The organism is Ideonella sp. (assembly GCF_036277275.1).
Taxonomy (GTDB): Bacteria; Pseudomonadota; Gammaproteobacteria; order Burkholderiales; family Burkholderiaceae_C; genus Ideonella.
The window spans coordinates 1-54,785 of the sequence record NZ_DASUNH010000151.1; the positions used below are offsets into that span (position 1 = coordinate 1).

56 protein-coding genes and 2 pseudogenes (1 of these 58 running past the window's edge) are annotated in these 54,785 nt (G+C 68.1%); 39 read left to right on the forward strand and 19 right to left on the reverse strand.

The genetic code is table 11. The features are described 5' to 3' along the window. Positions 1-469: pseudogene (locus tag VFY73_RS26020) on the reverse strand (catalase HPII); the annotation flags it as partial. 285 nt (positions 470-754) lie between these two features. Here VFY73_RS26020 and VFY73_RS26025 point away from each other — a divergent pair. Beyond that, the gene (locus tag VFY73_RS26025) at positions 755-1,066 is read left to right on the forward strand and encodes a hypothetical protein (protein ID WP_329724365.1); all 312 of its coding nucleotides are present in this window, start codon (positions 755-757) and stop codon (positions 1,064-1,066) included. A gap of 28 nt (positions 1,067-1,094) precedes the next feature. Then, a complete protein-coding gene (locus VFY73_RS26030; protein WP_329724367.1) occupies positions 1,095-1,622 on the forward strand; it encodes a hypothetical protein in 528 nt (175 codons plus the stop codon). 162 nt (positions 1,623-1,784) lie between these two features. Here the strand turns inward: VFY73_RS26030 and VFY73_RS26035 are convergent, their stop codons facing one another. The 5 genes from VFY73_RS26035 to VFY73_RS26055 all read right to left on the reverse strand — a co-directional run bounded on the left by VFY73_RS26035 (position 1,785) and on the right by VFY73_RS26055 (position 4,245). Then, on the reverse strand, positions 1,785-2,525 hold the full coding sequence (locus VFY73_RS26035; RefSeq protein WP_329724369.1) for a DUF2272 domain-containing protein: 741 nt from the start codon (positions 2,523-2,525) through the stop codon (positions 1,785-1,787). A 223-nt stretch (positions 2,526-2,748) separates the two neighbouring features. After that, on the reverse strand, positions 2,749-3,171 hold the full coding sequence (locus tag VFY73_RS26040; RefSeq protein WP_329724371.1) for a universal stress protein: 423 nt from the start codon (positions 3,169-3,171) through the stop codon (positions 2,749-2,751). Between the two features lie 104 nt (positions 3,172-3,275). Continuing rightward, positions 3,276-3,560, reverse strand: a complete 285-nt coding sequence (locus VFY73_RS26045; protein ID WP_329724373.1) for a hypothetical protein — start codon at positions 3,558-3,560, stop codon at positions 3,276-3,278. Beyond that, positions 3,557-3,928, reverse strand: a complete 372-nt coding sequence (locus tag VFY73_RS26050; protein WP_329724375.1) for a phage holin family protein — start codon at positions 3,926-3,928, stop codon at positions 3,557-3,559. The genes VFY73_RS26045 and VFY73_RS26050 overlap by 4 nt, the downstream gene beginning before the upstream one ends. After that, a complete protein-coding gene (locus tag VFY73_RS26055) occupies positions 3,928-4,245 on the reverse strand; it encodes a glycine zipper domain-containing protein (protein ID WP_329724377.1) in 318 nt (105 codons plus the stop codon). Before VFY73_RS26055 ends, VFY73_RS26050 begins: the two co-directional genes overlap by 1 nt. Positions 4,246-4,455: 210 nt before the next feature. Here VFY73_RS26055 and VFY73_RS26060 point away from each other — a divergent pair, with 210 nt between their 5' ends. The 12 genes from VFY73_RS26060 (at position 4,456) to VFY73_RS26115 (ending at position 15,315) form a co-directional block, all read left to right on the forward strand. Next, the gene (locus VFY73_RS26060) at positions 4,456-5,538 is read left to right on the forward strand and encodes a S1C family serine protease (protein WP_329724379.1); all 1,083 of its coding nucleotides are present in this window, start codon (positions 4,456-4,458) and stop codon (positions 5,536-5,538) included. Then, the gene (locus tag VFY73_RS26065) at positions 5,535-6,812 is read left to right on the forward strand and encodes an MgtC/SapB family protein (RefSeq protein WP_329724381.1); all 1,278 of its coding nucleotides are present in this window, start codon (positions 5,535-5,537) and stop codon (positions 6,810-6,812) included. Before VFY73_RS26060 ends, VFY73_RS26065 begins: the two co-directional genes overlap by 4 nt. A 96-nt stretch (positions 6,813-6,908) precedes the next feature. Then, positions 6,909-9,113, forward strand: coding sequence for a cation-translocating P-type ATPase (locus tag VFY73_RS26070; RefSeq protein WP_329724383.1), 2,205 nt, complete (start codon positions 6,909-6,911; stop codon positions 9,111-9,113). A gap of 3 nt (positions 9,114-9,116) precedes the next feature. After that, a complete protein-coding gene (gene ccoS, locus VFY73_RS26075; RefSeq protein ID WP_329724385.1) occupies positions 9,117-9,347 on the forward strand; it encodes a cbb3-type cytochrome oxidase assembly protein CcoS in 231 nt (76 codons plus the stop codon). Next, entirely contained in the window at positions 9,344-10,783 is a 1,440-nt protein-coding gene (gene ccoN, locus VFY73_RS26080; RefSeq protein ID WP_329724387.1) for a cytochrome-c oxidase, cbb3-type subunit I, read from the forward strand. Before ccoS ends, ccoN begins: the two co-directional genes overlap by 4 nt. A 12-nt stretch (positions 10,784-10,795) precedes the next feature. Next, positions 10,796-11,416: a cytochrome-c oxidase, cbb3-type subunit II gene (gene ccoO / locus VFY73_RS26085; protein ID WP_329724389.1), complete on the forward strand. Its 621-nt coding sequence runs from the start codon at positions 10,796-10,798 to the stop codon at positions 11,414-11,416. 12 nt (positions 11,417-11,428) lie between these two features. Further along, positions 11,429-11,602, forward strand: a complete 174-nt coding sequence (locus VFY73_RS26090) for a cbb3-type cytochrome c oxidase subunit 3 (RefSeq protein WP_329724391.1) — start codon at positions 11,429-11,431, stop codon at positions 11,600-11,602. After that, a complete protein-coding gene (ccoP, locus tag VFY73_RS26095; protein WP_329724393.1) occupies positions 11,595-12,509 on the forward strand; it encodes a cytochrome-c oxidase, cbb3-type subunit III in 915 nt (304 codons plus the stop codon). The genes VFY73_RS26090 and ccoP overlap by 8 nt, the downstream gene beginning before the upstream one ends. 8 nt (positions 12,510-12,517) lie before the next feature. Then, on the forward strand, positions 12,518-14,005 hold the full coding sequence (gene ccoG / locus VFY73_RS26100; protein WP_329724395.1) for a cytochrome c oxidase accessory protein CcoG: 1,488 nt from the start codon (positions 12,518-12,520) through the stop codon (positions 14,003-14,005). A 64-nt stretch (positions 14,006-14,069) separates the two neighbouring features. Next, positions 14,070-14,237 carry a hypothetical protein gene (locus VFY73_RS26105; RefSeq protein WP_329724397.1) on the forward strand — a complete coding sequence of 56 codons (168 nt, stop codon included), beginning with the start codon at positions 14,070-14,072 and terminating at the stop codon, positions 14,235-14,237. Then, positions 14,215-14,520, forward strand: coding sequence for a hypothetical protein (locus VFY73_RS26110; protein WP_329724399.1), 306 nt, complete (start codon positions 14,215-14,217; stop codon positions 14,518-14,520). Before VFY73_RS26105 ends, VFY73_RS26110 begins: the two co-directional genes overlap by 23 nt. Positions 14,521-14,634: 114 nt before the next feature. After that, complete coding sequence (locus VFY73_RS26115; RefSeq protein WP_329724401.1) at positions 14,635-15,315, forward strand: sulfite exporter TauE/SafE family protein; 681 nt, start codon at positions 14,635-14,637, stop codon at positions 15,313-15,315. 62 nt (positions 15,316-15,377) lie between these two features. On the opposite strand, the gene VFY73_RS26120 is transcribed toward VFY73_RS26115, so the two are convergent. Then, positions 15,378-16,148, reverse strand: a complete 771-nt coding sequence (locus VFY73_RS26120) for a helix-turn-helix domain-containing protein (RefSeq protein WP_329724403.1) — start codon at positions 16,146-16,148, stop codon at positions 15,378-15,380. Positions 16,149-16,247: 99 nt separating this feature from the next. Between VFY73_RS26120 and hemN the strand changes: the two genes are divergently transcribed. From hemN to VFY73_RS26135, 3 genes are all read left to right on the forward strand, one after another. Next, positions 16,248-17,657, forward strand: a complete 1,410-nt coding sequence (hemN, locus tag VFY73_RS26125; RefSeq protein ID WP_329724405.1) for an oxygen-independent coproporphyrinogen III oxidase — start codon at positions 16,248-16,250, stop codon at positions 17,655-17,657. Positions 17,658-17,863: 206 nt separating this feature from the next. Next, complete coding sequence (locus VFY73_RS26130) at positions 17,864-18,592, forward strand: response regulator transcription factor (protein WP_329724407.1); 729 nt, start codon at positions 17,864-17,866, stop codon at positions 18,590-18,592. 26 nt (positions 18,593-18,618) lie between these two features. Beyond that, the gene (locus VFY73_RS26135; protein WP_329724409.1) at positions 18,619-20,697 is read left to right on the forward strand and encodes a PAS domain S-box protein; all 2,079 of its coding nucleotides are present in this window, start codon (positions 18,619-18,621) and stop codon (positions 20,695-20,697) included. Between the two features lie 6 nt (positions 20,698-20,703). On the opposite strand, the gene VFY73_RS26140 is transcribed toward VFY73_RS26135, so the two are convergent. After that, positions 20,704-21,507, reverse strand: a complete 804-nt coding sequence (locus tag VFY73_RS26140) for a Crp/Fnr family transcriptional regulator (protein ID WP_329724411.1) — start codon at positions 21,505-21,507, stop codon at positions 20,704-20,706. Between the two features lie 261 nt (positions 21,508-21,768). Here VFY73_RS26140 and VFY73_RS26145 point away from each other — a divergent pair, with 261 nt between their 5' ends. Then, positions 21,769-22,272 carry an ornithine carbamoyltransferase gene (locus tag VFY73_RS26145; protein WP_329724413.1) on the forward strand — a complete coding sequence of 168 codons (504 nt, stop codon included), beginning with the start codon at positions 21,769-21,771 and terminating at the stop codon, positions 22,270-22,272. Positions 22,273-22,324: 52 nt separating this feature from the next. On the opposite strand, the gene VFY73_RS26150 is transcribed toward VFY73_RS26145, so the two are convergent. Beyond that, positions 22,325-22,945 carry a hemerythrin domain-containing protein gene (locus VFY73_RS26150; RefSeq protein WP_329724415.1) on the reverse strand — a complete coding sequence of 207 codons (621 nt, stop codon included), beginning with the start codon at positions 22,943-22,945 and terminating at the stop codon, positions 22,325-22,327. Positions 22,946-23,156: 211 nt separating this feature from the next. Between VFY73_RS26150 and ubiU the strand changes: the two genes are divergently transcribed. The 16 genes from ubiU to VFY73_RS26230 all read left to right on the forward strand — a co-directional run bounded on the left by ubiU (position 23,157) and on the right by VFY73_RS26230 (position 38,272). Further along, positions 23,157-24,179 carry a ubiquinone anaerobic biosynthesis protein UbiU gene (ubiU, locus tag VFY73_RS26155; protein ID WP_329724501.1) on the forward strand — a complete coding sequence of 341 codons (1,023 nt, stop codon included), beginning with the start codon at positions 23,157-23,159 and terminating at the stop codon, positions 24,177-24,179. Positions 24,180-24,187: 8 nt separating this feature from the next. After that, positions 24,188-25,141, forward strand: coding sequence for a U32 family peptidase (locus tag VFY73_RS26160; protein WP_329724417.1), 954 nt, complete (start codon positions 24,188-24,190; stop codon positions 25,139-25,141). Next, positions 25,138-25,614 (forward strand): ubiquinone anaerobic biosynthesis accessory factor UbiT, encoded by a 477-nt coding sequence (gene ubiT, locus VFY73_RS26165; RefSeq protein WP_329724419.1) that lies wholly within the window; start codon positions 25,138-25,140, stop codon positions 25,612-25,614. Before VFY73_RS26160 ends, ubiT begins: the two co-directional genes overlap by 4 nt. After that, positions 25,611-26,540 carry an acyltransferase gene (locus tag VFY73_RS26170; RefSeq protein ID WP_329724421.1) on the forward strand — a complete coding sequence of 310 codons (930 nt, stop codon included), beginning with the start codon at positions 25,611-25,613 and terminating at the stop codon, positions 26,538-26,540. The genes ubiT and VFY73_RS26170 overlap by 4 nt, the downstream gene beginning before the upstream one ends. A gap of 22 nt (positions 26,541-26,562) precedes the next feature. Further along, positions 26,563-26,781 carry a DUF3079 domain-containing protein gene (locus VFY73_RS26175; protein WP_329724423.1) on the forward strand — a complete coding sequence of 73 codons (219 nt, stop codon included), beginning with the start codon at positions 26,563-26,565 and terminating at the stop codon, positions 26,779-26,781. Between the two features lie 116 nt (positions 26,782-26,897). Beyond that, positions 26,898-28,403 (forward strand): diguanylate cyclase domain-containing protein, encoded by a 1,506-nt coding sequence (locus tag VFY73_RS26180; RefSeq protein ID WP_329724425.1) that lies wholly within the window; start codon positions 26,898-26,900, stop codon positions 28,401-28,403. A 242-nt stretch (positions 28,404-28,645) separates the two neighbouring features. Continuing rightward, positions 28,646-28,939: a DUF2249 domain-containing protein gene (locus VFY73_RS26185; RefSeq protein ID WP_329724427.1), complete on the forward strand. Its 294-nt coding sequence runs from the start codon at positions 28,646-28,648 to the stop codon at positions 28,937-28,939. Positions 28,940-29,120: 181 nt separating this feature from the next. Next, the gene (locus VFY73_RS26190; protein ID WP_329724429.1) at positions 29,121-31,394 is read left to right on the forward strand and encodes a nitric-oxide reductase large subunit; all 2,274 of its coding nucleotides are present in this window, start codon (positions 29,121-29,123) and stop codon (positions 31,392-31,394) included. A 9-nt stretch (positions 31,395-31,403) separates the two neighbouring features. After that, positions 31,404-31,880, forward strand: a complete 477-nt coding sequence (locus VFY73_RS26195; RefSeq protein WP_329724431.1) for an Rrf2 family transcriptional regulator — start codon at positions 31,404-31,406, stop codon at positions 31,878-31,880. Next, positions 31,877-32,212, forward strand: a complete 336-nt coding sequence (locus tag VFY73_RS26200; RefSeq protein ID WP_329724433.1) for a metal-sulfur cluster assembly factor — start codon at positions 31,877-31,879, stop codon at positions 32,210-32,212. The genes VFY73_RS26195 and VFY73_RS26200 overlap by 4 nt, the downstream gene beginning before the upstream one ends. Then, entirely contained in the window at positions 32,209-33,348 is a 1,140-nt protein-coding gene (locus VFY73_RS26205; protein ID WP_329724435.1) for a hypothetical protein, read from the forward strand. The genes VFY73_RS26200 and VFY73_RS26205 overlap by 4 nt, the downstream gene beginning before the upstream one ends. Continuing rightward, positions 33,345-34,541, forward strand: a complete 1,197-nt coding sequence (locus tag VFY73_RS26210) for an NnrS family protein (protein ID WP_329724437.1) — start codon at positions 33,345-33,347, stop codon at positions 34,539-34,541. Before VFY73_RS26205 ends, VFY73_RS26210 begins: the two co-directional genes overlap by 4 nt. Before the next feature lies 1 nt (position 34,542). Next, complete coding sequence (locus VFY73_RS26215; protein ID WP_329724439.1) at positions 34,543-34,932, forward strand: SirB2 family protein; 390 nt, start codon at positions 34,543-34,545, stop codon at positions 34,930-34,932. Between the two features lie 109 nt (positions 34,933-35,041). Continuing rightward, positions 35,042-37,087: a ribonucleoside triphosphate reductase gene (locus tag VFY73_RS26220; RefSeq protein WP_329724441.1), complete on the forward strand. Its 2,046-nt coding sequence runs from the start codon at positions 35,042-35,044 to the stop codon at positions 37,085-37,087. A 46-nt stretch (positions 37,088-37,133) separates the two neighbouring features. Further along, positions 37,134-37,337, forward strand: a complete 204-nt coding sequence (gene nrdD, locus VFY73_RS26225) for an anaerobic ribonucleoside-triphosphate reductase (protein WP_329724443.1) — start codon at positions 37,134-37,136, stop codon at positions 37,335-37,337. A 254-nt stretch (positions 37,338-37,591) separates the two neighbouring features. Further along, positions 37,592-38,272 carry an anaerobic ribonucleoside-triphosphate reductase activating protein gene (locus VFY73_RS26230; RefSeq protein ID WP_329724445.1) on the forward strand — a complete coding sequence of 227 codons (681 nt, stop codon included), beginning with the start codon at positions 37,592-37,594 and terminating at the stop codon, positions 38,270-38,272. 148 nt (positions 38,273-38,420) lie between these two features. Here VFY73_RS26230 and VFY73_RS26235 read toward each other — a convergent pair whose 3' ends face one another. The 3 genes from VFY73_RS26235 to VFY73_RS26245 all read right to left on the reverse strand — a co-directional run bounded on the left by VFY73_RS26235 (position 38,421) and on the right by VFY73_RS26245 (position 41,916). Next, a complete protein-coding gene (locus VFY73_RS26235; protein WP_414654537.1) occupies positions 38,421-39,743 on the reverse strand; it encodes a 4Fe-4S binding protein in 1,323 nt (440 codons plus the stop codon). Positions 39,744-39,868: 125 nt separating this feature from the next. Next, positions 39,869-41,371, reverse strand: coding sequence for a carbohydrate porin (locus VFY73_RS26240; protein WP_329724449.1), 1,503 nt, complete (start codon positions 41,369-41,371; stop codon positions 39,869-39,871). After that, the gene (locus VFY73_RS26245; RefSeq protein WP_414654538.1) at positions 41,371-41,916 is read right to left on the reverse strand and encodes an iron transporter; all 546 of its coding nucleotides are present in this window, start codon (positions 41,914-41,916) and stop codon (positions 41,371-41,373) included. The genes VFY73_RS26240 and VFY73_RS26245 overlap by 1 nt, the downstream gene beginning before the upstream one ends. Positions 41,917-42,103: 187 nt before the next feature. Here VFY73_RS26245 and VFY73_RS26250 point away from each other — a divergent pair, with 187 nt between their 5' ends. After that, positions 42,104-42,736, forward strand: a complete 633-nt coding sequence (locus VFY73_RS26250; RefSeq protein WP_329724453.1) for a YitT family protein — start codon at positions 42,104-42,106, stop codon at positions 42,734-42,736. A gap of 15 nt (positions 42,737-42,751) precedes the next feature. On the opposite strand, the gene VFY73_RS26255 is transcribed toward VFY73_RS26250, so the two are convergent. The 6 genes and pseudogenes from VFY73_RS26255 to nosZ form a co-directional block, all read right to left on the reverse strand. Further along, positions 42,752-43,276 carry a nitrous oxide reductase accessory protein NosL gene (locus tag VFY73_RS26255; protein WP_329724455.1) on the reverse strand — a complete coding sequence of 175 codons (525 nt, stop codon included), beginning with the start codon at positions 43,274-43,276 and terminating at the stop codon, positions 42,752-42,754. Further along, positions 43,273-44,088, reverse strand: a complete 816-nt coding sequence (locus tag VFY73_RS26260) for an ABC transporter permease (protein ID WP_329724503.1) — start codon at positions 44,086-44,088, stop codon at positions 43,273-43,275. Before VFY73_RS26260 ends, VFY73_RS26255 begins: the two co-directional genes overlap by 4 nt. Positions 44,089-44,093: 5 nt before the next feature. Then, positions 44,094-45,035, reverse strand: coding sequence for an ABC transporter ATP-binding protein (locus VFY73_RS26265; protein ID WP_329724457.1), 942 nt, complete (start codon positions 45,033-45,035; stop codon positions 44,094-44,096). Then, positions 45,007-46,266 carry a nitrous oxide reductase family maturation protein NosD gene (locus VFY73_RS26270; RefSeq protein ID WP_329724459.1) on the reverse strand — a complete coding sequence of 420 codons (1,260 nt, stop codon included), beginning with the start codon at positions 46,264-46,266 and terminating at the stop codon, positions 45,007-45,009. Before VFY73_RS26270 ends, VFY73_RS26265 begins: the two co-directional genes overlap by 29 nt. 10 nt (positions 46,267-46,276) lie before the next feature. After that, positions 46,277-48,879 (reverse strand): annotated as a pseudogene (locus VFY73_RS26275) (4Fe-4S binding protein). Positions 48,880-48,929: 50 nt separating this feature from the next. Then, entirely contained in the window at positions 48,930-50,867 is a 1,938-nt protein-coding gene (gene nosZ / locus VFY73_RS26280; RefSeq protein WP_329724461.1) for a TAT-dependent nitrous-oxide reductase, read from the reverse strand. 187 nt (positions 50,868-51,054) lie between these two features. Between nosZ and VFY73_RS26285 the strand changes: the two genes are divergently transcribed. Further along, positions 51,055-51,447 (forward strand): c-type cytochrome, encoded by a 393-nt coding sequence (locus VFY73_RS26285; protein WP_329724463.1) that lies wholly within the window; start codon positions 51,055-51,057, stop codon positions 51,445-51,447. A gap of 22 nt (positions 51,448-51,469) precedes the next feature. Further along, on the forward strand, positions 51,470-52,522 hold the full coding sequence (locus tag VFY73_RS26290; RefSeq protein ID WP_329724465.1) for an FAD:protein FMN transferase: 1,053 nt from the start codon (positions 51,470-51,472) through the stop codon (positions 52,520-52,522). A 12-nt stretch (positions 52,523-52,534) separates the two neighbouring features. Here VFY73_RS26290 and VFY73_RS26295 read toward each other — a convergent pair whose 3' ends face one another. Then, positions 52,535-52,756, reverse strand: coding sequence for a hypothetical protein (locus VFY73_RS26295; RefSeq protein ID WP_329724467.1), 222 nt, complete (start codon positions 52,754-52,756; stop codon positions 52,535-52,537). 268 nt (positions 52,757-53,024) lie between these two features. On the opposite strand from VFY73_RS26295, the gene VFY73_RS26300 reads away from it, so the two are divergent. Continuing rightward, complete coding sequence (locus tag VFY73_RS26300) at positions 53,025-53,762, forward strand: Crp/Fnr family transcriptional regulator (RefSeq protein WP_329724469.1); 738 nt, start codon at positions 53,025-53,027, stop codon at positions 53,760-53,762. 77 nt (positions 53,763-53,839) lie between these two features. Further along, positions 53,840-54,785, forward strand: the 5' portion of a protein-coding gene (locus VFY73_RS26305; RefSeq protein ID WP_329724471.1) for a type IV pili methyl-accepting chemotaxis transducer N-terminal domain-containing protein. 941 nt of this gene lie beyond the right edge of the window; only the first 946 of its 1,887 coding nucleotides appear in the window; it begins with the start codon at positions 53,840-53,842; its stop codon lies off the right edge, out of view.

The following is a 54,785-nucleotide window of genomic DNA, read 5'->3' on the forward strand; positions in this document are numbered from 1 at the left end:
AGGCCGGGCCCCTCAGCCCGGCCTTGAGCGAGTTCTGGTTGTCGCCGATGTGCACGCCCTGGTTCGTCGTGAGCGCCTGTCCGCCTGCATCGGTGCGGACCCGGTCCAGCGGTCCGTTGTTGGGGTTGTGGCCGGCTGGCGGCACACCATCGCCCAGCTTGGCGGAAGCATTGCTTTCGCTGAGCGTGCTGGCAGTGACGAAGGGCGCCGACGGCTCGGCCGTCTCGCCTACTGGCGGCTCGTGCCCGTAGTCGAGCCCGTGTTCCAGCGCCTTGTTGGCGTTGTGTGGCCTGGCGCCGGCCAGCGCCTGAACGCCTGCGGCGCGTTGTGCCGGCAGGTCTGAGCCGTCGCTGGCGTCGAGGTGCGAAGGGCCGCTGACCGACTGCCGGGCAGCACTCTTGCCGCTGGCCTTACGCGTTTCTGGCGTTCGTGGTGTCTTCGTGTGTGACGTCGAGGCCGGTTTCGGCATGAGGACTCCTGCATGGGCTGATTTCAGAAACCCATGCAAGGCAAGCGAGACTCCTGCAGACGCCTGCCCTTCCCCTTCGCTCTGCCGGCGGCCCCCCCGGGATCGTCGCGCGGACACGTTTCACCGCATCTCAAGGCAGCGTGGAAGACCTGCGGCCTGTCCGCCTACAGGTGAACATCATCTTGCCCTGATGCGACAGGCCGGTCGTGCGTCCAACATGGCCCCTCACCTCGCAACCGATCCGCGGATGTTCTTCGGCTGGTTGAGGGGACAAAGGAGCACACCATGTTCGTTCACAAGATTCGCTCGCCCCTCATTGCTTCGGCGCTGATCGGCGCGCTGACGGCGGCCGTTGCGCAGACCGCCACACCCACGCCGGTGCCGGCTCCAATTGCTCCGGTCGAGGTCGGGGTTTCGCCGACGACGGCGACCTCCGCAACCGACAAGGCCGTGCCGCGTGCCGATACGGGCACCGTGGTTCGAACCGGCCCCACCGCCACCGACAAGGTACGCCCTCGCCAAGGCACTGCCGCTGCGTCTGACGCGGTGGTCAATGCCGAGCCCGCGATGCTTCCGCCCAAGACCGATCGCAACTGACCAACAAGCACTCTGGAAGGACTTCGACATGAATGAATCCAACGACTCTCGCCTCGTGACCGGCCTCTTCCCGGACCGCGACAGCGCGGAAGCGGCCTACACCGCAGCCACGGAGCGCGGCTACTCCAAAAACGACGTCAACCTGGTGATGTCCGACCAGACCCGCACGACGCATTTCGCCCAGGGCAGTGTCGAGACCGAACTGGGCAACAAGGCGGCCAAGGGCGCCGGGGTCGGCGGTGCCATCGGCGGCACGCTGGGCGCCATTGCCGCCGCGGTGGCCGCCGTGGGAACCACCCTGGTGCTTCCGGGATTGGGCCTGGTTGTCGCCGGTCCCTTGGCCGCAGCTGCCGCTGGCGCTGGCGCTGGCGCCGCTGGCGGGGGGCTCGTGGGGGCGCTGATCGGCTGGAGCATTCCGGAACAGCGGGTCAAGGACTACGAAGACGGCATCCGCAACGGCGGCATCCTGATGGGTCTGCAGGCACGCAACGATGACGACGCAGCACATCTGGAAACCCGCTGGAGGTCCGGCAACGGCCAGCATGTGTACCGCTGAGCAGGCTCCAGGGAGATGAGCCGAAGGGGCGTGCCTGGCCGCGCGCCTCAACGTACCAACGTACCGTGGCCCCATGCGCCTGCGGAGCCAGCGCGGTTGGGCCGGCTCGCTTCAGAGCATGGCAGCCACCAGGTGGAATGCGCGGGCAGAGCCCGGCTCGTCCTACCGGTCGACGAGCTGAGGCGACGCACGCCGCGCCCGCATCACCAGCACCCATTTCCGCCCCCTGTCGAGGTCGAAAGACACCCGGCCCATTTCGTCGAGGTCGACGGTCGTTCTTGCCACGGTCTGTTTGACGTTTCCGCCGATGGCATCGAGCGTGTTGTGGGTGGGATCCATGCTGACGACCAAGTCGCAGTGCATTCCGACGCCTGCCATCACATGGGCGATCGTCGCCGGCGTGATGTGCGATGGCCAGCCGCTTCCGCTTTTTCTTCCGGCGCAAATCAGATCGCCTGGCGCCGCCATGGCCGGGGTTGGCACCACCTCGTACGCCGATGCTTGGCCGTCGCGCGCCGCAGCGATGTAGACGGCGTGCCGATGGTCGCGCCGGAACTCCGTCTGGCTGATGCCGGCCCGGGCCATCACGGCGCTGATGAACGCCGCGGACCACGCCGAGGTAGTGACAGGTTCATCCGGCCCTGGCCACTGCCATTCGCAAACGTCGTTGCGGGTGCAGTCGTGGCCGAAGGCGTATCGCACCTGGGCCCAGTACTCGTCCACCAACGGGCACAACGCCGTCGTTTGCTCCTGCCCGCAGCCGTCTTGCACGTCCTGGCAGGACCCATCAGAGATCACCAGGCACAGCTCATTGCCGGGTAAGCCGTAGGCACGCATCGCGCCCCATCGGACCCATTCCGTTTCCGCCGAGTGAATCAGGCTGGCGACCTGGGCGTCCGACAAGGCGGTCGGGTGGACCTTCCACTTGATGGCGACGCAGCCCGCCAACAAGACGGGCACCACGGCCGCCTGCCACCTTCCGCTGTGAAAAGGCATGTCTTCTCCCCGGCGGCCGACACGCCTTTCTCGACGCGAGGCTCGGCGGCTTGGCGGCGATGCATCGCGGGTGTCGACCAGGGTCTGAAGATACCTCTTCCGGGCCCGCACCGGGTGGTCGCCGGCTGGGTCAAGGCACCAGCAGAACGGGTCGACGCAGACGCGCCAAGACCCCCGTGGCCACCGACCCCAGAACGACGTTGGCCAGCGCGGTGTGCCCGTGCGTGCCCATGACGACCAGGTCGAAGCCCCCCTCCTGCGCCGCTTGCGCGATCGCCTCGCCGGCGTGTCCCACCACCTTGCGGGTGTCGAGCTCCCAGTGGTTTTGGGCGGCGAACTTTCGCACCGGCTCCAGCACGGTGTCGGCCTCGCTGTCGTACCAGCCGTCGATCGAGGCCTGGGGCAGGAAGGCCGCGGCGTGGCCGGTGATCGCCGGCACCACGGTCAACGCGGTGTAGCGGTGCCGCGGGCCGAGCAGTTCATCGTGCGCGGCGATGTACGCAAGCATGCGCTGGGTCGTGGCACTGCCGTCGACGGCGAGAAGAATCTTCATGGGCGCTCCGGTGGGTTGTTGTCGTGAATGCGCCATCGTCGGGGCTGGCGCCCGGCCAACGCTTGAGCGATGTCAAGCGCCGGGGCGGGCGCCGGACGCCTGCGTCATCTGCGGCGGGCCCGTCCGCTTTCGCGAATCGCTCGCCAGCCCTGCCAGCACTGCCACGCCGCCAGTGCGAGCTGGAGCAGCGGCATGGTCCGAGTCCGAACCGGGCGCTCGCGCACGACCGCGGCGATGCCCGCCGCACCACGCGCCAGGCCAGCCCAAGGCGACCCGTGAGCTTGCAGCGCCGCCAGATCGTGGCGCACCGTCAGCCGTTGCAGCTCGGCGCGCATCACGAGCAGTTCCCGCCGCCGTGCCAGCGTGGTGCGGCGCCCTCTTCCGCTCATGTCGCGGCCGCCTTGAGATCCTGGGCGTCACGGCGCAACTCAGCCAAGGTGGCATGAAGCATCGGCGGCTTGGCCGCTGCGCACTGGCACCAACGCCAGGCAGCGAGCGCGCCGGCCACCAGGAACCCCAAGGCCAGCGCCCCCAACACCATCAGCCGATGATCCGGTGGAGACCACACCACCAGCCACGCCGCGCCCAGCAGCACGCCGGCAAAGAGCAGGAAAAGCGACACGCAAGCGCCCAGCAGCAGCTGACTCAGGCGAACGCGCTCTTCTTCGATTTCAACCGTGGCCAGTTCCAGCCGGGTTCGGCCGATATCGATCACATCGGCCAGGACCTGCTGCGCTGCATCCCTCAGGCCGCTCATCAGCGCCGGGCGGCAAGGAAGCCGATCAGCAGCCCCAACGCCGCGGCGGCACCCATCGCGCCGTAGGGGTGGTCATGCACCGTGCGATCGGCCAGCCGCGCAGCGCGGCGGGCACGGTAGGCCGCTGCGTCTTCCAGCTGCTCGACCTGGGCGCGCATCTTGCGCACCTGTTCGGAAAACTCATCGCGGACGGTGTCGAAAGCCTCGTCGCCGGTGTCGGCGGCTGTCGACAAGAGATGATCGGCCTCGTCGATCATCCGGCGCAGGCTGGTGGCCAAGCCTTGCTTGGCGTTGGCGGCGGTTGCGGTGGCGTCCATGCGGGTCGTCCTCGAACCCGCCGCCAAGCCATGCTACGGAGCCGGGCCTGTGCGGACTTGATCAATCGCAAGGCCTGCAATCGGCAAGTTCGCACGGGTTCCCGGCAACCGCGCTCGCCTCGACCGGCTTGCCTTGCGCGGCGTCAAGCCAGCCCGCCGATCGGCCACAGACACTGCGGGCCCAAGGCGATCCCCGCCGCGGAGCCCCTCATGCCCACGAGCATCCAGCCACGGCCCTTTCTCGCCGCCGCCATGGCCTGCCTGGTGGCGCTCGGCGGCTGCGTCATGGCGTCGCCGCCGCCGGTGGTGCGCAGCCACGTCGGCGACACCGCCACCACTTTTTCGACGGCCCTCGCCCGCGGCGTGCCGGCTGCTGCGGGCGTCTACGGTGTCCGACATGCGCCCGATCCCGAGGACGATGACCGCGAAGCGGTGTCGCGTGCCGACGGGGAACACAGTGATTCAACCGCCGCGTCCGGCGACAAGATCAATGTGCAGATGGGGGCCGGCTTCATCGTCTCGGCCGATGGCCTGATCGCCACCGCCGCGCACATCGTGGCCGACGCGACGCAGATCATCGTCAAGCTGGCCGACCGGCGCGTGGTGGTGGCCGAATTGGTGGGCGTCGACGGCGACGCCGACATCGCGGTGATCCGGGTGCCGGTGCGCCGGCCGGTCCCCGCGTTCGGCACGTCGGCCTCGCTGTGGCCGGGCGACTGGGTGCTGGCCATCGGTGAACCCTACGGGCTGGACCGTTCGGTGGCGGCCGGGGTCGTCGGCGGGCGCAGCCGGCACTTTGCCGAGGACGGCGAGCTGATGTTCATCCAGAGCGACCTGGCGCTGAACCCCGGCAACTCCGGCGGGCCGCTGCTGGATGTGCAGGGCCGCATCGTCGGCATGAACCTGCGCACGGTGGTCGGTGCGCCCGGTGGCCCGGGCCTGAGCCTGTCGGTGCCGATCGAGTTGGTGCTGCAGATCGTGGCCGAGATCACCGGGCAGGCCGGCACATCGCGGCCACGCCTGGGGGCCGGCTTCGAAGACGTGACGCCGTTCATGGCGGTCGCTCGCGGCCGGCCGTACGCCAACGGCGCACTGATCAACGAGGTCATGCCGGGCGGCCTGGCGGCGTCGATGGGTGTTCGCAAGGGCGACATCGTGGTCGGCATGAACGGACGCCCCATCGGCGACAGCGCGGACTTCGCCGACGCTCTGCTGCGCTGGCACGCCGGCGAAACAACCCGGTTGACCGTGTTTCGCGAAGGCCACTACCGACACCTGACGACCGACCCATGACCCTTGAACTGGCACGCAGCTTTCTGGCAGCACTGCTGATCGGTGCACTGATCGGCATCGAGCGCGAGAAGAAGAAGGACGCAGAGCCTGCCCGCGCGATCGGCGGCATCCGGACACATGCCTTGCTGGCCCTGGTTGGCGGTGCCTCGGCCTGGCTGGCGCGCGAGCTGCAGGTGGCGTGGGTCTTCGTCGTGGTGCTGGGGTCGGTGGGCGCGATGGCGGTTGCCAGCCACGTGCGCCGCGGTCGTGACGAGGCGGACGAACCGCCGGGCATCACCAGCGAGATCGCCGTGATGGCCGTGCTGCTGCTGGGGGCGATGGCGGTGGTCGGCAACCAGACGCTCGCCGTCGCGCTGGCCGTGGCGGTGTCGGCGGTGCTGGCCTTCAAGCAGCCACTGCATGAGCTGGTCCGGCGCGTCGGCCTCGACGACATCCTGGCGGTGATCAAGCTGCTGATCGCCTCGGTCATCGTGTTGCCTTTGGTGCCCAACGAACTGGTCGACCCTTGGCAGGCGATCAATCCGTATCAGCTGTGGTTGCTGGTCGTGCTGATCTCGTCGCTGTCGCTGGCCGGCTATGTCGCGATGCGTTGGCTGGGGCCGGCGCGCGGCACGGCGATCACCGGGATGGCCGGTGGGCTCGTGTCGTCCACCGCCACGACCCTGAGCTTTGCACGCGACAGCCGGATCGCCACGCCCTTTTCCAGCGGCGACACCATCAGCGCCGGCATCCTGCTGGCCTGGCTGGTGATGTTCCTGCGGGTCTCCGTCATCGTCGCGATCGTGAACCGCCAATTGCTCGAGGTGATCTGGCCGCCGATGCTGGTGATGGCGCTGGTCACCGCCGGTTTTGCTGCTCGCCTCTACCTGGCCGGTGCCGCGGCAGCGACGGCCACCGCCGCCGACCACGCCATCGTCGTCAAGAACCCGTTCAGTCTCAGCGCGGCGATACGCTTCGGTGCGCTATTCGCCGTCGTGCTGGTCGTCGTGAAGCTGGCCCAGCAGCATCTTTCGAATGCCGGGCTGTATGCCGTGTCCGCCTTGGCCGGCGCAGCGGACGTGGATGCCATCGTCCTCTCGCTGGCCAGCGATGGCCAGAACTCACCCGACCTCACGCAAGCGGCATGGGCGCTGCTGGTCGCACTGTTGGCGAACACCGTGGTCAAGGTGTCGACGGTCGTTCTGGTGGGGCGTGGGCCGGTGCGCAAACACGTACTGATCGCCAGCGCGTTCATCTGTGCAGCCGGCGCTGCAGCCGCATTCTCCTGGCTCTGATGGCTGCAATTTGTTGGCAGGTACAGCGCGCCGGCCCTCGTCTGCTTGACCTCAATCAAGTGCGGCGACGGGTACCGCCGGCATCATCGCCGCACGATGCCAGTGTCTTGTGTCCTACCTGCCGCCGAGTACGTGGCGGAGCGTCCCCGGCACCTTGGCGAATCGTCATTGCGTATCGGCGGCATCCATTGCGCCGCCTGCGCCGGCACGCTCACGCAGGCCCTGAAGAGCGTCGACGGCGTCGTTGACGCCTGCGTCGACACGGGGGCCTGCCTCGCCACGGTGCGGTGGGATCCTTCGCGAACGCAACCGTCGGCGTTCGTACGCGCGATCGAGAAGGCCGGGTACACCGCGGTGGCCGATGCACCCGGTGCGGCACGGTGGCTGCGCCAGCAGGAATCGCGAGCCGGTCTCTGGCGGTTGTTCGTCGCGGCGCTGTGCGCGATGCAGGTCATGATGCTGGCGACCCCCTCGTATGTCGCCGCCCCGGGGGAGCTCACCCCCGATCTGAAGCAGCTTCTCGACTGGGGAAGCTGGGTCCTGAGCCTGCCTGTCATCTGCTTCTCGGCGATGCCTTTCTTCAAGGGCGCCTGGCGGGCTGCCCGCAACCGACGCGTCGGCATGGATGTGCCGGTGGCCCTGGGCATTGCGGTGGCGTTCGTGGCCAGCTCGGGGGCGGCGTTCGACCCCGGCGGTGCGTTCGGCACGGAGGTCTACTTCGATTCGCTGACGATGTTCGTGTCGTTCCTGCTGGGTGGCCGCTATCTCGAGATGCGCATGCGCCACCGGGCCGAAGCGATGCTCGAGGCTTCGGTGGCCGAGTTGCCGCAGACGGTCTCGCGGGTGCGGCCCGATGGAACGAACGAGACGGTCAGCGTGCGCAGCGTGCAAGTGGGCGACGTCCTGTTGGTGTCGGCGGGCGAAGTGGTGGCCACCGATGGCGTGCTGCTGCAGGGCGTGACCGACCTGGACGAAGCCTTCCTGACCGGCGAGGCCCGGCCGGTCCGAAAGGCCCCGGGCGACGCCGTGGTCGCGGGCAGCATGAACCTGGGCTCGCCCGCGTTGATGAGCGTCCAGCGGGTCGGCCCCGATACGCGCTACGAACAGGTCCTGGCGCTGATGCGCGAGGCGCGCACACGGCGCACCGCCACCCTGGGCCAGGCCGATCGTTGGGCTGCACCGTTCTTGTGGGCCGTGTTGTTGCTGGCGTTGCTGGCGGGCGCCTGGTGGTCGGTCATCGACCCGAGCCGGGCCGTGTGGGTCGTCGTGTCGGTGCTGATCGTGACCTGTCCTTGCGCCCTGTCGCTGGCGGCCCCGTCCGCGCTCTTGTCGTGTGCCAGCGCCATGGCCCGCCGGGGCGTATTGCTCAGAAGGCTCGACGCGATCGAAGGCCTGGCGCGCTTCCAGGTGTTGTTCACCGACAAGACCGGCACGCTGACCGAGACTCGCCTGCACTGCGACCACGTCGAGCGGCTCGCCGGGAGCGCCGGCCTCGACGATCGACGGATTCGGACCATCGCATCGACGCTCGCGGCATGGTCGACCCACCCGCTGGCCAAGAGCTTGTCTGCCATGAACCCGGGCGAGGCGGTGGCATGGCACGAGGTTCATGAAGTGCCTGGCAAGGGCCTGCAGGGGGTGGATGCCGAAGGCGCCGCCTGGCGCCTGGGCTCGGCCGGGTGGGCGGCGGTGGACACGGCTGGCGCTGCCGGCCTCACCGATGCCCGTCTCTGGCTCAGCCGAGACGGTGCTTCGGTGGCGTGCTTTCACCTGGACGAGCAACTGCGGGGCGACGCCGCGGCGTGCGTGGCCGATCTGCAGGCCAGCGGCGTCACGGTGTCGATCCTGTCGGGGGACGCACGGCCGCGCGTCGACCGCATCGCCGAGCTGCTGGGGGTCGACGAGCGGCACGCGGCGATGACGCCCGAAGACAAGCTCGCCGCGGTGCGGCAGGCCCGGCAAGCAGGCCAGTTGGTGGCCATGATCGGCGACGGCATCAACGACGCCCCGGTGCTCGCACAGGCCGATGTGTCGCTTGCGATGGGCGAAGGAGCCTGGGTGGCCCGCGCCGAGGCAGACGGCGTGCTGCTGGCCAACGGCCTGGCCGACATCGTGCGGGCGCGGCAGATGGCACGCAAGACCCTGCGCGTCATCCGGCAGAACACGCTCTGGGCCGTGGCCTACAACGCCGCCTGCGTGCCGCTGGCGCTCGTGGGCTGGCTGCCGCCCTGGGCCGCCGGCCTCGGGATGGCCTGCAGCTCGCTGGCGGTGGTGCTCAATTCGATGCGCGTGGGGCGCTGAACCATGGACATCCTGTTCCTTCTCGTCCCGTTCTCGGCACTGCTGGTGCTTGGCATCCTCGCCGTCTTTGCCTGGGCGCTGCACGGCGGCCAATTCGACGACCTGGAGCAACAAGGTCGCGAGATCCTGGCTGCCGACAGCGCACCACTTGACGAGCATCAAGGCCCAAAAAGGCGCGCCGACGAAGAATCCCTTCCATCGTCATGGAATGCGAAGAACGGAGGCTCTGAATGAGCGAAACAGCGCACGCCGCACCCCCCGTGAACTACACCGACCAGTCCGTCCGCGGGTTCGCGCTGGCTGCGGTGGTGTGGGGCGTGGTGGGCATGCTGGTGGGGGTGTTCATCGCCGCCCAGCTGGCATTTCCGGATCTGGCCTACGGGGTGCCGTGGCTGTCCTACGGGCGTCTGCGGCCGCTGCACACCAACGCGGTGATCTTCGCGTTCGGTGGTTGTGCGCTGTTCGCCACCAGCTACCACGTCGTGCAGCGGACCTGCCAGGTGCCGCTGTTCCTGCCGCGGCTGGCCCAGTTCACCTTCTGGGGCTGGCAGGCGGTCATCGTGCTGGCGGCCATCTCGTTGCCGATGGGCTACACCCAAGGCAAGGAATACGCCGAGCTCGAGTGGCCCATCGACCTGCTCATCGCCGTCGTGTGGGTGGCCTACGCGATCGTCTTCTTCGGCACCATCGGCACGCGCCGCGTGCGGCACATCTACGTCGCGAACTGGTTCTTCGGCTCGTTCATCATCGCGGTCGCGCTGCTGCACATCGTCAACAGTGCGGCGATGCCGGCGAGCCTGTGGAAGAGCTACTCGGCCTATGCCGGCGTGCAGGACGCGATGGTCCAGTGGTGGTACGGCCATAACGCGGTCGGCTTCTTCCTGACCGCGGGCTTCCTGGGGATGATGTACTACTACATCCCGATGCAGGCCGAGCGCCCCGTCTACAGCTACCGGCTGTCGATCGTGCACTTCTGGGCACTGATCTTCACCTACATGTGGGCAGGCCCGCACCACCTGCACTACACCGCCCTGCCCGACTGGGCCCAGAGCATCGGCATGGTCTTCTCGCTGGTGCTGCTGGCACCCAGCTGGGGCGGCATGATCAACGGCGTGATGACGCTGTCGGGCGCGTGGCACAAGCTGCGCGACGACCCGATCCTGAAGTTCCTCATCGTGGCGCTCAGCTTCTACGGCATGGCCACCTTCGAGGGGCCGATGATGTCCATCAAGACCGTCAACGCGCTGTCGCACTACACCGACTGGACGGTCGGCCACGTGCACGCCGGCGCGCTCGGCTGGGTGGGGCTGATTTCGATGGGTTCGCTGTACTACCTCATCCCGCGGATGTACGGGCGCACCACGATGTACAGCGTGCCGGCGATCAACCTGCACTTCTGGATCTCGACCTTTGGCATCGTCCTGTACATCGCCGCGATGTGGATCGCCGGCGTGATGCAGGGGCTGATGTGGCGCGCGCTGAACCCCGACGGCACGCTCGTCTACACCTTCGTCGAAAGCGTCAAGGCGACCTTCCCCTTCTACATCGTCCGCCTGACCGGTGGGGTGTTGTACCTGGCCGGCATGTTGGTGATGGGCTGGAACGTCGTCATGACCATCCGCTCCGGCCAACCCAAGGCCGCCCCGATCCCACGCCTGGCCCCCGCCTGAGAAGGACTCCCCATGGCCCACCCCTCTTCAACCTCCGGTCACGAGCGCATCGAGACCAACAACTTCCTGATGATCGTGCTGATCCTGCTGGTCATCGCGGTCGGCGGCCTGGTCGAGATCGTGCCGCTGTTCTTCCAGCGTTCCACGACGCAGCCCGTGCCGGGCCTGCGGCCGTACGACGCGCTGCAGCTCGTCGGGCGCGATGTCTATGTGCGCGAAGGTTGCTACAACTGCCACTCCCAGATGATCCGCCCGCTGCATGCCGAGACGCTGCGCTACGGCCACTACTCGACCGCCGGCGAGTTCGTCTACGACCGTCCGTTCCAGTGGGGCAGCAAGCGCACCGGCCCCGACCTGCACCGCGTCGGTGGCAAGTACAGCGACGAATGGCACCGCCTGCACCTGGCCGGCCCGCGCGACCTGGTGCCCGAATCGAACATGCCGGCCTATCCCTGGCTGGAGCGCGCCGCGATCGACCCGGCCGGTGTGCCGTCGCGTCTGCGTGCATTGCAGCGGCTGGGTGTGCCCTACACCGAGGCCGAGATCAATGCGGCGGCCGATGCCGTCAAGGGCAAGACCGAAATGGACGCTGTCGTGGCCTACCTGCAATCGCTGGGCACCCACGTCAAGTAAAGGAGAACGGGCATGGACCTGAACGACATTCGCAGCGGCGTCACGCTGGCCGGTTTCGCGCTTTTCTTCGGCCTGGTGTTGCGGGTATGGTGGCCCAAGCGGCGCGCGGCCTACGAGGCTGCCGCCCAGCTGCCCTTCGAGGGCGACGCCGCGCCGGTGGCCAGCCAGAGGGGGCGCCATGAGTGACTTCTTCAACCCCGCCTGGTCGATCTACGTCGGTGGTGTCACCGTGATCGGGCTGGTGGCCTGCCTGGCCTTGCTCATCATCGCGGCGCGGCGGCGCGTGATGGCCAACGACAACACCACCGGTCACGTCTGGGACGAGGACCTGCGCGAACTCAACAACCCGCTGCCGCGCTGGTGGATGTGGCTGTTCGTGCTGACCATCGCCTTCTCGGCGTTGTACCTGGGGCTGTACCCCGGCCTGGGAAGCCACCCGGGCAGCTGGGACTGGACGAGCGTCGGCCAGTACGAGCGGGAACAGGCGAATGCCCGTGCCGCCGCGGCGCCGATCTACGCGGGTCTCGGGACGCAGGCCGTGCCGGAACTGGCGCGCAACCGGCAGGCCATGATGATCGGCGAGCGCCTGTTCGCGAACAACTGCGCCGCTTGCCACGGCAGCGATGCGCGTGGCAGCAAGGGCTTCCCCAACCTGACCGACGCCGACTGGCTGTGGGGCGGCAGCCCCGAGCGCATCGAGGAAACGATCGCCAAGGGCCGCCAAGGTGCCATGCCGCCGATGGCTGCTGCGGTGGGCAATTCCGACGACGTTCGAGAGGTGGCCCACTATGTGCTGAGCCTGTCGAGCACGGCGTACAACCCGATCGCCGCGGCCCGTGGCCAGGCCAAGTTTGCGGTCTGCGCCGGCTGTCACGGTGCCGGCGGCAAGGGCAATGCGCTGATCGGGGCGCCGAACCTGAGCGACAAGGTGTGGCTGCATGGCTGGGGCGAAGGCGCTATCGCCGCGATGGTCAGCCAAGGCAAGACCAACGTGATGCCCGCGCACGCGGAACGGCTGACGCCTGAGCAGATCCGCGTGCTGGCAGCCTACGTCTGGAGCCTGAGCCACAGCACCGCGCCAACGGGGCTCTGATTATTCACATGCCTGCCCCCTCTCGCCCCGACGCACGTGTCATCCCGATCCTGCCGGTGCCGGTCTCGGCCCCAGCCGGCGCGGCGCCCGTGGCAGAGGCGGCCGAGCCTCAGCTCGTCTCGCTGTACGAACGCCAGAAGAAGATCTACCCGCGTTCGGTGCAAGGGTGGTATGCACGCTGGCGCTGGCTGCTGGTGTGGCTGACCCAGGCGGTGTTCTACGGGCTGCCGTGGCTGTCGTGGAACGGGCGCCAGTCGGTGCTGTTCGACCTCGGGGCGCGGCGCTTCTTCATCTTCGATCTGGTCCTGTATCCGCAGGACTTCATCTACCTGACGGCGCTGCTGGTGCTGAGCGCCTACGCGTTGTTCTTCTTCACCGCCGTCGGTGGGCGGCTGTGGTGCGGCTATGCCTGCCCGCAGACCGTCTACACCGAGATCTTCCTGTGGGTCGAGCGCCGAATCGAGGGCGAGCGCGGTGCCCGCATCAAGCTCGATGCCGCGCCCTGGAGCCTGGACAAGGCCTGGCGCAAGGTGGCCAAGCACGGGGTGTGGTTGAGCATCGGCTTGTGGACCGGCTTCACCTTCGTCGGCTACTTCACCCCGATCCGCACGCTGTGGGCCGAAGCGTTCACGCTCGCGTTCGGCCCCTGGGAGTGGTTCTGGGTCAATTTCTATGGCCTGGCGACCTACGGCAACGCGGGCTTCCTGCGCGAGCAGGTGTGCAAGTACATGTGCCCGTACGCGCGCTTCCAGAGTGCGATGTTCGACCACGACACGATGATCGTCAGCTACGACGCAGCCCGCGGCGACCCGCGCGGCAAGCGTGGCCGCGGCACCGACCTGTCGCAAGCCAAGCTGGGGCACTGCATCGACTGCAATCTGTGCGTGCAGGTCTGCCCCGTCGGCATCGACATCCGCGATGGGCTGCAGTACGAGTGCATCGCGTGCACCGCCTGCATCGACGCCTGTGACGGCGTGATGGACAAGATGCACTACCCGCGCGGCCTGATCCGCTACGCCACCCACCACGGGCTGACGCAGAAGCTGACCGGGCGCCAGATGTTCCGGCGCGTCTTGCGTCCCCGCGTCATCATCTACGGCGTGGTGCTGATCGCGATCACCGTGGCCGTCGGGGTAAGCCTGTCGTGGCGCCATACCTTCAAGGTCGATGTCGTGCGCGACCGAGCCACGCTGGCACGCCAGGTGGGCGAAGGCGAGATCGAGAATCTCTACCGCCTGCAGTTGATGAACGCCACCGAATCGGTGCAGCGCTACCAGGTCGAAGTCCAGGGGCTGCCCCAGGCCAGGCTGCTCGTCGAGCCGGTGATCGAAGTGGCCTCGGCGCAGGCTCGCTGGGTGAACGTGGCGGTCCGGTTGCCCGCCGAATCGGCTGGCGTGCTCGGCGCCGGAGCGCACCGCATCGACTTCCTGATCCACACGGTGACCGACCCCGAAGCGCGGATTCAGGAGAAATCGACCTTCGTCGTTCCCCGTTGAGAAAGCGAGGACCTTCATGCCAAGCGACAGCATCCAAGCAACGACACCCTGGTGGCGCCATCCCATGGTCTGGCTCGTCGTCGCCGGGCCGGCCATCGTCGTACTGGCCGGCTTTGCCACCTGGGCCCTGGCCGCGCGCGGCAGCGACCAGCCGGTCAGCGCCGAGTCCAGGACAGGCAGTCTGGCTCCAGCCACCCAGGCGCGCAACCATGCCGCAACAGCTCATCGATAAGCCGCGGCATGCGGACGGCGGGCACCCGTCGTTTCGTGAACGCGCGCTGATGATCCTCTGGCCCGCCTTCGTGATGGCCGGTGTGCTGGAAACGCTGGTGTTCGTCGTCGTGGATCCCGGCAGCCTGGAGTGGTTCGGTGCCGAGCCCCTGCACTGGGCGACCAACGCGGTCTACTCGGTCACCTTCTTCATTTTCTGGGCCATCATCGCCACGTCGGCGGCCATCACCCAGCTGCTGCAGCTGGAAAGCCCGGCGCTCCAGCAGACCGGGCGAGCGTCATAGGCACGTTGCCGGCTTGCGATCGATCAAGAGGGCGCGGCCGCGTGGCCGCCATCATCGCCGCATGAGTCGTGAGTCATTGAGGGGCGCCGCCTCGCTGCGGGCGGAGCGTTGGTGATGGACAGCGCGTTGGTGCTGGCGGGCCTGGCCATGGGGGCGGCGTCGTCGCCGCATTGCATGGCCATGTGCTCGGCCCCGTGCGCGAGCGTCTCGAGCGGTTGCCGGCGCAACGCCGCCGGCTTTCACACCGGCCGGGTGCTCGGCTACATGGCCGGCGGCGCCATCGCGGCCAGCAGCGTTGCAGCGCTCGGTGCATGGGGCCAGGTGGCCCCGGCGCTGCGCCCGGTCTGGACGCTGGTGCACCTGGCCTTTGCCGCCCTCGGCCTGTGGTGGTTGCTGACGGGCCGGTCGGCGGGCAGCGCCGAACGCAGCATCACGCTGCCGGTGGTTCAGTCACCGCGGCCGTCGGCCAGGCCCTGGCGGTCGACCACGGCCGGCTTGGCCTGGGTGGCCTGGCCATGCGGCGCGTTGCAGGGGGCCTTGCTGTTGTCTGCATTGGCCAGCGGCCCGGTCGGCGGCGCGCTGGTCATGGGGGGCTTTGCGCTGGCCTCGCTGCCGGCGCTGGCGGCCGGCCCCTGGGTCTGGACCCGCTGGCGCAAGGGGCGCATCGGCGCCGGGTTGGCCGGCTGGGCCGAGGTGCACGGACTGCGTCTTGCAGGCTTCTGCCTGCTGGCAAGCTCGGGTTGGGCGCTCACGCACGGTATCTGGGAGCGGCTGGCTGCGTGGTGCCTGGCCTGACGGCCTTGAGAGGCGTCAGAGCCTGGGAGTTTTTCGGGCGTGTGCGAAAGCCTCTCAGGCACTCAGCCCGGGCTCCAGGCCACCAGCTTGCGCAAGCCCTCTTCGTCGAGCACCCGCACGTGGCGCTGGTGAACGTCGAGCAGGCCGGTCTCGTGAAACTTCGAGAAGGTGCGGCTGACGGTTTCGAGCTTCAGCCCGAGGTAGCTGCCGATCTCTTCGCGCGTCATCCGCAACACCAGCGCCGAAGACGAGAACCCCCGCGCCTGCAGCCGGCGCGTCAGGTTCAGGATGAAGGTGGCCACGCGCTCTTCGGCGCGCATGCTGCCCAGCAACAGCATCACGCCGTGATCGCGTACGATCTCGCGGCTCATGATCTTGTGAAACGAGTGTTGCAGCTCGACGAAGTCACGCGACAGGGCCTCCAGCTGGTCGTAAGGGATCACGCAGACCTGCGAATCCTCGAGCGCGATCGCGTCGCAGGTGTGGCGGTCATGGCTGATCGCGTCCAGGCCGAGCAGCTCGCCGGCCATCTGGAACCCGGTCACCTGGCCCGCACCGTCTTCAGCTGCCACGCAGGTCTTGAAGAAGCCCGTGCGCACGGCATACAGGCCGACGAACGGGTCACCGGCGTGGAACAGCGCGCCGCCTCGGCGCACACGGCGCCGGTTCGCCACCAGCGCGTCCAGGCGTTCGAGGTCGGGGCCCTGCAAGCCCAGCGGCAGGCACAGCTCGCGCAGGTTGCAGCTCGAACAGGCCACCTTCAGTGCCTGCAGCGGAACGTTGTCATCGGCGGCGGGCGTGGCTGGGGCGGCGACTGGGCTGGCTTGCAACATGAGCATCCTCAAGGGTTGGCTTGATTGTCATCAATGCATCCCGCCGGACTTTGCGTTGTGTCAAATCGTGGTGGCCTTGCACGCGCCACAGTGCGGGACATGACCGCATTGGCATCGCCTCCCGTCGTTTCTACCGAACAGTTGGCCCGGCTCGATGTGGCCGGTCCGCGCTACACCTCGTATCCCACGGCAGACCGTTTCGTCGAGGCTTTCGATTCGGCCGCCTACCGGCAGGCGCTCGAACAACGGGTCAGCGGCATCGGTGCGGGTGCCGTCCCGCGGTCGTCGCTGTCGCTGTACGTGCACATACCGTTCTGTGAATCGGTCTGCTATTACTGCGCCTGCAACAAGGTCATCACCAGGCACCACGAGCGCTCGGCCGAGTACCTCGACGCGCTGGAACGCGAGATGGCGCTGAGTGCCGCGGCGCTGGGTTGCAGGGCGGCCGTGTCGCAGTTGCACCTGGGTGGTGGCACACCGACCTTCCTGTCCGACGCCGAGCTGGCACGGCTGATGCACGCCATCCAACGGCATTTCTTGTTGACGCCGGGTGGCGAGTATTCGATCGAGGTGGATCCGCGCACCGTGTCGAAGCAACGGCTGAGCCACCTGGCCGCCCTCGGCTTCAATCGCCTGAGCCTCGGGGTGCAGGATTTCGATCCCGCGGTCCAGCGGGCGGTGCATCGGGTGCAACCGTTCGACGAGGTCGAGACACTGCTCAACGCCGCGCGGGACATCGGCTTCGATTCGATCAACATCGACCTGATCTACGGCCTGCCGCTGCAGACGGCGATGTCGTTCCAGCGCACGCTCGACCAGGTGTGCCGGCTGCGGCCCGACCGCATCGCGCTGTATGCGTACGCGCACCTGCCCGAGCGATTCAAGCCCCAGCGGCGGATCGACGCCGCCGAGCTTCCGGTGGCGGGGCAAAAGATGGCCATGCTCGCCAGCGCCATCCAGGCCTTCGGCCAGCAGGGCTACGACTACATCGGGATGGACCACTTTGCGCTGCACGGCGATTCGTTGTCCGTGGCCAAGCGCCAGGGGCGGCTGCACCGCAACTTCCAGGGCTACAGCACCCAGCCCGATTGCGACCTGCTCGGGCTGGGCGTCTCGGCGATCGGCCGCATCGGCGCCACCTACAGCCAGAACGCGAAGACCTTGCCCGAGTACTACGACGCGCTGCGCGATGGCCGCCTGCCGGTCGTGCGCGGCCTCGCGCTCGACCGCGATGACCTCGTCCGTCGCTCGGTGATCATGGCGGTGATGTGCCAGGGGCGCGTCGACTACGAGTCGATCGAGGCGGCATACCTGATTCGCTTCCACGAGTACTTCGCGGCGGAGCTCGACCGGCTGCAGCCGCTGGTCGACCAGGGCCTGGTCCGCCTGGAGGTCGACGGCCTGCAAGTCACGCCATTGGGCTGGTACTTCGTGCGGGCGGTCGCGATGGTGTTTGACAAGCACCTCCAGGCCGAGCGAAGCCGGGCGCGGTTTTCACGCATCATCTGACGACGCCGGGCTCGGCGATCGTCGTTGGACCCGGCTGCGAAGCCGGGCCGGCAAACGAGCCCGCCCCAAGCGGGCCGTGACATCCGGGAGCGGCCCTTCGTTTCCCTGAGAGCGCCTTGCCCCCGACATGCGTCCGCAAAACTGCTACGCTCGCCAGCGGCTGCTTGCGGACCAAGCGGCAACCATGGCCTTTCCAACGACCAAACGTGACCGCTGCACTTCACATTGCCGTTCTCGACGACGAAGTCGACATCACCGCGCTGCTGGCTAACTATTTGAAGAACCACGGTTTTCGGGTCAGCCAGCTGCACACCGGGGCGGCCCTGATGGACCTGATGGCCAGCGACCCGCCGGTGCTGGTCCTGCTGGACCTGGGACTGCCCGGCGAAGACGGCTTCTCGATCGCCCGCCAGCTGCGCGAGCATTGGCGTTGCGGGCTGGTCATCGTGACCGGCCGCGGCGATTCTGTCGACAAGATCGTCGGGTTGGAGGTCGGCGCCGACGACTACGTGACCAAGCCGTTCGACCTGCGCGAGCTGTTGGCGCGCATCAAGGCGGTGCTGCGCCGCATGACGCCCGGCGAATCGCCGGCCCAGAGCCCGCCCGCCGCCGTGCGGCACAAGCTGTGCTTCGCCGGCTGGTCGCTCGACACGGCGGCCCGCCAGCTGACCAGCCCCGCCGGGGAGGATGTGCCGCTGACCAGTGGCGAATTCGACCTGCTGAGCACCTTTGCCCAGCACGCCGGCAGGGTCTTGTCGCGCGATTTCCTGCTCGAACACACGCGCGGCCGCGAAGCCGCGCCGTTCGACCGCACGATCGATGTCCAGGTCGGCCGCCTGCGCAAGAAGCTGGAGGCGGACGCAGAAGACCCGCAGATCATCAAGTCGGTGCGCGGGGCCGGCTACATCCTGATCCCGCCGGTGACCGCGGCTTGACGACAGCTGAAAGCCAACCCACAGCGATGAATGCTCCGACGACACGCGCCGCCCTGCCCGCCGGCATCGACGACACCACCGTCTTCCGTTCGCTGTTCGCCGCTTACCCCGATGCGCTGCTGGTGGCTGACGCCGGTGGCCAGATCGTGCTGGCCAACCCAGCGGCGGCAACATTGCTGGGCTACACCATCGAAGAGTTGGTCGGCTCCGGCATCGACATGCTGGTGCCCGACAGCATCCGCCCGCGCCACGCGGCCTACCGCGAAGCCTACGGCCGCGCCCCCCGCACCCGCCCCATGGGGACCCAGATGGAGCTGGTCGCGCGGCGCCGCGATGGCAGCGAGGTGATGGTCGAGATCGCGCTGAGTCCGCTGCAAAACCATGGACTGCCGCTCGTCGTGGCGGCGATACGCGACATTGGCGCCTATCCGCGTGTCCGGCAAGCCTTGCAGCGAGCGCGATACAGCGAACACCTGGCGCAATTGGGGCGGCTGGCGGTGGACGCGCGTGATCCGCAAGCGGTGCTCGAACACGTGCCCGCCATCGCCGCCGAAGCGTTGCAGGTCGAGATGGCGACAGTCTTCCTGCTCGAACCGAACCGGCTCGACTTCCGGGTCGTTGGAGGGGTCGGCCTGGTGCCGGGCAAGAGCATCGGGGCCCGCGTGCCCAACCGGCCGGACACGCCGCCGGGCTTCGTCTACGCCGAGGGCCGGCCGGTCATCGTGACCGACTACCGCACCGAACGGCGCTTCCAGGTTCCCCAGGCCTACCTGGACGCCGCACTGACCAGCGGCATGGGGGTGCCGCTGTCGGACCGCGGGCGCATCACCGGCGTGCTGGCAGTCCATTCGATCAGCGCCCAGCGCTTCGGCGACGACGAGGTTCGTTTTCTCGAATCGCTGGCCAACCTGCTGGCCACCAGCCAGCAACGGGCGCAGTCGGAAGAAGCGTTGAACCACGCCCAACGGTTGGAAAGCGTCGGCCAGCTGACCGGCGGCATCGCCCACGACTTCAACAATCTGCTGACGGTGATTCAGGGCAACCTGCAGGTGCTGGAAGAGCTGCCCGCCCTGGCCGACGATGCGTACGGCCAACAGCTGGTGGCCGCGGCCACCCGCGCGAGCCGGCGGGGTGCCGAGCTGACGAGCAAGCTGCTGGCCTTCTCACGCCGGCAGGTGTTGCAGCCCAGCACCGTCGATGTCAGCCATCTGCTGCTTTCGCTGGCTGACATGCTGCGCCGCACGCTCGATCAGCGCATCCGGATCGAGGTCGACGCACCGGCCGATTGCCCGCCAGTGCTGGCCGACCCCGGCCAGCTCGAGTCGGCCCTGCTCAACATCGCGATCAACGCGCGCGACGCGATGCCCGAGGGCGGCACGCTTCGCTTCACCGCCGCAGCGGGCGTTCAGCTGCCGGCGGCGCTGAGCAGCGAACTCGACCACCCTGCGACGCCGGACAGTCAGTTCGTGGCGATCTCGATCGCCGACAGCGGCGCCGGCATGTCGGACGAGGTGAAGGAACGTGCCTTCGAGCCCTTCTTCACGACGAAGGAAGTCGGCCGCGGCACCGGTCTGGGGCTGAGCACGGTCTACGGTTTCGTCAAACAGTCCAAAGGTGCGATCGAGATCCAGACCGCGCCCGGCAAGGGCACCACGCTGACGCTCTACATCCCGCAGCCGCAAACGGCGGCCAGCCATGAAAACGGCGACCCGGCCGCGGGCGAAGCCGTCCCGCCGGGGCTGAAGGTGCTGCTGGTGGAGGACGATGCCGAGGTGCGCGCGGTGGTGCACACCTTCCTCGACACGTTGGGTTGTGTGGTCACCGCCTGCACGAACGCCGAGCATGCGCTGGAAACGCTGACGCCCGACACAGATTTCGACCTGCTGCTGACCGACATCGCGCTCGGCGCCGGCATGCGCGGTACCGCGCTGGCGCAGCAGGCGCAGCACAGGTTCCCGCGGCTGGCGATCCTGCTGATGTCCGGGTTTTCGGCCGAGCTGCTCGATGCCGACCGCGAGGCCCCTGCGAGCTGGGAGTTGTTGCCCAAACCCTACACCCGCGACCAGCTGGCGCGAGCGATCGCCAGGGTCATCGCCCCGGCCTAGTGCTGCTCACTGCAGCACCGGGGTGGTGGTCGGCGCCAAGCATCCCTGGATGAACTCGCTCAGCGCATCGACCTCTGGGATGTGGATGTCGCGGCGGCCCTTTTCGACGAAGTGGATCAGCTTGTCGCGCGCCAGCTTGGACAGCGCGCGGCTCACGGTTTCCAGCGTCATGCCGAGGTAGTTGCCGATCTCGGCACGGGTCATGCGCAGCGTGATCTGGTCGGTGCGCAGGCCGCGCTTGGCCAGCGACTCGGCCCAGTAGCGCAGGAAGTCCGCCACCCGCGCGTCGGCCGGCAGCGTGCAGACCGACATCAGCGAGTCGCGGTCGCGGGCGATTTCGCGGCTCATCGCCTCGTGCAGCACCGTCAGCAGCGCCGGCTTTGAGGCACAGGCGGCGAGCAGCGCGTCGTAGCGAACGATCCAGACCTCGCCGATGTCCATCGCAACCGCGTCGCACGAGTACTGGTTGTTGGCGATGCCGTCGAAACCCAGCCAGTCGCCGCGAAACTTCAGGCCGACGACCTGTTCCCGCCCGTCGGGCGACAGCGTGACGATCTTGAAGAAGCCCGAGTTCAGGATATAGAGGTTGCCGAAGCGCTCGCCCGCCTGGTAGATGACATCGCCGGCATGCACCACCCTGCGCTGGAGCACCAGCTCGTCGCTCAGCAGCTTCAGCGTGTCGGCCGTGGCCTGGCTCGCGCGCTGGTTGGCACCGGCGTCTGTTGTCGGAGCTGCCCACCCGGCGGTGGCCGCACGGGAAAAACGCGGTGCGCCGGTGGCGGTGCGGTCGGGGGTGGCGGTGCTCAGCATGGGTGACTCCTCAGGATCGGGGGCATTGGGCCTGCCGAGCCGTCTTGGGCGGGACTCGGCATGAAGGGAATGCTAGGAATCGCCCGACAACCGCTGAACAACCGCCGGCGTCGTTCGGTAACGCTGCGTGAATGCCGTGTGACGCTTTCGTATCAACCACGTCCCACGCCACCTCAGGTTGATCTGCGTCAAGGCCGCGCGGCGGCGGCCCCGTAGGCTTCGCTTCCAAGAATCCCGTCGTTCGGGCCGATCACCCATGCCATGCAGCCGCTTCTTGAACCCAGCCCGCCCGAGGGCGCTGTCCCGTCGCTCCCACCCGACCGTCAGGCGCTGCTCGACAGTGCTGGCCGGCTGTTGCGCGCCGCGCGGACAGGTGCCCTGCCGCCCTTGCTGCGGGGCAAACGGCTGGCGCTGATACGCGGGCCTGGCGAAACCGAGGAGCCCCAGGACTTTTCCCGTGCCGCCAACGAACTGGGCGCGCACGTGGCCAAGATTGGCTCGGCCCTCACGCCCGATAGCGACCCGGTCGAGGTGCAAGACACCGCACGCCTGCTGGGGCGTTTGTACGACGCCGTCGAGTGCCAAGGGCTGCCGCCGGCACTGGTGCAGCAACTGGCCGACGCGGCCGGCATCCCGGTGTATGACGGATTGGCCACACCGTCGCACGACAGCGCGCAACTGGCCCCCTTGTTGCCTGGCGACGAGCTGCTTTCAGACAAGCGGCGCCATGTGATGCAGGCGATGCTGCTGGCCACGATCACCTGATCGATGTCGCGGCGCAGCCAGGCGCAGGCATCGCGCAGGTCTCAGGCAGGTCTCAATTGGCGCGCAACCAGGTGGCCGGCTTCGGCGCGCCGGATGCCGGGCCCAGGCCGATCGGAGCCGGCGCGAGGTTGACGATGCGGGTGAACAGCTCGCGGTACGCTTGCTCGGCGTCGTGCCCGGTCAGCGGGTCGCGGTTGGTCGAGAACGCCGTGTCGAGCTCGCGCCAGTCGTCGGCGGTCAGCACGCGTTCTGCCAGCGGCAGGATCTCGCGCTCTTCCAGCGCCATGTGGGCCAGGTAGAACTCCACGTAGCGCGCCATCGCCTGCTCGAAATCTTCGCGGCGTGACTCGCCCATCAACTCGAAGGCCAGCAGGGCGTGCTCCAGGTCACGGATGCGGCGTTCGCCGCAGGCATGGTCCTGGTCGAGGTTGTCCAGGATGGGCCGAGCCAATGGCGTTCGGGCGCGCAGCTTCGGAAACAGCAGTTCAGTCTCCTTGCGGTGGTGGCGCTTCTCGGGGAACTCGTCCAGGTAGAACAGCATCGCCCGCAGCACGGCAAAGTCGGGCAGCGTGCCGCGCTGCCGATGGTCGGCCAGTAGCAGCAAGACCGAGCGCAACATCGCGGCCAGTGCGCTGTGCTCGTCACGAAGAACGCTCAAGGTCAACGGGTTCATCAAGGTCTCCTGCGGCGCAGCTTCGCCCGTTTGTCCGTCGGCGCCCTTGTCGTGGATCAAATGGTGACCCGGTACGGCGTCATGCAGCCTGGGCCGCTGCGCCAGCACGCACGCCTTTTGCGGTGAAGCAAAACCATGGCGCCGGTGCTTCGCCACAGTGTGGCGACTCCAATAACGCCGCGCGACCGTGCTGGTCGACGAAACACTGCCGATGGCCAACCGCCGTCCCACCCACACCCCCGAACTGGTCTGCCCTGCCGGTTCGCTGCGCGCGCTGGTGGCCGCAGTCGACGCTGGGGCCGATGCCGTCTACCTGGGCCTGAAGGACGCGACCAACGCGCGCAACTTCGCAGGCCTGAACTTCGACGATGCGCAGGTGCGCGAGGGCGTCAGCCACGCCCACGCTCGCGGGGCGAAGGCGCTGATGGCGCTGAACACCTTTGCCGATGCGCGCGATCCAGGGCCGTGGCGCCGGGCCGTCGACAAGGCCGTGCTGCTCGGTGCCGATGCGCTGATCGTGGCCGACAGCGCGGTGATGGCGTACTGCCGAGACCACCACCCTGCCCTGCGTCTGCATTTGTCGGTGCAGGCCTCGGCGACCAGCCACGCGGCGATCGAGTTCTATCGCCGCCGCTACGGCATCCAGCGCGCGGTGCTGCCGCGGGTGCTGACGCTGCAACAGGTCGGGCAGGTCATCAAGCACACCGAGGTCGACATCGAAGTCTTCGGCTTCGGCAGCCTGTGCGTGATGGTTGAAGGCCGTTGCGCGCTGTCTTCCTATGCCACCGGCCAGTCGCCGAACAATGCCGGCGTCTGCTCGCCGCCATCGGCCGTGCGCTGGCAAGACGATGGGCCCGCAGGCATGCAGGCGCGCCTGAACGGCGTGCTGATCGACCGCTACGCGCCTGGCGAGCCGCGCGGCTACCCGACGCTGTGCAAGGGCCGTTTCTCGGTCAATGGCCAGCGTGACTACGCGCTCGAAGAACCCACGAGCCTGAACACCCTGGCGATCCTGCCGGAGCTGATCTCGATGGGCGTGAAGGCCATCAAGATCGAAGGACGGCAGCGCAGCGCAGCCTATGTCGAGCAGGTCACGCGTGTCTGGCGCGCGGCGATCGACCAGGCCGCATCGTCCGCCCGCTACAGCGTCCAGCCGGAATGGACGGCCGCACTGGCCAGCCATGCCGAAGGCCAGCAGCACACGCTGGGCGCCTACAACCGGCCCTGGCGCTGACCCACCCGATGACCACGCATCCCACGAACGACACCGCACCGCCCCGCATGGCCATGACCGTCGGGCCGGTGCTCTACCACTGGTCTCGCGAGACCTTGCTCCACTTCTACGCCGATCTGGCCGACAGCGCCGCCGACACCATCGTGCTCGGTGAAGCGGTGTGTGCGCGCCGCCGCGAGCTGCGGCTGGACGACTGGCTCGCACTTGGGCGCGAACTGCAGGCCGCCGGCAAGGAGGTGGTGCTCGTTGCCCAAACGCTGATAGAAAGCGAGGCCGACCTGCGGTTGCTCGAACGCCAGGGCGAGCAGCAGGGGTTTGCGGTCGAGGCCGGTGACGCATCGGCGCTGCAGCTGCTGGCCGGGCGCGTGCCGTTGGTGCTGGGCCCGCACCTGAACATCTACAGCCGCGAGGCCTTGCTCGAGCACGCCGACCTGGGCGCGTCGCGCTGGGTGGCGCCGGTGGAGCTGGCGCTCGATGCGCTGGCGCTGATCAACCCGCCGGCCGATCCGGTGCACACGCCGCAGGGCGAGCCGATCGTGACCGAAGCCTGGGCCTTCGGCCGCCTGCCGCTGGCCTTCTCGGCGCGCTGCTTCACCGCGCGCCACCACCGCGTCGGAAAGGACGACTGCGGCTACCCCTGCCTGTCGGATCCGGACGGGCTGTTGCTGTCGTCGACCGAAGGCCAGCCCTTTCTCGTGCTCAACGGCACCCAGACCCAATCCGCCGCGGTGCAGAACCTGCTCGGCGACGCGGCGGCGCTGCGCGCCGCTGGGGTGTCGCGGCTGCGGCTGTCGCCCTGCGCCAGCGGCTTCGCACAGGTGCTGCGCGACTTCGATGCCGTGATGAACGGCGACCGCCCCGCCGCCGGCTGCGCCGACGTGTGGCGCGACCTGGGCGTGCCAGGGCCCTACAGCGACGGCTTCGCCCGGCGCATGCCGGGCATGGCCTGGAGTGGTGCATGAGCGACCCGACCGCCGAATTCGCGCTGCCGCCCGGCCTGCCGCCGGTGCTGGCGCCGTTGCACCGGCGCGTGTGCGCACTGGTCGAGCGGCTGCCGGTGCAACCGCCCTCCTTCGTGCTGGCGCGCGCACTCGACCACGTGCTGCTGGACCGCCTGCCGGCCGATGCCCGCCAGGCACTGGCCGGTCGCTGCGTCGAATTGCGCGTCACCGACTTCGGTCTTCGCGTGCGCCTGCAGCTCGGCCCGGCCGGCTTCGTGCCGGCACCGGCCCGGGCCGAGCCGGCCCTGCGCATCACCGCGCCCGGGTCCAGCTACCTGCGGTTGCTGCGGGGCGATGACGACCCGGACCGCCTGTTCTTCGAGCGGGCGCTGGTGATGGAAGGCGATACCGAGCTCGGCCTGGTGCTGAAGAACACGCTCGATGCGATCGGCCCGCTGTGGCCGCGTCGCCCGATGGCGGCGCCCACACGATGATCGTGGCGTGGTTGCGCGGCGGCCTGACCGGCCTGCTGCTGGCCGCCAACACGGTGATCGTCTTCGCCTTGATGCTGCCGCCCGCGCTGGCGAAACTGGTGCTGCCGGCCGGCGTGTTGCGCTCGGCTTGCGACCAGGCCTTGAATGGCCTGGCCTCGTGCTGGGTGGCGGCGAACAACGCCTGGCTCGCGACCTCGGCGTCCAACCCGTGGGAGGTCTGCGGCCTGAACGGGTTGAACCCGCGCGGCTGGTACCTCGTCTCCAGCAACCACCAGAGCTGGGTCGACATCCTGGTGCTGCAGCGCGTCTTCCATCGCCGCATCCCGTTCCTGAAGTTCTTCCTCAAGCGCGAGCTGATCTGGGTTCCGGTGATCGGGCTGGCCTGGTGGGCATTGGACTTTCCGTTCATGCGACGTGGCAGGGGCCATGGCAGCGGCCGAGACGATCTGGCGACCACCCGGCAGGCCTGCGAAAAGTTCAGGCGCATTCCCACCACGGTGATCAACTTCGCGGAAGGCACCCGCTTCACCCATGCCAAACACGCGGCGCAGCGCAGCCCTTATCAATACCTGCTGACACCCAAGGCCGGCGGCCTGGGGATGGCACTGGCGACAATGGGCGCGCAGTTCGACGCCCTGCTCGACGTCACGATCGTCTACCCCGACGGCGCACCGAGCTTCTGGCAGCTGCTGTGCGGTCGGTCCGGCGCAGTCTGTGTCTATGTTCGGCGCCGGCCGGTTCCATCTGGGGTGATCGGGGGCGACCCGGTGCGCGACAAGGCCTACCGCCGGCGTGTGCGCGCGTGGATCGACGAACAGTGGGCAGAGAAGGATCTCTTCATCGAGACCCGCCTGCGCCAGCACCACGCCAGCCGCGCAACAGCCAACCCTGTCGCGCTGAACCGCGGCCGCCACGCCTCGCGCTGACCCACGCCTTCGCATTGCCCACATGGCCAAGCGCTTTCCCATCCGCCCCAGTCATCCCGAGCGCAATTGCTGGGGCTGTGACCGCTACTGCGCCGCTGGCGACATGATCTGCGGCAACGGGACGGAGCGCACCCAACACCCGGTCGAGCTGTTCGGCGACGATTGGCGGGAATGGGAAGCAGAGGCGGCCGAACAAGCTTCGGGCCAGCGGCCCGACCCCAACGCCCCGGTGCAGGGGTGACCGTCGCCAGGTTCGGGTCACGGAATCGCGGTTCTGGCTACTTTTGATCTTCCGCAACTCGGCAAGATCGGTCCCAATGTGCCGTCGAAACACTCCCCGCACAACGGGGCTCCACGATGCGCGGATGGCTGACCGACAGTCAACTTGCAGCAAACACGCGCTGGCCGCGGGCACTCGGGCTGGGCCTTGGGGGCTTGACGATCGGCGCAGCCCTGCTGCAGCGAGGTGAACCCTGGGGTTGGGCCTACGGGCTGCTCGTGCACGCGCTGATCTGGCCGCATCTGGCCCATGTGTCTGCCCGTCGCCACGAATCACCCGCCGCCGCGGAACGGCGAAACCTCCTGATCGACGCCCTGCTCGGCGGCACCTGGTTGCCGGCGATCGGCTTCAATCTCTTGCCCACGGCGCTTGTCGCCACCATGATGGCGGTGAGCAGCGTGGCCGTGGGGGGCGCCCGGCTGTTGGCGCGAGGTGCGCAGGCCATGGCCGGGGGCATCGCCATGGGTTGGGCGGTATGGGGCACACATCTCGAGCTCGCGCCCTCTGTCACCACGCTGGTCGCCTGCCTGCCGCTGCTGGTGCTCTACCCGCTGGCCATGGGGGCGATGTCGCGCCGCCTGGCCACCCAGCTGGGCCAGAAGAAACGGGCCCTCGAACGTTCCGAGGCACTGCAGCGGACGGTGCTGAACGCCCTTCAGGCCGGCATCGTGCTGTACGACGCCGACGACCGCCTGGTGATCTGCAACCAGGACTTCAGGGAACTCTATGGCCCGATCGCGCACCTTCTCGAGCCCGGCATCACGTTCGAGGCCTTGTTGAGACGAGCCGTTGGCGAAGGGCTTGTGCCCGAGGCGATCGGCCGCGAAGACGAATGGATCCGCCAGCGCCTGCTGTCGCACGCGATTCCGCAATCCGCGGTGCAGCGCGAACTGCCGGGCGGGCGATGGCGCCGCATCGTCGAAAAACGCCTGCCGGACGGCAGCCTGCTGGCCTTCAGCACCGATGTCACCGAGCTCGTGCTGCGCGAGCGCGAACTGCAGAGCCTGGTCACTCAGCGTGACGCCTATGCACAGGCACTTCGCCAGGCCAACGATCACCTGGCGATGCTGTCGGACACCGATGCCCTGACCGGCATTGCGAACCGGCGGCAGTTCGACCGCCGCCTGCGCGACGAGTGCCGCAGGGCTCGGCGCAACAAGACGCCGATGGCGCTGCTGATGATCGACGTCGATCACTTCAAGCGTTTCAACGACCTGCACGGCCACCCGGCCGGCGACCAATGCCTGCGGCTGGTGGCCAACGCGCTCAAGAGCTGCGCCCAACGCGCCGTCGATCTGGCTGCCCGCTATGGCGGCGAGGAGTTTGCGTTGCTGCTGCCGCACACCACCGAGCAAGAGGCCGTGACCATCGCGCAGCGCTGCATGGCGGCCATCGCCTGCGCCGCCATCCCGCATGGCGACTCGCCCACCGGCCCGGTGGTCACCATCAGCGTCGGGTTGGCGACGGCCCGAACCTCAGAGGACGGCGACATCGATCATGCGCTGACCCGCGACGCAGACAGGGCGCTGTACCTGGCAAAGGACAGGGGCCGCAACCGCCTCGCCACGTTCAGCAGCGTGTGAAGGCGCTCCTGCCCGCACGATCGCTCGCCACTTGCGGTGCATCAATCCCAGGTCGCCCGCGTCTGGCCAAACTGCGCGCGCCCGCCCCGCCGTCGAAGATGAGTGCTTTCGGCCATGGGATCGTGGGTTCGATGGGAGATGGCCAACGCCTCGGCCGGCAGGATTGATCTGGATCAATGTCCCCCGCGGGCGACCTCCCTAGCATAGGTGCATTAGAAATGCATCTTCAAAAGGACGGCCCCATGCGCACTGCCCAAGCCCACGCCACTGTCGACGTTCGCACCATCGCGCCGCTCGAACGGCATCCCTTGATCTTCTCGACCTTTCGCGAGTTGTCCACCGGCCAGGCGATGGACCTGGTGAACGACCACGACCCACGGCCGCTGTACCACCAGTTCCAGGCCCGCATTCCGGGCCGCTTCGGCTGGGACTACCTCGAAGCCGGGCCAGATCTCTGGCGTGTTCGCATCACGAAGATCGCCGATGCGAACGCCAATGTCGAAGGCGGCTGCTGCGGCGGCTGCGGTTGCGCCTAGCAGGCTGCTGAAATACCTTCTTCGACCACCGGTTTCGCCGACTTCACAGGGTGCCTGACCCTTTGCCCAATCCCAAAAAAGACTGCAACGCGTTCTGTGCGGTCGATGCCCGCAACGCAGGCGACGTCAAACAGTATTTCAGCAGCCTGCTAGCCTCATCTCAACTTTTCGGACACCCCTCATGAACACCGCTCCCAGGCTGTGGCGCTGGCTCGGCCTCATCTTCGTGCTGTCGTTCGGCGCACTGGGCTATCTGGGTTACCAGATCTACCTCAGCGCGCCGCCGATCCCCCAAGCCGTCGTCAGCACCGACGGCGAAACCCTGTTCACCGGCGAACAGATCCAGCATGGCCAGCAAGCCTGGCTCTCGGCCGGTGGCCAGCAACTCGGCACCGTCTGGGGCCACGGCAGCTATGTCGCGCCCGACTGGTCGGCGGATTGGCTGCACCGCGAGGCCGTGGCGCTGCAAGACATTCGCCTGCAGCAGCTGAACAAAGTTGCCGCCAGCCTGACGCCGGCCGACCATGGCGCGATCGCCGCTGCGCTGAAAGACGAGATGCGGCGCAACACCTATGACGAGACCACCGGTGTCATCAAGGTGTCGGCCGACCGCGCGCAGGCCATCAAGCAGGTCGCCCGCCACATCGAAGGCCTGTTCGGCGACGACGCATCGCTGGCCGAGTTGCGCGACCAGTACGCGATGACCGAAGGCTCCCTGCCTACGCTGGCCGATCGGCAGGCGCTCAGCGCATTCTTCTTCTGGACCGCCTGGGCCGCCACGACGGACCGGCCGGGCGAACAGAACCTGTCGTACACCAGCAACTGGCCGCACGAACCGCTGGTCGGCAACACGATGACGAGCTCGGCCGCGGTCTGGTCGATGGTCAGCATCGTGCTGCTGCTGGCAGGCATTGCCGCGATGCTGTGGTTCCACGGCGGGCAAAGGCACGATGCGCCGGCGCAGCCGCCCAAGGCCGACCCGCTGATCGGCGCCGTGGCCACCCCTTCGATGAAGGCCACGCGCAAGTACTTCTTCGCCGTGGTCGGCCTGATGCTGCTGCAGATCGGCATGGGCGCGATCACCGCGCACTATGCCGTCGAGGGCCAGGCCTTCTTCGGCATTCCGCTGGCCGAAGTGCTGCCCTACACCGTCAGCCGCACGATCCACACGCAGGTCGGCATCTTCTGGATCGCCACCGCGTGGCTCGCCACCGGGCTGTACATCGCACCGCTGCTGTCGGGCCGTGAACCGAAGTTGCAGAAGCTCGGTGTCGACGTGCTGTTCTGGGCGCTGATCGCGATCGTCGTCGGCTCCACCGTCACCGGCTGGCTCGGCACGCTGCAGCACCGCGGCGTCGACTTCAGCTTCTGGATCGGCAACCAGGGTCTCGAGTTCACCAGCATGGGCCGCGTCTGGCAACTGCTGCTGTTCGTCGGCCTGCTGTTCTGGGTCTTCCTGCTCGGCCGCGCGCTGTGGCCGGCGCTGACCAAGCCCTCGGAGACGCGCGGCCTGATCGCGATGGTGTTCCTGTCGGCCACCTGCATCGGCGGCTTCTATGCCAGCTCGCTGACCTGGGGCCAGCACACCCACTACTCGATGATCGAGTACTGGCGCTGGTGGCTGGTGCACCTGTGGGTCGAAGGCTTCTTCGAAGTGTTCGCCACCGCGGTCGTCGCGCTGATCTTCACGCGCCTGGGCCTGGTGCGCGCCGAGAGCGCCAACCGCGCGATCGTCGCCGAGACCATCGTCTTCCTGTTCGGCGGCATCCTCGGCACGCTGCACCACCTGTATTTCACCGGCACGCCCACGTCGATCATCGCCGTCGGTGCCGTCTTCTCGGCGCTCGAAGTGGTGCCGCTGACGCTGATCGGCCTGGAGGCCCTGCAGACCTACCGCCAGTCCAAGTCGCTGCCGTGGCTGGGTGCCTACAAGTGGGTCATCCTCAGCTTCGTTGCGGTGGGCTTCTGGAACACTGTCGGCGCCGGCCTGCTGGGCTTCGCCATCAACCCGCCGGCGTCGCTGTACTACGTGCAAGGCCTGAACATGACGGCGGCCCACGGCCACGCAGCGCTGTTCGGCGTCTACGGCATGCTGGGCATCGGGCTGATGCTGTTCTGCCTGCGCGGCCTGTATGCCCGGCACCTGCACGTCGACAGCCTGCTCAAGCCCGCGTTCTGGGGCCTGAACATCGGGCTGGCGATGATGGTGTTCATGTCGCTGCTGCCGGCCGGCATCTACCAGGCATGGGCCAGCATCGACAAGGGCCTGTGGTTCGCCCGCTCGTCCGAGGTGATCCATTCCGGCCTGATGGAGACGCTGGTCTGGCTGCGCGTGCCGGGTGACATCGTGTTCGCCGCGGGCGCTGTCATGCTGGCGCTGTATGCGATCAAACTGCTGCGCCGGCCGGCAGCGGACCAGTCGCCGGCTGCGGTGCCTTTGGCACAACGTACCTGAAGCGCCACCATGAAGCTCACCGCCTTCACCGACTACAGCCTGCGCGTGCTGATCTACCTGGCTGCCCAGCCGGGGCGACGCAGCACGATCGCCGAGATTGCCGACGCCTTCGGCGTGAAGGAGAACCACCTGACCAAGGTGGTCCACTTCCTCGGCAAGGCCGGGTTGCTGGCCAACGTACGCGGCAAAGGCGGTGGGCTCGACCTGGCGCTGGCGCCGCAAGACGTGGTGCTCGGCCAGGTCATTCGGCAGACCGAAGGGATCGATACGCCGGCCGAGTGTTTTGGCGAGGAACCCGCCGCGGGTCGCTGCTGCATCGAGCCGGTCTGCCGGCTGCGCCCGGTGCTGCACGAGGCGGTCGAGGCCTTCTATGCCGTGCTCGACCGCTACACGCTGGCCGATCTGGCACACAACCGGCAGGCGCTCGCGAACATCCTGTTCATCGACCGGCGACCGGGCGCGCGCCCGGTGCTTCCACGATCATGAGCCCCGCCGCCCCGTTCCCCTATGCCGGCCCCGAGACACTGCGCCAGCCGATCATCGAAGCGCTGACGCGTGTCGTCGATCCCGAGGTGGCGCTGAGCATCGTCGATGTCGGGCTGGTGATCGGCGTCACGGTGTCGGCCGACAGGCTGCACGTGTTGTTGACGATGACGTCGGCCGCCTGCCCGGTCGCCGGGCTGATCATCGAGGAGGTCGAGGCCGAGCTGGCCAGCATCGCCGAACGCGGCATGGCGATCGACGTCGAACTGGTCTGGGAGCCGGCGTGGACGCCCGAGCGGATGAGTGAACGCGCGCGGCGCTTCATGCAGTGGTGAACAACACCGCCTGTCCGCACGGGCCGGCATCCTGGGCAAAGCCGCTGCTGCTGGGCGTGGTGGCGATCTCGCTGGTCAGCGGGGTGCTGGGTGGGCTTGCGCGCCTTGGCGTTGCACCCTCCTCCATCGACGGTGCGGTCTGGCTGAACCACGCGCTGCTGTGGCACGCCGGCCTGATGATCTGCGGCTTCCTCGGCACGGTGATCGGCATCGAGCGTGCAGTGGCGGTGAAGCGGCCGATGGCGTTCCTGGCGCCGCTGCTGTCCGGCGCGGCCGGCTTGTGCTTCATCGCAGGGTACGCCATGCTGGCGAGTGCGCTTCTCGTGGCGGCCGCGTCGCTCTTCGTCGCCGTCAACGTCGTCATCGTGCGTCGCCAGCGCGCGGCGCACACCGTGTTGCTGCTGGTGGCTGCGTTGGCGTGGCTGATCGGCAACCTTCATTTCGCATTCGATGCGACCAGCCCGGCCACGCTGTCCTGGTGGTTCAGTTTCCTGGTGCTGACCATTGCGGCGGAGCGGCTGGAGATGACGAGGTTGATGCGCCGTCACCCGGCCGCGCAACCGTCGTTCTTCGCCGCCGTGGCGCTGCTGCTGGCCGGCGCGGCGGCTTCGGCGGTTTCGCCGGTGGGCGGCGGTGTGTTGTTCGGCACCGCGCTGACGCTGCTGGCCACCTGGCTCGTCGTTTTCGACATCGCCCGTCGCACCGTTTTCGCCGCGGGCCTGCCCCGCTACATGGCCGCTTGCCTGCTGGGCGGCTACCTCTGGCTGGCCGTGGCTGGCGTTGCATGGGCAGCGATGGTGCTCGGCGCCCCCACGCGAGACATCGCATGGCACGCACTGGGCCTGGGGTTCGTCATCAGCATGGTCATGGGCCACGCGCCGGTGATCCTGCCGGCCGTTGCCCGCGTCAAGCTGCTGTTCGGCCGGCCCTTCTATGTGCCGTTGCTGGCGCTTCACCTGTCGCTCGCGCTGCGGCTGGGCCCCGGCGCCTTCGACACGACCCTGCGGGCGGCGGGCGCCTCGATGAACGCGTTGACGCTCGTCTGGTTCGCCGCCACGGTAGTCGGCGGCATCGCCGCGTGGCGCTGGCTGCACCGCGGCCCTGTTGTCACCCCTCTGAAGGAGAAGCCCCGATGACCGGCTTCGTTCAAATCATGGAGCCGCCACGCCGCCCCGGCGGCGCGACGGGTTTCGCGCTCTGGCAGCTCGGCTTCCGGCCCTTCTACCTGCTGGCCAGCAGCTTCGCCGCGCTGTCGATCGTGCTGTGGGCGCTGCAGTCCGCCGGTTGGCTGGGCCACCCCTACCTGCGAGGGCCGATCTGGCATGCACACGAGATGCTGTTCGGCTTCACGCTCGCCGTGGTCGTCGGCTTCCTCTTCACCGCGGGTCGCAATTGGTCGAACCGGCCCACGCCGACCGGCGCATTGCTGGCCGCGTTGGCAGCGTTGTGGGTCGCCGGGCGGGTGCTGGTGCTGACGCCCTTCGGACTCACCGCCGCGCTGGTCAACGCCGCCTTTCCGCTGTCCGCCGCCATCGCGCTGGCGGTGCCGTTCATCGCTTCGCGCAACCGGCGCAACTACTTCTTCATCGGCCTGCTGCTGCTGATGTCCGCGGCGCAGATGCTGTTCCACCTGGCCCAGCTGGGTATCGTGGCCGCACCGCCGTGGGTCGGCATCCAGCTGGCGCTGGACGTGGTGCTGTTCATCATGGCGGTGATGGGCGGCCGGGTGATCCCGATGTTCACCAACAACGGCATTCCCGGCGCAGCGGCCACGCGCCACCCGTGGGTCGAAAAGCTGTCGCTGGGCTCGGTGTTGTTGCTGTGGGCCGCCGACGCCTTGCAGTTGCACGGCCTGCCGATGCTGCTGCTGGCGGCGCTGTGTGGAGCGGCGCATCTGCTGCGCTGGTGGCTGTGGCAGCCCTGGGTCACCTGGCGCACGCCGCTGGTCTGGGTGCTGCACCTGGCCTATGCGTGGATCCCCGTCCACCTGGCCTTGCGCGCTGCCGCCGAAGCCGGCTGGCTCGCGCCTTCGCTGGCCATCCACGCGCTGACGGTCGGTGCGATCGGTGGCCTGATCATCGGCATGATGACGCGCACTGCGCTGGGCCACACCGGCCGTCTGCTGCGCGCCGGCCGGCACGAGACGGCCTGTTATCTGCTGGTCGCGCTCGCCGCGGTGGTGCGTGTGTTCGTTCCGCTGCTGGCGCCCGAGGCCGCGCTGGCGGCCGTGCTGGTGTCGGCCGCGTGCTGGTCGGCCGGTTTCGGCTGGTATGCGGTGACGTACTGGCCGGTGTTGACAAGGGCGCGCGTGGACGGCAAACGCGGTTGAGATGGACTACGCGCTCATCAAGACAATCCACCAGACCGCCGTCGCGCTGTCGTTCGCAGGCTTCTTCAGCCGTGGCCTTGCGTCGCTGCTGGGAGCCGGCTGGGTGCAGGGCCGATTGGCCAAGACCTTGCCGCACATCGTCGATTCCGTGCTGCTGCTGTCGGCCCTCATGCTGGCCTGGCTGCTGCGGCTGAACCCGGCCCATGCGCCGTGGCTGCTGGCCAAGATCATCGGGCTGCTGGTCTACATCGGGCTCGGCATGCTGGCGCTGAAACCAGGCCGCTCCACCGCCGTGCGCGCCACGGCGTGGATCGCCGCGTTGCTGACGTTCGGCTGGATCGCCTCGGTCGCCATGACCAAGCACCCGTTGGGCTGGCTGTCCTCGCCCTGAGCGAAACGCGCAGCACCTCTGATCCTGATCAAGGTGGAAGGCTGGCGCCCCGAGGATGCGCTACCTATAGTGTCCGCACCAGATTGATACACCACATCTAGTGCTCGACATGCCCTCCACCCCCGCCAGCCCCCATCCTCCGCTCGCCTGCGTCCTGCCCATTGCGGTGATCAAACGCGAGGGCCGAACGACGGGCTTCGATGCGCAGAAGATCGAGCGAGCCCTGGCGCGCGCCGGTGCCGCGACCGCCGAGTTCGACGAGGCTCGCGCGGCCGAGCTGACCTTGCTCGTCATCGCCCAGTTGCAGGGGCGCGTGACCGATGTCGAGACCATTCAAGATCTGGTCGAGCGCGTGCTGCAGCACGCCGGCCACTTCGACACCGCGCGCGCCTACATCGTCTACCGCGAGCAGCGGCGCAGCCTGCGACAGGACCGCGCGGTTGCGGTGAACGTCGAGCGTTCGGTCAACGAATACCTGGCGCGCCAGGACTGGCGCGTGCAGGCCAACGCCAACCAGGGCTACTCGCTCGGTGGGCTGATCCTGAACGTGGCCGGCAAGGTGATCGCGAATTACTGGCTCGACCATGTGTACCCACCCGAGATCGGGCTCGCGCACCGCGAGGCGGATTTCCACATCCATGACCTCGACATGCTCTCGGGCTATTGCGCCGGCTGGTCGCTGCGCACGCTGCTGCACGAAGGCCTGAACGGCGTGCCCGGCAAGGTGGAGTCGGGGCCGCCGCAACACCTGTCGAGCGCGGTCGGTCAGATCGTCAACTTTCTCGGCACGCTGCAGAACGAATGGGCGGGGGCGCAGGCCTTCAGCTCGTTCGACACCTACCTGGCGCCGTTCGTGCGCAAGGACGGGCTGAGCTTCCTGCAGGTGCGCCAGTGCATGCAGGAGCTGATCCACAACCTGAACGTGCCTTCGCGCTGGGGCACGCAGACACCGTTCACCAACCTGACCTTCGACTGGACCTGCCCCGAAGACCTGCGCGAGCAAGTGCCGGTGATCGGTGGCCGCGAAATGCCGTTCAGCTACGGCGACCTGCAGGCCGAGATGGACCTGATCAACCAGGCCTACATCGACGTGATGATGCAAGGCGATGCCAAGGGCCGCGCGTTCACCTTCCCGATACCGACCTACAACATCACCCGCGATTTCGACTGGGAGCATCCGAACACCGATCGCCTGTTCGAGATGACCGCGAAGTACGGCCTGCCCTACTTCCAGAACTTCCTCAACTCCGACCTCGAGCCGCACATGGTGCGCTCGATGTGCTGCCGGCTGCAGCTGGACCTGCGCGAGTTGCTCAAGCGCGGCAACGGCCTGTTCGGCTCGGCCGAGCAGACCGGCTCGCTCGGCGTGGTGACGCTGAACTGCGCACGGCTGGGCTACCTGCACGCCGGCGACGAGGCCGCGCTGCTGCGCCGCACCGACACCCTGATCGACCTCGCGCGGAACAGCCTGGAGATCAAGCGCAAGGTGATCCAGGGCCACATCGACAACGGCCTGTTCCCGTACACCAAGCGCTACCTCGGCACGCTTCGCAACCACTTCTCGACGCTGGGCGTGAACGGCATCAACGAGATGATCCGCAACTTCAGCGCCGGCACCGAAGACATCACCACCGAATGGGGCGAGGCCTTCGCGCTGCGCTACCTCGACCACATCCGCGAACGCATCGTCAGGCTGCAGGAGGAGACCGGCCACCTCTACAACCTGGAGGCCACGCCGGCCGAGGGCACCACCTACCGCTTCGCGAAGGAAGACCGCAAGCGTTTCCCGCACATCCTGCAGGCCGGCACGCCGGCGCAGCCCTACTACACCAACTCGTCGCAGCTGCCGGTCGCCTTCACGACCGACCCGTTCGAGGCGCTGCAGCGGCAAGAAGCGCTGCAACGCAAGTACACCGGCGGCACGGTGCTGCACCTGTACCTGGGCGAGCGTGTCTCTTCTGCTGACGCGTGCAAGGCGCTGGTGCGGCGCGCGCTCGGCCGCTTCCGCTTGCCCTACATCACCGTCACGCCGACCTTCTCGATCTGCCCGACGCATGGCTACCTGGCCGGCGAGCATGTTTTCTGCCCGCAGTGCGACGAAGCCGCGCTGGCCCGCAAGCGCCGACAGGCCGAAGCGCCGGCCCCGGCGCACTGATCCCTTTCACCCACCCACCCACCCACCCACCCACAAGGAGACCCCGATGACCTCTGCCGCTTTCCTGTCCGAACCCTTCACACTGGCCGAGCACGAACGCCAACGCTGCGAGGTCTGGACCCGCGTGATGGGCTATCACCGGCCCATGGCCTCGTTCAACACCGGCAAGCAAGGCGAGTTCGCCGAGCGGCGCTACTTCGTCGAACCGCCCGCCGACCCCTCGCCCGTTAGTGTCCTGTCCCACAGATAACTGCCATTGAGATTCGACCAGATGGTGATGATGGTGCGGCCGGACGGCTGGGCAGATACCGAGCGTATCTGCCCTGATGGCCGGGCGTGCCAGCGCGCCATCTGGTCGAACCCGAAGGGCGGGCCGAAATGGGGCGCTCGCAGCGTTGCCAAGCCGGGCAGATACCGCCCGGTATCTGCCCGGCTCGGCGCCTCGCGATCATCCCCATTGCGGCCCGTCGCAATGACAGCTACCTGCGGGACAGGACACTAGTCGTGATTGAGATCGGCGGTTTCACGCCGCTGAGCACCAGCGACTGGCCGGGCCGGCTGTGTGCCGTGGTGTTCCTCCGCGGCTGCCCGTGGCGCTGCGGCTACTGCCACAACCCCGAGTTGCAGGTCCGCACCGGCTGTAGCGACATTGGCTGGCCATCGGTGCGCCAGACGCTGCAACGCCGTGTCGGGCTGCTCGACGGCGTGGTTTTCAGCGGCGGCGAACCGACGCTGGACCCGGAGCTGCCCGCTGCGCTGCATGAAGTGCGGGCGGTGGGTTTCGAAACCGGCCTGCACAGTGCCGGCATCTACCCCGCGCGCCTGGGCGCGCTGCTGCCCATGCTCGACTGGGTGGGATTGGACGTGAAGACCCACGCCGCCGGGTACGACCAACTCACCGACCGGCGCGGCAGCGGCCGTGCTGCTTGGCGGGCACTGGACACGGTGCTGGCCAGCGGCATCGCCCACGAGCTGCGCACCACCTACCACCCTGCGCTGATCGACGATGAAGCCTTGATGGACACGGCCTGGGCCCTGCGCGCAGCCGGCGCACAGCGCTGGGTGCTGCAACGCCTGCGTGGCGTCGATGGCGCGGCCAACGCTCGCTGGCCCGATGACTGGACCTGGCCCGAACCGCTGCTGGACGAAGTCCGCACGCTGGGGCTGGAACTGACGCTGCGCTGATCGTCTTCGTCAGCGTTGCAGGGCTTCCCGTCCGTTCGCCCCGGAGCGAGCCCCTCCCGTTCGCCCTGAGCTTGTCGAAGGGCCTGGTGGCGAGCGCATGCAGCTTCGACAAGCTCAGACCGAACTGTTGTGGTCGAACGAGGGGCAATCACACCCCGAACAGCATCCACACCCAGATCACGCTCATCAGCGCCACCGGCAAGCTGTAGCAGGTCAGCGCGACAGCCCTGCGAGCGGCACCCGCAGCGGCGCCTGCCAGCAGACGAGTCCCGAGCACCAGCGACCAGCACGCTGCGCCCCCGAGCACCAGCGCACGCAACGGGCCGAGCCCGACAAGCGGCACCCCTTCGGCGCGCAGATGGTTCGCGGTCGTCATCGACAGCCCGAGCACCAGGCCAGCGCCGGCCAACGGCACCAGCGCCATCGCCAGCCGGTGGCGCGTGATGACGCCGTCACCGAGCACACGCACGGCAGCACCCAAGGCCAGCCATACCAACCCACCGACCAACAGCGCGTAGCCGCCGATGTAGGCCAGGATGGCCACCCCGTCGAGCCAGCTGAACACATCGCTCGCCGCGGGCTGGTGGGTCAGCAGCCACCAGGGCGCGTTGTCGGCCAGCAGCGCGTAGTGGTCGTGTGCGACCAGCCACTCGGCCGCCGCTTGCTTGGTCGTGACGAAGGCCGATGACAAGCTCCATTGGAAGGCCCCGACCGCGACACCGAGCAGGCCGAACACCAGCAGGCCGGCCGACGTCTCGTCGCCAGGCCGTGCAGGCCCCAGGATCTCGGCGTTCGGCGAACGGATCGCCAGTTCGATCGCCCCGCGGTGGCCGCTGCAGCGGCCGCAGGAATGACAGGCCGAAGCGCTGTCGAGATGGCGCAGGTTCAGCAGCGGCCCGCAGTCCACCCGCGGCACCGCGCCCTGGTGGCGTCGCCAGGCCACCTCGTCGGCGCGAAAGTGCAGCGGTGCCACCTTGGCCAGCAGCGCGAACACGCCGCTCACCGGGCACAGATAGCGGCACCACACCCGCTTGCCCTGGCCGTACAGGTAACCCACCAGCATGGCGGCGAGCGTCGAGCCGCCCAGGATCAGCAGCGTCGCCTGCGGGTAGTCGTAGACACTGATCAGCTGCCCATAGACCGTGGTGGCGATGAAGGCCAGCGTCGGCCAGCCCCGCCAGCGCACCCAGCGCGGGATGGTGCCGCCGCGGCCGTGGCGGCTGGCCCACTCGGTCAACGCGCCCTCGGGGCAGAACACGCCGCACCAGACGCGGCCGAGCAGCATCGTGGCGGCGATCACCAGCGGCCACCAGAGGCCCCAGAAGACGAACTGGGCGAACAGCGTCAGGTTGTCGACGATGCTGGCGCCGGCGGGCGGCAGCGGCAGGCAGGCCGGCAGCACGACGAGGACCACGTAGAACCCGACCATCGCCCACTGGATGCCCTGGATCAAACCCCGCCGGCGCTGCATCGCATCGCCCAGGCGCGCGGCCCAGGGCCTCGGCGCGGTGGCGGCCGGCTCGCCGGGGGCTGCCGGCACGAGAGCGATCACGCGATGCGTGGCTTCCTTGCCTGGCTCGGTCGAAGGTCCATGCATCAGAATCCCAGACGGGCGCGCAGCCCGACGGCCCAGAACGACGACGCCTGCGGATGGGCAGCGGGACGTCCGATCCATTGCAGGTCGGGTGACAGCTCCAGCTGCGCGCCCAGGCGCCATCGGTAGTACAGCTCGACCACCCGCTCGGCGCCGCTGGCGCGGGCGCCGATCAACGTGCCGTCGGCGGTTGCCTCGCGCCAGGCCGCGCTGGCCGGCAACCAGGCCGCGGCCAGGCCGAAAGCGTCCGCGGCACGCTGCCAGAGTTCGCCGGCCACCTCGGCACCGAGTGTCAACGCACGGTCGAAGCCACCGTGACCGCGCAAGCGCTGGCCGTAGCGGCCGAACAGCCGTGTCGACTCGGTGACCCGCTGGTCGACGGACAGGCCCCAGCCGGCGTGAGCCTCTTCGCGGCCGTCGATCGCGCCGGCGCGGCCGTTGTGCCAGGCGTAGAGCCGGTAGTTGCCCGCCAGACCACCGAGCAGCCGCGGCGCCACCTCGACCTGCGCGATCGCGAAGGGCCGGCCGAGCGAGCCCGAGAAATTGCTGGCTGGGCCCGAGCCGAAGACGCCGACCGAAGCGGCCCACGGCCGGCCGGGGTCGCTGGCGTCCAGGTAGGCCAGACGCAGCCCAGGGGTGAAGCCGTAGGCGTCCATGCCCGCGTCGCCGCCGGAATCGAGCAGGGGGTTGTGCACGAAGACGTTGTTGACGAAGCGTGTGGTCTCGTCGTCGGCGATGCTGTTCTGGTCGAAAAAGACGAAGGGGTCGATCTTGCCGGCGTTGAGCTGCAGCTGGCGCTTGGAGTGCGGCTTGAAGCCGTCGAGCGGCAGGGGCACGCTGAGTTGGTACCAGAGCTGGCCCAGCACTGCGAACGATGAGTCCGGATCGGCCACGCCGCCGACCTCGAAGGTGGTGGTGTTGGGTGTGGCGGTGAAGGTGGTCCGCAGCGCCACGCCGCTGCCCTGGCCGAACCTCAACTGCGTGAAGATCTGGCCTTCGGCGTTGCCGAATCCACCGCCGGGCAGCGTGAGCGCGACATCGCCGCGGTAGTTCAACCGGGTCTGCGCCTGGCCTTCGGCGCCACCGTCTTTGCCGGCATGCTGCAGCATCGAGGCCACCGCAGCGCTGACGGTGATGCCTTCCAGCGCCTCGATCTGCCGTGTCTGCTTCTGCATCGACAGCGCCTGGTACTCGACTGCCTTCAGCCGCGTGACCAACTCCGGCTCGGCGTCGCTCAGGCGCTCGCTGCCGAGCGCCCGGTCGGCGTCGGCCTGCGCCCGCTCGAGCTTTTGCAGCCGCTCATCGGTGTCGGGAGCGACGGCCACCGCGGCCGTCGCCTCCAGCCGCCGCTCCAGCGCCGCGTTGCGCTCTTCGAGTTGCTGCAGGCGCTGGGCCATGGTCTTCAACTGCGCCAGCAGCGCCGCCTCGTCGAGCGCCGCGTGCGCGGGGCCGCTGGCGCCCGTGGCCAGCGCGGCGGCCAGCGTCAGCAGTCTGCGTGCACTCATCAATACCCACCCTTCTTGCCAACGCCGGCGAAGGTGAACTCCCACTCGACGTCGAAGGGCTTGAACCATGGGCGCACGCCGGTGGCGCGGTCGGTGTGGCGGCCGAAGTGATGGCCGATCGGGTTCTCTGTCGCGCCCGGCGGATAGACCGTGTACTTCACGCGGTAGCGGCCGGCGCCCTGCAGCTTGACGTTGTCGCCGTAGTGCGGGCCGTCGCTGGCCACCATCGGCATGAAGTCGCCGACGATCGGCTCGCCGCCGCCCTGCTTGCGGATCTCGTAGCGGATGTGCAGGAACGGCACCCAAGCGCCTTCGGCGTAGCCATGCGGGTTGTGGTCGAGCGCATGGATATCGGCCTCGATGTGAATGTCGGAGTCGGCCGCCCTGCGCATGTGGCCGTCCGGCTCCATCTCGACCGGTTGCAGGTAGACCGCGCCGATCTCCATGCCCGCCACGTTGCGCGGCGTGCCGATCGGGTATTCGAGCGCCGCCGCCGGCGCGCAGACACCCGACACGACAACAGCCACGAGCGCGGCGCGAATCAAAGGGGAACCCATCGGTGACTCTCAAGTGAATAGGAATGATTCGCATTTTCCTAACCCGCTGGATTCATGGCTTTGACCCATCGCAAAGTCATGCGGAGTCGCTCCCCTGGGCCAAGAGCGACCGGCGCGCCCGTTGCGCCATCTCAACCCGGCTCATGCCGGCCGGGCGCGACACTGCCGGGTAGCCATGCCCACCCGCACCCCACCCCATCCGCTGGTCGATGACCTGCAAGCGCTGGCCACGGCCATCCTGCTGGTCTCGCTCGGCCTGTCGTTGATCGGCAGCGCCGGCCTGTTGACCGGCGGCACGCCCGGCATCGCCTTCCTGCTGAGCTACGCGACCGGCCTGCCGCTCGGCGCGGCGCTGTTCGTCGTCAACCTGCCCTTCTACCTGCTGGCCTGGCGCGAACTGGGGCTGCGCTTCACGCTGCGCACGCTGGCCGCCGTGAGCGCTTTGTCGGTGGGTGTCGAACTGGTGGCCCGGCTGCTGAGCCTGCGCGCGGTGCACCCGCTGTACGCGGCGATCGCCGGTGGCACGCTGATCGGCGTCGGCCTGATCGTGCTGTTCCGCCACCGGGCCAGCCTGGGCGGCGTCAACGTGTTGGCCTTGAGCCTGCAGCGTCGCTGTGGCTGGCGCGCCGGTGCGGTGCAGATGGTGATCGATGCCGCCATCCTGTTGGCCGCGCTGGTGACCATCGAGCCGCGCCGCGTCGGCTACTCGATTGTCGGTTCGCTGGCACTCAACCTGGTGCTGCTGTGGAATCACCGGCCAGGCGCCGGGCCGGTTGTCCCAAGCGGCCAGACTGCCGCGGCCCGTTGACAAGATGTCGGCCGGCTACATGCGCGAGTCGTGCAAGGCGCCGCCACCCAGGTCCGCCATCTCGGCTGTGACCTGCGCGAAAGCCAGCACCTTGCCGCCATTCGCCGTCGCGAAGGTCTTGGCATCGGCTTCGGCGGCGAAGCTCGCGATCGTCGGCCCCATCGAGCCGTGGCGCTTGCTGCCGACAACGTAGTAGCCGGTCTTGGCGTCGAACCAATGGCCATGCGGGTGCTCCCAATCGGCCTTGGCCATGTCCTGCACGAAAACCATGCGCACCGCCCTCACCTGCTCCGGGCGCAGCAGCTCGGCGAACATCTCGACCGTGTCGCAGAAGTAGGTCGGCGTCGCCACCCCGGCATAGTGCACCTGGGCCTTGGGCCCGGGGTAGTCGGCCAGCAGCATGCCGTCCAGGTCACACGTCGTGCTCTCGTCGATCTCCACCGGCAGCACGGCTTCATCGGATGCGGATCGACCGCAGCCGATCAACACGGCAACGGGGGGGGCGCAGGCGGCCAGCAACAACAGGCGGCGGCGGTTCATGGTCGAAATCTCCAGGTCGCGATGCCGAGCGGCGCAACGATCCAGCCGAGCATCACCAGGCCCATCAGCCAGGGCTTGGCCAGGGCCGACGGCACGATGCTGCTCAGGCCGTAGAGGTTGCGCACCTCGTCGAGTGAGAACACATTCAGGATGCGGAACACGTCCGCCGGGTTCAGCAGCAGCAGGTATGGGAACCACGCGCCGCCGGTTTCGCCGCCGGTGGCGACCAGCAGGCCCAGCAGCAGCAGGTCGAACACCAGCACGAAGAAGAACCACAGCGCGATCGCCAGGCCCGAGGCACGCGCCCGATCCGACGCCAGCACCGACAGCATCACCGCCAGGCTCAAGAAAGCCAGCCCCAGCAGCACCGAGCTGAACATGAAGCCGAGATAGGGTTCGAGCCCGGCCGTGCCCGTCTGCACCACCAGCAGCACGGCGACCAGCCCGAAGCCGACCAATGTCGACAAGGTGAGCGCCGCCGCAAGCCCGAGGTACTTGCCCAGCAACAGCTCGAGCCGCGTGATCGGCAGCGTCAGCACCAGTTCGAGCGAACCGCGTTCGCGCTCGCCGACGATCGCATCGAAGCCCAGCAACAGCGCGATCAGCGGGATCAGGTAGATCACCAGGCTCACCAGGCTGGCGATCGTGAACTCGATCGAGCGCAGGCCCACCGCCCCTTGCTGGGCCCCGCCGAAGTAGGCGATGACCAGGGCCAGCGCAGCGAACACCAGCGCCACGGCCACGACCCAGCGGTTGCGCAAACGGTCGCGCAACTCCTTCATCGCGACGGCGAACACCTGACGCAGTTCCATCATGGTCAATCTGCAAAGCCGAAGAAGACGTCCTCGAGCGATGGCTCGTGGACCACGACATCACGCACCGCGCCGTTGAGCGCCGCCAGCGCAGACAGCACCGGCATCTTCGCGTCGCGCGGGCAGCTCGCGTGTGAGCGCAGGCCCTGGCGGTGCAGGTCTTGCACCGGCAGCAGCGCCAGGGCCGCCGCCACCGCATCGGCCCCCGGCTCGCTGGCCAGCACCTCCAGCCTCAGCGGCAAGGCCATGTGCTCGCGCAGCTCCTGAACGCTGCCCAGGGCCTGGATACGCCCCGCCGACAGGATGGCCAGCCGGTCGACCCGCTCCTGCAGCTCGGCCAGGATGTGCGAGGTGATGATCATCGTCACGCCGTCGTCGCGCAGCTGGCGCAGCGTTTGGTAGAACGCCCGCGTCGCTTCCGGGTCCAGCCCGGTCGTCGGTTCGTCCAGGAACAGCACGCGGGGCGAGCCAAGCAAGGCCTGCGCAAAGCCCAGGCGTTGGCGCATGCCCTTGCTGTACTCGCGCACCGCGCGCTTCGCCGCGGTGCCCAGGCCCACACGGTCGAGCACCGCTTCGCACTCGGTGAGCGCCACGCCCTTCAGGCGGGCGAAGTAGCGCATCGTCTCCAGGCCGCTCAGGTTGTCGTAGAGCACCACGTTCTCGGGCAGGTAGCCGATGCCGCGCCGCACGCTGCGAAAGCTGCGCTCGTTCACCGGCGAACCCTGGATCAGCAAGGTGCCCGCGTCGGCCTTCACCAGCCCGAGCATCATCTTGAACAAGGTGCTCTTGCCGGCGCCGTTGCGGCCGATCAGGCCGAAAACCTCGCCGCGCCGGATGTCCAGATCGACGCCATCGACGGCGCGCACCTCGCCATAGTGCTTGACCACCCCGCGCAGCGTGATGGCGCAGGCCGACGGGTCAGCGCCCGGCCGGGTATTGCTTTCCATTCCATTCGCTCCAGTTCGGGTGGGCGGGCCGCATCTGCGGTTTCGGGTCGACGACGCTGGGCACGCGCAGCACCGGGAACTGCTGGCCCACCAGGCGCAGGGCCTGCACGGCGGGGCTGGCCAGCAGCAGCTTGGCCGAGGGGTGCTTCCAGACCAGGCGGTCGACGATGTCGTTGGCCTCGTAGCGCACGTCGCCACGGCCATCGCCGTCGCGGTCCCAGCCGAGGTAGTTGCCCCAGTGGTTGCCGCGCTCGGCGCCCCAGGTCTCATCGCGCGCGCCCACGTAGCGCACCTGTTCGCGGTTGCCGACGAAGTCGTTGCCTTCGACCTGGTTGCGCGTCGAGCCGGCCGAGAGATGCACGCCGACGGCGTTGTCGACCACCAGGTTGCCCTTGATCGTCGCGTATTCGACGTCGTAGATGAAGAAGCCGCGCGCGTTGCCGGCCACCACGTTGTTCTCGATCACCGAGTCCTGCAGCGTGCGCAGCATGATGCCGTGGTCGCTGTTGCCCCAGGCGCGGTTGTTGCGCACCACCTGGTCGCGCACCTCCATCAACGCCAGGCCACCGCGGTTGCGGTAGCTGTCGTTGTCTTCCCACAGGTTGTGGTATGAGTTCATGTAGTGGGTGCCATAGCGGCTGTGGTGCAGCCGGTTGCCGCGAAAGATGGCCTGGTGCGAGACGTCCACGTAGAGGGCGTCGCGCACGAAGCTGATGTGGTTGCCGATGATCCGCGCGCCGGTCGTGTTGTAGAGCTGCACGCCGTTGCCGCGCTGAGAAGATCCGTACTCGCGTTTGCCGACGATCAGGTTGTGCTCGATGCGCACGTCGTTGGCCTTCTCGATCCACAGCCCGAACAGGTTGTAGACCAGGTCGCAGCGCCTCACGACCGCGCGGTGCGATCCGGGCCGCAGGTAGATACCGGCGTTCTGTTCCAGCAGGCTGTCGCCGGAATCACGCACGATCAGGCCTTCGATCGTCACGTCGGGCGAGGTGACGCGGATGGTGTCGCCTTTGAGGCCACCGCTGATCGTGGGCCGCCGCAGCCCGCGCAACGTCAGCGGCTTGTCGATGTGCAGGTTGCCGACGTAGTGGCCGCGCTGCACCTCGACCATGTCCCCCGCGGCGGCGCGGTCGAGCACCGGCTGGATCGCATCGCCGGGCCGGACCGTCCAGGTCGCCGCCTGCGACCACAGCGGCAACAGGCACAGCAGGAAGGCGAGCCACCTCATGGCGTCGCCCTCATTCGGCCAGCCAGCCCAGGGCCTTGAGCATCAGGAACAACGCCGCGCCGATCAGCAGGTTCTTGAAGCCGACGTAGCACAGCATGTCCATCACGCTGGCCACGCGGTAGCGCCTGCCCCACCAGGGCCCGTCTTTCACGTAGCGCTTGGCACCCAGGCGGATGATCACCTCGTAAAGGCTCCAGCCGAACCACCAGCCGATCACGGCGCCGGCGCGCAGCTCGCCCAAAGCCGCCAGGCCCCAGACGATCGTCGCGGCCAGCGCCAGCGAGACACCGGCGGCCTGCAATGCACGGCTGGGTTGTGGCGCGCCACGACGCCAGGGCCAGACATGGTCCCAGGCTTCGGCGCAGAGCCAGCCGCAGACGCCGGGTTGGCCCGCGGCGTAAGAAGGCTCGACGGGGTCGGTGGGCATGCGTGGGTCGACCATGATGTTCAGGGCTTGTCGGCCGGAACGGGGTGGATCGGGATGAAGTAGCCGTCGCGGCCGATGGGCGTCAGCGGCAGGCCCTGGCGCTCGCGCTGCTTGCGCTCCTTGGCCAGCGGCGGGCAGGCGTGGGTGTCGGTGTAGAGGATCATGCAGTCCAGGCAATGCAGGCATTCACGGTGGTCGATGCGGCCATCGGCATCGATCGCGAGCGAGCCGCAGCCGACCGCGCAGGCCTTGCAGGTGCTGCATTCCTGCTTGCGCCGCAACCCGAACCAGCGGAAGGTCGACGGCATCGCCAGCGATGCGCCGAGCGGGCACAGGTATTTGCAGAACGGCCGCTCGACGAAGATCGACAGACCCAGCAACCAGCCGGCGAACAGCGTGTAGGGCCACGAGCGTTCGAACCAGCCGACCAGGAAGGTGGTCTTGAACGGCTCCACCTCGGCCAGCATCTCGGCCCACCCCATCGAGAACATCGACACCACCAGCAGGCCGAAGAACACGCCGTACTTGATCCACTTCAGCTTGTCGTGCAGCGCCTTCGGCAACGCGCGCTGGAAGCGCTTCAGGCCGACCCACCCGCCGATCTTGAACAGCAGCTCCGACAACGAGCCGAACGGGCACAGCCAGCCGCAGAACAGGCCGCGGCCCCAGACGAAGACCGTGATCGCGATGAAGACCCAGAACAGGAACACGAACGGGTCGCTGAGGAACAGCTCCCAGGTCCAGTGGAACAGCAGCGCGTGGAACCAGGTCAGCACCTGGGTGATCGACGGTTGGGCCATCAGCCCGAAGCCGACGAAGCCGATGCTGAGCAGCCAGGCCGAATACTTGAACGCATTGACCGGCCACTTGTTCTTGCGCGTCGAGCGCCGGGTGAGTTGCTCGCGCAGCGCATAGACCACCGCCACGCCGACCAGGAGCATGACGAACAGCACGATCTCGACGACGCGTGCCTTCCACACCTTCAACCAGGCCGCGTCGGGCTTCTCGATCACCGGGCGGCCGCCTTCCAGCGTGGCGGCCGGCAGCCAGTATTCGGCGTCGAAGTTGGCGAAGCTGCGCGTGCCGGTGGCGCGATCCACCCGGTTGCCCAGCAAGCTCAGCTTCCATGGGAACGCGGCCGAGAATGCCGGCGAGCGGACGATGAAGATCGCCGATTCGTTGAAGGCCGGTGCGCCGGCTGCTTCCAGGCCGTAGAGGTTCAGGTAGTCGAGGTCGCGGAAAGTGAAAGTGTCCAGCCCCTGGCGCAGCTGCACGCGGTCGTAGATGCCGCCGCGCACGAAGCCTGAGCCCTTGAATGATTCGGCGCCCTGGGTGCGGATGACGAACAGCGCATGCTCGCCCGGCTTCAGTTGCGCCATCAGGCCGTTCCAACCGGCCTCGCCGAGCAGCGAACGGCCGATGTCGGGCTGGTTGAGGTAGCCGAACCACAGCTCGATGAACGGCGTGCCGGAACGGTCCAACCCGACCTGTTCGGGCTGCACGACCAGGCGTTGCACGCTGCCTTCCTTGACCAGCGTGGCCCAGTCGGCCGTCTGGCCCGTGCGGATGAACTTCGCTTGCGGGCGGATCGTCGGCGCGAGGATGCCGGTCTGGCGCGCCACCGCGCCGCCCGAGGTCATCATCACCTGGTTCTGCGCGATCACCGTCACGGTCGCGCCGGAGATCGCATCGAGGCCGATGATCCCCTCGTCGGGCCGCGAATGGCCGATCTCGATCTTGTCGCCGACGAACTTTCCCAGGTACTGGTCGTTGAACTTCGTCAGCGCGGTTTCCGGAATGCCCAGCAGCAGGATCGGCTCGGAGTGCTTGAGCACCTTGACGCCGACGAAGCGGCCTTTCAAATCCATGCCGATCAGCGTCACCACCGGCTTGCCGGAATAGGCCGGCGTGTCGGTGATGTCGGTCGACAGCATCACGTAGCCGAGCAGCTTGGGTTTGCCTTGCTCGTCGGCATACGCTTCAACATATGGGGGTTGGCCCTTGCGCTCGGAAAACGAGGTCGCGCCAGGGAACACGTCGGCGCACGGCGCGAAGTCGCACAGCTTCTTCGCGCTGTGAATCTCGGTCGGCAGCGCAGCTTCGTAGGCGGTGGCCCAGAGCGACGGCGATGCAAGCAATGCAGCGGCCGCCACGCACAGGCGCAGCACAAGGGCGAACAGGTTCATGGTGTGGTTCTCACCCGCGCGCCGCGCCGGGCGCGACGCGCGGATGGAAGTCAGGCCTCGACGATCATGCGGCTGCGCATCTCGAGGTGGAGCGCGTGGCAGAAGTGGGTGCAGTAGGCCCAGAACACACCCGGCTTGTCGGCGATGAAGGTCACCGACTTCGTCTCTTGCGGGTTGACGATGAAGTTGACGTTGTACTTCGGGATCGCGAAGCCGTGCGTCAGGTCTTCCACCTTGTCCAGGTTCGTCAGGATCAGCGTGACCTCGTCGCCCTTCTTCACCGTGAACTCGCGCATGCTGAACGCCGGAGCCTGCGAGGTCAGCTTGACGGTGACCTTGCGCCCGTTGCGCACGACGCCGCTTTCCTTCGGGTCCTTGATCGCGTTCGGGAAGTCGTCGAGCGCATAGACCTGCTTCGGGTGCAAGAGCTCGCGCTTGAAGATGATGAAGTCGTGCGGCTCGCCACGCACCGGATGATCCGCCATCAACACCATCTTCTCGCCCGAGATGTCGATCAGCTGTTCGTTTTCCGGGTGCAGCGGGCCGACGGGCAGGAAGCGGTCTTTCGAGAACTTGCAGCCCACGCACAACCACTTGCCGTCGGCCGCAATGGTCTCCGACTGCGATGCATTGACGTGGCCCGGCTGGTACTGCAGGTCGAGCCGGTCGACCACGTACTTGGCGTTCTTGTCGCCAGCGTGGAACTTGATCGCCGCCTCGACGTTCCACTTGACCACCGCGCTGTCGAGGAACAGCGTGGTGTAGGCGTTGCCACGGCCGTCGAAGGCCGTGTGTAGCGGGCCCAGGCCGACTTCGACTTCGGCGACGATGGCCTGGTCGAGCTTCTCGAGCTTGCCGTCGAACCAATCGAGCACCTTGTTCAGCTCGATCACCGTGCAGGTGGGCGACAGCTTGCCGGCGCAGATGAAGTACTTGCCGTCCGGGCTGGCGTTCACGCCGTGCGGATTCTTGGGCACGCTCACATAGGCGGTCAGCGCAGTCTTCGCGTCGGCATTGGAAGCGCGGGTGCCATCGACCACCGGCACCTTCGAGTCGCCGTAGGTCTTGAACTTGCCGGCCTTCACCGCCGCCTCGATGCGCGCGACGTTGAAGAACAGGCAGGCGTCGCGCTCGGCGGACATCATGTCCTCGTACTTCGCGCCGTTCTCGACGTTGTACTGGTTGGTTGCCGCCAGCTTGCCGTCGTAAGAGGTCGCAGTCAGGTCGCAGTTGCCGTCGATCAGCACCTGCCAGCGCACTTCCATCGATTCGGCATCGACGCAGCTGAACAGCGTGCGGTACTTGTCGATCTTGTCGATGTCGCCGCCGTTGTTGGGCAACGGGATGTGGAACTCGGCGCCGCAGAACACACGCGTCGTGTAGTTGATCGCCGGGTCGACCGGGTCTCGCTTGTCGGGGAAGATGCCGTGGAAGCCCTGCACGTTGGGCAGCTCGGTGATCTTGTCGCAAACGAAATAGTCGAGTCGGATGCGCGCGATGCGGCTGTTGATCTTGTCGTTGATCCAGGCGTAGCGGCCGTCGTAGTTGCCGTCCTTGTACGAGGCGTGCGTATGGTGCGTGTCGGCCACCGTGTAGCGCAGGCTGCCGTCGGCCTTGCGGCCCATCACGTCTTTCGATTCGTTGGTCACGCCCCAGCCCACCAGGGCATCCGGCACGAAGCACGGGATGCGGGTGAGTTCGCGACCGGATGGCAGGCCCAGCACGCGCATGTCGCCGGTGTGGCCACCACTCCACAGGCCGTAGTAGGTGTCCAGCTCACCCGGCTTCAGGTGCACCGAGCTGCCGCCTTGGGCGTGAGCGGTCGCGCTGCCGCTCGCGGCACTCGCACCCGCCACGGCGGTGGCCGGCTTTTCGGAGCAGGCGGCCATGCCCACGCCCGCCAGGCCCGCAGCGGCGGCGGAGTTCAGGAATCGGCGACGCCCCATACCGGTGTCGGGATCGGACGTTTTGTTCAGGCCTTCTTTCATGGAGGGTTCCTCGATCGGTTCAGTCACTACGAGACGTTGTGCACGCAAGCCGCGTGGGCCGCTGTGCACCTTCTTTGGCTGGCCGAATGATCGATGTGTGTTCGCAAGAAGGGCTTGCGCTGCGTCAAGCAAAAGGTGCATTGCAAAGGGTCCAATTGGCGCACTCCCTACCTGATCCAACGTCGCCATGAAATACCTCACCCTCACATCGACCCTGTGTGCCACGGCCCTGCTCTTTGCATGCAGCAAGCAAGACGCTCCGGCGCCTGCGCCGACGCCGCAAGTGGCCGCCACGCCCGCCCCCGTCGCAGCCCCGGCGGCAGACAACGCAGCGGGAAAATCCGTCTTCAACAAGACCTGCGCCATGTGCCACGCGGCCGGCGTGGCCGGTGCGCCGAAGCCGGGTGACAAGGCCGACTGGGCCCCGCGCATCGCGCAAGGCAACGACGTGCTGTACAAGCACGCGCTCGAAGGTTTCACCGGCAGCAAGGGCCAGATGCCGGCCCGCGGCGGCAACGTCGCGTTGCCCGATGCGGATGTCAAGCTGGCTGTCGACTACATGGTCGACACCTCGCGCTAGAACGTCCGCGCTGGTGCACATCATGAACGGAGCCTCTCGCCATCAGGCCACCAACCGCGTCGACGCGGGCCGGCGGCGCCTCGTCCAGGCGGCCGCGTTGGGTGCCTGCCTTACCGCCTGGCCGGTGGCACACGCCGCGTCCGGCGGCCCGGTACGCCTTCGCGACTCGCGCCTGCTGATGGGCACCCAGGTGGACATCGCCGCCGAGTCGCAGGAGGCGGCGCTGCTGAGGCCGGCGCTGGACGCCGCCTTCGATCGCATGGACCGCCTGAGTTCGGTCATGAGCCACTACGAGCCCACCAGCCGCGTGGCGGCCATCGGCCTGGCGGCGGGCTTGATGCCGGTGCCCGTGCCGCCGGAGCTGATGCAGGTGCTGCAGATGGCGCAGGCCATCTCCCGGCGCAGCGACGGGGCCTTCGACGTCACCATCGGATCGGTGGGGCATTGGCACTTCGATCCGCAGAACCCGCACATGCCGACGCCGGCCTACATCGCCCGGCACTTGCCGAACGTGGACTACCGCCGCCTCGTGCTCGATGCCCGTGCCGGCACGGCCCAGCTGACCCGCCCCGGCATGCGTGTCGACGCCGGCGGCATTGCCAAGCTGTACATCCTGGCGGCCGGCATCGACACGCTGAAACAGCACGGGCTGGACACCGCGCTGATCAACGGGGGCGGCGACGTGGTGGCCATCAGCCGCCCCGCGGCGTTGCCCTGGCGGGTCGGCATTCGCGATCCGCGTGCACCGGCGAAGTTGCTGGGCACACTCGACCTGCGGCACGGCTTCGTCGCCTCGTCAGGTGACTACGAGCGCTGCTTCGTTCGCGACGGCCGGCACTATCACCACGTGCTCGATCCGAAGACCGGCTATCCCGCCAACGGCCCGCGCGGCGTGACACTGGTGGGCGGCGAACTTGCCGCGCTGAACGGGCTTGGCGCGGCTGCGATGGTGCTCGGCACCGACCAGGGCCGCGAGCTGATTCGCCACACGGCGGGCGTTGAAGGCCTGATCGCCGGCCGCGACGGCGACATGTGGATCACGCCATCCCTGCGCAGCCGCTTGATGGCTGCGTAGCCGGCATCCGGCTCAATGCATGACCGGTTCGACCGCCGGCGTGCTGAAGTCGCGTCCGATCAGCGTGCGCGCGAACAGGTAGTTGTTCAGCGCCCTCGGGCTGAGCGCGCTCAGATCGACGTGGCCCTCGGCATCGCACGGGAAGGCGAAACCGCGGCCTTCATCGAACAGCGAGCGAAAGCGCAACAGATGATCGGCGCCAGTTTGCGAAGGAGTGGCTTGACAGGCGTTCATCGTGTTCCCCTTGTCGGAAGGTGGTGTCGATGTGGCCAATGTGCAAGGCCACTGACAACGCCGGACCAACGCCGCGCAACGGAAGGCAACGTCGTGTGAACCATGGGTGGCCGTGGCGTAAACGATTCCGGCCAACCGCCGCAAGGTCGGGCACGCGAGACGACTGATTTCGATCAATCCCAGCCTCGATCGACCCTTGACCAAGCTCAAAACCTCGCCTGCCTCGGGCATGGACAGTGGGTTGACCGCAACGTCAGCACCGACCGCCATGGACATCGCCCTCACCCTTCGCACGCCGTCCGGCCTGGCGCCGAGCGCCGCCGGTACGGAGATCGACGCCCTCGCGACCCTCTTGCAGCAGGCCTGCCTGCCCACGCCACCATCGCCGGCCGATGCACGTGCCCTGGCGGTGCTGGGTCAGGGGCACTGGGTGGCGGCCGGGCGCAGCCCCTTCGACGAGAAGGCGCCCAGCCATGCGATGTGGTTGGTCGCCCGCGGCTGCATGACGATGGGCGGCGTCGGCGGCGAAGGGCATCGGCAGCCTCTGCGCTCATTCCAGCACGGCCAGTGGCTGGACGTGGCGAACGCCTGGCTGGGCCTGGCCATCGTCGAGCGGTGCGTGGCTGATGTCGACAGCATGCTGTATGCCTTCCCGATTGCCGAGGTCGAGGCGCTGTGCCGGCGCCGGCCGTCGGTGGCCCGGGTGCTGCTGAGCCTGTTGGCCCGCCATGTGCGCGAGTCGGCCCAGAATGCACAGCAGTTGCTGACCAAGGACGCGCTCGCCCGCTGCGCCACTTGGCTGCTCGACGCACTGCCCGCCACGGCCGACGGCACCACGGTCGTGCTGGCCCAGCGCAAGAGCACGGTGGCCTCGCAGATCGGCACTTCGCCGGAGACTTTCTCGCGCACCCTGCGCCGCCTGCGTGAGATGGGCGCGATCGACGTCAAGGGCGCGCGCATCTTCGTCCGCGACGCGACCACGCTGCACCGGCTCGCCATGCCGTAGCGCCGCTTCGGCATGGGTGAGGCGTCTTCTTGACCGCCGTCAAGCCGCCACGGGAGTCCCCCGCCTAGAGTGACAGCATGCGGCCCCGTCAGACCCTTGCCTTCAAGCTGGTGGCCACCGGTGCGTCGTTCCTGCTCGTGGCCCTGGCATCGATCGCGCTGACGCTGTGGGTGACCTGGCAGCTCGAAGGCGGTGCGGCCGCCGTCAACGAAGCGGGCCGCTTGCGCATGATGAGCTACCGCCTGGCGTTGCGCGCCGACAGCGGCACGACGCAGGCACTCGCCACGCCGGTGCAACAGATGGACGCCACGCTGGACCTGCTGCGCAGCGGCGACCCGTCGCGGCCCCTGTTCATCCCCTGGAGCGAAGAGGCCCACGCGGCCTACGAGGACGTGCGTCAGGCTTGGTCGGCACTGCGTGGGCGCTGGCTGGCCGGCGCGCAGGTTCCCATCCCGGATGTCGACGACCTGGTCGAGCGCGTCGACCATTTCGTGTCGACGATCGAGCAGCGCATGTCGTACTGGACTGCGCTGCTGCGCGGCGTCCAGATGGCGATGGTCGTGCTCGCGGTCACCAGCGCGGTGCTGCTGCTGTATGCCAGTCACCTGATGGTGCTGGACCCACTGCGCCGGCTGGGTGACGGCCTGGCTGCCATCCATGCCGGCGACTTCGGTGCCCGCGTGGAGATCGACGCGGCCGACGAGTTCCGCCAGCTTGCCACTGGCTTCAACACCATGGCCGAACGCCTGGCGACGCTGTACCGCGATCTCGAGCACAAGGTTGAAGAGAAGACCGCCAGGCTCGAAGTCGAACATGCCCGGTTGCGCTCGCTGTACGAGGTGAGCGAGCTGGTCGCCCGCGCCGACACGCTGGACGAGCTGGCCCGTGACTTCGCCGGCCATGTACGCCGCGTCGCCGGCGCCGACGCCGTGGCGGTGCGCTGGTCGGACGAATCGAACCGGCGCTACCTCTTGCTGGCCCAACAGGGGCTGCCGCCCACGCTGGCCGCGCAGGGCCGCTGCC

What these genes read in the sequence shown, in the direction of transcription:
- VFY73_RS26110 (WP_329724399.1), top strand. Translation starts at nt 14,215, where the DNA reads ATGCCGCAACAGCTCATCGATAAGCCGCGGCATGCGGACGGCGGGCAC.
- ubiU (WP_329724501.1), top strand. Translation starts at nt 23,157, where the DNA reads ATGGCCAACCGCCGTCCCACCCACACCCCCGAACTGGTCTGCCCTGCC.
- VFY73_RS26030 (WP_329724367.1), top strand. Translation starts at nt 1,095, where the DNA reads ATGAATGAATCCAACGACTCTCGCCTCGTGACCGGCCTCTTCCCGGAC.
- VFY73_RS26240 (WP_329724449.1), bottom strand. Translation starts at nt 41,371, where the DNA reads ATGAGTGCACGCAGACTGCTGACGCTGGCCGCCGCGCTGGCCACGGGC.
- VFY73_RS26065 (WP_329724381.1), top strand. Translation starts at nt 5,535, where the DNA reads ATGACCCTTGAACTGGCACGCAGCTTTCTGGCAGCACTGCTGATCGGT.
- nosZ (WP_329724461.1), bottom strand. Translation starts at nt 50,867, where the DNA reads ATGAAAGAAGGCCTGAACAAAACGTCCGATCCCGACACCGGTATGGGG.
- VFY73_RS26070 (WP_329724383.1), top strand. Translation starts at nt 6,909, where the DNA reads ATGCCAGTGTCTTGTGTCCTACCTGCCGCCGAGTACGTGGCGGAGCGT.
- VFY73_RS26090 (WP_329724391.1), top strand. Translation starts at nt 11,429, where the DNA reads ATGGACCTGAACGACATTCGCAGCGGCGTCACGCTGGCCGGTTTCGCG.
- ccoN (WP_329724387.1), top strand. Translation starts at nt 9,344, where the DNA reads ATGAGCGAAACAGCGCACGCCGCACCCCCCGTGAACTACACCGACCAG.
- VFY73_RS26175 (WP_329724423.1), top strand. Translation starts at nt 26,563, where the DNA reads ATGGCCAAGCGCTTTCCCATCCGCCCCAGTCATCCCGAGCGCAATTGC.
- VFY73_RS26220 (WP_329724441.1), top strand. Translation starts at nt 35,042, where the DNA reads ATGCCCTCCACCCCCGCCAGCCCCCATCCTCCGCTCGCCTGCGTCCTG.
- VFY73_RS26170 (WP_329724421.1), top strand. Translation starts at nt 25,611, where the DNA reads ATGATCGTGGCGTGGTTGCGCGGCGGCCTGACCGGCCTGCTGCTGGCC.
- VFY73_RS26215 (WP_329724439.1), top strand. Translation starts at nt 34,543, where the DNA reads ATGGACTACGCGCTCATCAAGACAATCCACCAGACCGCCGTCGCGCTG.
- VFY73_RS26285 (WP_329724463.1), top strand. Translation starts at nt 51,055, where the DNA reads ATGAAATACCTCACCCTCACATCGACCCTGTGTGCCACGGCCCTGCTC.
- VFY73_RS26270 (WP_329724459.1), bottom strand. Translation starts at nt 46,266, where the DNA reads ATGAGGTGGCTCGCCTTCCTGCTGTGCCTGTTGCCGCTGTGGTCGCAG.
- ccoP (WP_329724393.1), top strand. Translation starts at nt 11,595, where the DNA reads ATGAGTGACTTCTTCAACCCCGCCTGGTCGATCTACGTCGGTGGTGTC.
- VFY73_RS26235 (WP_414654537.1), bottom strand. Translation starts at nt 39,743, where the DNA reads ATGCAGCGCCGGCGGGGTTTGATCCAGGGCATCCAGTGGGCGATGGTC.
- VFY73_RS26135 (WP_329724409.1), top strand. Translation starts at nt 18,619, where the DNA reads ATGAATGCTCCGACGACACGCGCCGCCCTGCCCGCCGGCATCGACGAC.
- VFY73_RS26250 (WP_329724453.1), top strand. Translation starts at nt 42,104, where the DNA reads ATGCCCACCCGCACCCCACCCCATCCGCTGGTCGATGACCTGCAAGCG.
- VFY73_RS26055 (WP_329724377.1), bottom strand. Translation starts at nt 4,245, where the DNA reads ATGGACGCCACCGCAACCGCCGCCAACGCCAAGCAAGGCTTGGCCACC.
- VFY73_RS26195 (WP_329724431.1), top strand. Translation starts at nt 31,404, where the DNA reads ATGAAGCTCACCGCCTTCACCGACTACAGCCTGCGCGTGCTGATCTAC.
- VFY73_RS26290 (WP_329724465.1), top strand. Translation starts at nt 51,470, where the DNA reads ATGAACGGAGCCTCTCGCCATCAGGCCACCAACCGCGTCGACGCGGGC.
- ccoO (WP_329724389.1), top strand. Translation starts at nt 10,796, where the DNA reads ATGGCCCACCCCTCTTCAACCTCCGGTCACGAGCGCATCGAGACCAAC.
- VFY73_RS26105 (WP_329724397.1), top strand. Translation starts at nt 14,070, where the DNA reads ATGGTCTGGCTCGTCGTCGCCGGGCCGGCCATCGTCGTACTGGCCGGC.
- VFY73_RS26050 (WP_329724375.1), bottom strand. Translation starts at nt 3,928, where the DNA reads ATGAGCGGCCTGAGGGATGCAGCGCAGCAGGTCCTGGCCGATGTGATC.
- VFY73_RS26180 (WP_329724425.1), top strand. Translation starts at nt 26,898, where the DNA reads ATGCGCGGATGGCTGACCGACAGTCAACTTGCAGCAAACACGCGCTGG.
- VFY73_RS26265 (WP_329724457.1), bottom strand. Translation starts at nt 45,035, where the DNA reads ATGGAAAGCAATACCCGGCCGGGCGCTGACCCGTCGGCCTGCGCCATC.
- VFY73_RS26120 (WP_329724403.1), bottom strand. Translation starts at nt 16,148, where the DNA reads ATGTTGCAAGCCAGCCCAGTCGCCGCCCCAGCCACGCCCGCCGCCGAT.
- VFY73_RS26255 (WP_329724455.1), bottom strand. Translation starts at nt 43,276, where the DNA reads ATGAACCGCCGCCGCCTGTTGTTGCTGGCCGCCTGCGCCCCCCCCGTT.
- VFY73_RS26295 (WP_329724467.1), bottom strand. Translation starts at nt 52,756, where the DNA reads ATGAACGCCTGTCAAGCCACTCCTTCGCAAACTGGCGCCGATCATCTG.
- ubiT (WP_329724419.1), top strand. Translation starts at nt 25,138, where the DNA reads ATGAGCGACCCGACCGCCGAATTCGCGCTGCCGCCCGGCCTGCCGCCG.
- VFY73_RS26145 (WP_329724413.1), top strand. Translation starts at nt 21,769, where the DNA reads ATGCAGCCGCTTCTTGAACCCAGCCCGCCCGAGGGCGCTGTCCCGTCG.
- VFY73_RS26200 (WP_329724433.1), top strand. Translation starts at nt 31,877, where the DNA reads ATGAGCCCCGCCGCCCCGTTCCCCTATGCCGGCCCCGAGACACTGCGC.
- VFY73_RS26190 (WP_329724429.1), top strand. Translation starts at nt 29,121, where the DNA reads ATGAACACCGCTCCCAGGCTGTGGCGCTGGCTCGGCCTCATCTTCGTG.
- ccoG (WP_329724395.1), top strand. Translation starts at nt 12,518, where the DNA reads ATGCCTGCCCCCTCTCGCCCCGACGCACGTGTCATCCCGATCCTGCCG.
- ccoS (WP_329724385.1), top strand. Translation starts at nt 9,117, where the DNA reads ATGGACATCCTGTTCCTTCTCGTCCCGTTCTCGGCACTGCTGGTGCTT.
- VFY73_RS26185 (WP_329724427.1), top strand. Translation starts at nt 28,646, where the DNA reads ATGCGCACTGCCCAAGCCCACGCCACTGTCGACGTTCGCACCATCGCG.
- VFY73_RS26210 (WP_329724437.1), top strand. Translation starts at nt 33,345, where the DNA reads ATGACCGGCTTCGTTCAAATCATGGAGCCGCCACGCCGCCCCGGCGGC.
- VFY73_RS26150 (WP_329724415.1), bottom strand. Translation starts at nt 22,945, where the DNA reads ATGAACCCGTTGACCTTGAGCGTTCTTCGTGACGAGCACAGCGCACTG.
- VFY73_RS26160 (WP_329724417.1), top strand. Translation starts at nt 24,188, where the DNA reads ATGACCACGCATCCCACGAACGACACCGCACCGCCCCGCATGGCCATG.
- VFY73_RS26045 (WP_329724373.1), bottom strand. Translation starts at nt 3,560, where the DNA reads ATGAGCGGAAGAGGGCGCCGCACCACGCTGGCACGGCGGCGGGAACTG.
- VFY73_RS26140 (WP_329724411.1), bottom strand. Translation starts at nt 21,507, where the DNA reads ATGCTGAGCACCGCCACCCCCGACCGCACCGCCACCGGCGCACCGCGT.
- VFY73_RS26060 (WP_329724379.1), top strand. Translation starts at nt 4,456, where the DNA reads ATGCCCACGAGCATCCAGCCACGGCCCTTTCTCGCCGCCGCCATGGCC.
- VFY73_RS26260 (WP_329724503.1), bottom strand. Translation starts at nt 44,088, where the DNA reads ATGGAACTGCGTCAGGTGTTCGCCGTCGCGATGAAGGAGTTGCGCGAC.
- VFY73_RS26300 (WP_329724469.1), top strand. Translation starts at nt 53,025, where the DNA reads ATGGACATCGCCCTCACCCTTCGCACGCCGTCCGGCCTGGCGCCGAGC.
- VFY73_RS26115 (WP_329724401.1), top strand. Translation starts at nt 14,635, where the DNA reads ATGGACAGCGCGTTGGTGCTGGCGGGCCTGGCCATGGGGGCGGCGTCG.
- nrdD (WP_329724443.1), top strand. Translation starts at nt 37,134, where the DNA reads ATGACCTCTGCCGCTTTCCTGTCCGAACCCTTCACACTGGCCGAGCAC.
- VFY73_RS26040 (WP_329724371.1), bottom strand. Translation starts at nt 3,171, where the DNA reads ATGAAGATTCTTCTCGCCGTCGACGGCAGTGCCACGACCCAGCGCATG.
- VFY73_RS26025 (WP_329724365.1), top strand. Translation starts at nt 755, where the DNA reads ATGTTCGTTCACAAGATTCGCTCGCCCCTCATTGCTTCGGCGCTGATC.
- hemN (WP_329724405.1), top strand. Translation starts at nt 16,248, where the DNA reads ATGACCGCATTGGCATCGCCTCCCGTCGTTTCTACCGAACAGTTGGCC.